This is a genomic window from Gammaproteobacteria bacterium (assembly GCA_033344735.1).
GTDB lineage: Bacteria > Pseudomonadota > Gammaproteobacteria > UBA4575 > UBA4575 > UBA1858.
Map to the genome: position 1 here is coordinate 2,306,517 of JAWPMW010000001.1, position 57,671 is coordinate 2,364,187.

General features: G+C 40.5%; 62 protein-coding genes and 2 tRNA genes (2 of these 64 cut by a window edge). 42 read left to right on the forward strand and 22 right to left on the reverse strand.

Annotated features, from left to right (window positions below; all coding sequences use genetic code 11):
- The 9 genes from R8G33_11825 to ccsA form a co-directional block, all read right to left on the reverse strand.
- Nucleotides 1-171, reverse strand: the 5' portion of a protein-coding gene (locus tag R8G33_11825; protein MDW3096354.1) for a ferredoxin family protein. It extends 135 nt beyond the left edge of the window; 171 of the gene's 306 nt are visible here — the first part of the coding sequence; the start codon lies at nt 169-171; its stop codon lies beyond the left edge, outside the window.
- A 50-nt stretch (nt 172-221) separates the two neighbouring features.
- Nucleotides 222-1,031, reverse strand: coding sequence for a formylmethanofuran dehydrogenase subunit C (locus R8G33_11830; protein ID MDW3096355.1), 810 nt, complete (start codon nt 1,029-1,031; stop codon nt 222-224).
- Between the two features lie 4 nt (nt 1,032-1,035).
- On the reverse strand, nt 1,036-1,926 hold the full coding sequence (gene fhcD / locus R8G33_11835) for a formylmethanofuran--tetrahydromethanopterin N-formyltransferase (protein ID MDW3096356.1): 891 nt from the start codon (nt 1,924-1,926) through the stop codon (nt 1,036-1,038).
- Nucleotides 1,923-3,566, reverse strand: a complete 1,644-nt coding sequence (locus R8G33_11840) for a formylmethanofuran dehydrogenase subunit A (protein MDW3096357.1) — start codon at nt 3,564-3,566, stop codon at nt 1,923-1,925. Before R8G33_11840 ends, fhcD begins: the two co-directional genes overlap by 4 nt.
- Nucleotides 3,567-3,621: 55 nt before the next feature.
- The gene (locus R8G33_11845) at nt 3,622-4,962 is read right to left on the reverse strand and encodes a formylmethanofuran dehydrogenase subunit B (protein MDW3096358.1); all 1,341 of its coding nucleotides are present in this window, start codon (nt 4,960-4,962) and stop codon (nt 3,622-3,624) included.
- 34 nt (nt 4,963-4,996) lie between these two features.
- Nucleotides 4,997-5,332: a molybdopterin dinucleotide binding domain-containing protein gene (locus tag R8G33_11850; protein MDW3096359.1), complete on the reverse strand. Its 336-nt coding sequence runs from the start codon at nt 5,330-5,332 to the stop codon at nt 4,997-4,999.
- A gap of 251 nt (nt 5,333-5,583) precedes the next feature.
- On the reverse strand, nt 5,584-6,945 hold the full coding sequence (radA, locus tag R8G33_11855; GenBank protein MDW3096360.1) for a DNA repair protein RadA: 1,362 nt from the start codon (nt 6,943-6,945) through the stop codon (nt 5,584-5,586).
- Nucleotides 6,946-7,020: 75 nt separating this feature from the next.
- Nucleotides 7,021-8,292, reverse strand: a complete 1,272-nt coding sequence (locus R8G33_11860) for an HlyC/CorC family transporter (GenBank protein ID MDW3096361.1) — start codon at nt 8,290-8,292, stop codon at nt 7,021-7,023.
- A gap of 91 nt (nt 8,293-8,383) precedes the next feature.
- Nucleotides 8,384-9,112 carry a cytochrome c biogenesis protein CcsA gene (gene ccsA / locus R8G33_11865; protein ID MDW3096362.1) on the reverse strand — a complete coding sequence of 243 codons (729 nt, stop codon included), beginning with the start codon at nt 9,110-9,112 and terminating at the stop codon, nt 8,384-8,386.
- Between ccsA and R8G33_11870 the strand changes: the two genes are divergently transcribed.
- From R8G33_11870 to R8G33_11925, 12 genes are all read left to right on the forward strand, one after another.
- Complete coding sequence (locus R8G33_11870; GenBank protein MDW3096363.1) at nt 9,111-9,281, forward strand: hypothetical protein; 171 nt, start codon at nt 9,111-9,113, stop codon at nt 9,279-9,281. The two genes, ccsA and R8G33_11870, sit on opposite strands and share 2 nt — an antisense overlap.
- Before the next feature lie 75 nt (nt 9,282-9,356).
- Nucleotides 9,357-10,130 (forward strand): 3',5'-cyclic-nucleotide phosphodiesterase, encoded by a 774-nt coding sequence (locus R8G33_11875; protein ID MDW3096364.1) that lies wholly within the window; start codon nt 9,357-9,359, stop codon nt 10,128-10,130.
- A 130-nt stretch (nt 10,131-10,260) separates the two neighbouring features.
- Nucleotides 10,261-11,622, forward strand: a complete 1,362-nt coding sequence (gene ffh, locus R8G33_11880) for a signal recognition particle protein (GenBank protein MDW3096365.1) — start codon at nt 10,261-10,263, stop codon at nt 11,620-11,622.
- 112 nt (nt 11,623-11,734) lie between these two features.
- On the forward strand, nt 11,735-11,983 hold the full coding sequence (gene rpsP, locus R8G33_11885) for a 30S ribosomal protein S16 (GenBank protein MDW3096366.1): 249 nt from the start codon (nt 11,735-11,737) through the stop codon (nt 11,981-11,983).
- Between the two features lie 50 nt (nt 11,984-12,033).
- Complete coding sequence (gene rimM, locus R8G33_11890) at nt 12,034-12,543, forward strand: ribosome maturation factor RimM (protein ID MDW3096367.1); 510 nt, start codon at nt 12,034-12,036, stop codon at nt 12,541-12,543.
- 42 nt (nt 12,544-12,585) lie between these two features.
- On the forward strand, nt 12,586-13,344 hold the full coding sequence (gene trmD / locus R8G33_11895; GenBank protein MDW3096368.1) for a tRNA (guanosine(37)-N1)-methyltransferase TrmD: 759 nt from the start codon (nt 12,586-12,588) through the stop codon (nt 13,342-13,344).
- A gap of 4 nt (nt 13,345-13,348) precedes the next feature.
- Nucleotides 13,349-13,696, forward strand: a complete 348-nt coding sequence (gene rplS, locus R8G33_11900; protein ID MDW3096369.1) for a 50S ribosomal protein L19 — start codon at nt 13,349-13,351, stop codon at nt 13,694-13,696.
- 74 nt (nt 13,697-13,770) lie between these two features.
- The gene (locus R8G33_11905; protein MDW3096370.1) at nt 13,771-14,268 is read left to right on the forward strand and encodes a methylated-DNA--[protein]-cysteine S-methyltransferase; all 498 of its coding nucleotides are present in this window, start codon (nt 13,771-13,773) and stop codon (nt 14,266-14,268) included.
- A 14-nt stretch (nt 14,269-14,282) separates the two neighbouring features.
- The gene (locus tag R8G33_11910) at nt 14,283-14,717 is read left to right on the forward strand and encodes a DUF6524 family protein (GenBank protein MDW3096371.1); all 435 of its coding nucleotides are present in this window, start codon (nt 14,283-14,285) and stop codon (nt 14,715-14,717) included.
- A gap of 82 nt (nt 14,718-14,799) precedes the next feature.
- Nucleotides 14,800-16,722: a molecular chaperone HtpG gene (gene htpG, locus R8G33_11915; GenBank protein ID MDW3096372.1), complete on the forward strand. Its 1,923-nt coding sequence runs from the start codon at nt 14,800-14,802 to the stop codon at nt 16,720-16,722.
- Entirely contained in the window at nt 16,719-17,156 is a 438-nt protein-coding gene (locus R8G33_11920; protein MDW3096373.1) for a YcgN family cysteine cluster protein, read from the forward strand. Before htpG ends, R8G33_11920 begins: the two co-directional genes overlap by 4 nt.
- Nucleotides 17,157-17,492: 336 nt before the next feature.
- Nucleotides 17,493-17,879 carry a S4 domain-containing protein gene (locus tag R8G33_11925; GenBank protein MDW3096374.1) on the forward strand — a complete coding sequence of 129 codons (387 nt, stop codon included), beginning with the start codon at nt 17,493-17,495 and terminating at the stop codon, nt 17,877-17,879.
- Nucleotides 17,880-17,889: 10 nt separating this feature from the next.
- Here R8G33_11925 and R8G33_11930 read toward each other — a convergent pair whose 3' ends face one another.
- The 5 genes from R8G33_11930 to ispG form a co-directional block, all read right to left on the reverse strand.
- The gene (locus R8G33_11930) at nt 17,890-18,969 is read right to left on the reverse strand and encodes a hypothetical protein (GenBank protein ID MDW3096375.1); all 1,080 of its coding nucleotides are present in this window, start codon (nt 18,967-18,969) and stop codon (nt 17,890-17,892) included.
- 347 nt (nt 18,970-19,316) lie between these two features.
- Nucleotides 19,317-19,940 carry an FHA domain-containing protein gene (locus R8G33_11935; protein ID MDW3096376.1) on the reverse strand — a complete coding sequence of 208 codons (624 nt, stop codon included), beginning with the start codon at nt 19,938-19,940 and terminating at the stop codon, nt 19,317-19,319.
- A gap of 124 nt (nt 19,941-20,064) precedes the next feature.
- Nucleotides 20,065-20,586, reverse strand: coding sequence for an FHA domain-containing protein (locus R8G33_11940; GenBank protein MDW3096377.1), 522 nt, complete (start codon nt 20,584-20,586; stop codon nt 20,065-20,067).
- Nucleotides 20,587-20,609: 23 nt separating this feature from the next.
- Nucleotides 20,610-20,768: a hypothetical protein gene (locus tag R8G33_11945; GenBank protein ID MDW3096378.1), complete on the reverse strand. Its 159-nt coding sequence runs from the start codon at nt 20,766-20,768 to the stop codon at nt 20,610-20,612.
- 201 nt (nt 20,769-20,969) lie between these two features.
- Nucleotides 20,970-22,202 carry a flavodoxin-dependent (E)-4-hydroxy-3-methylbut-2-enyl-diphosphate synthase gene (ispG, locus tag R8G33_11950; GenBank protein MDW3096379.1) on the reverse strand — a complete coding sequence of 411 codons (1,233 nt, stop codon included), beginning with the start codon at nt 22,200-22,202 and terminating at the stop codon, nt 20,970-20,972.
- 84 nt (nt 22,203-22,286) lie between these two features.
- Between ispG and R8G33_11955 the strand changes: the two genes are divergently transcribed.
- The 3 genes from R8G33_11955 to R8G33_11965 are packed head-to-tail and all read left to right on the forward strand — an operon-like array spanning nt 22,287 to nt 23,868.
- A complete protein-coding gene (locus tag R8G33_11955; protein ID MDW3096380.1) occupies nt 22,287-22,724 on the forward strand; it encodes a secondary thiamine-phosphate synthase enzyme YjbQ in 438 nt (145 codons plus the stop codon).
- A gap of 1 nt (nt 22,725) precedes the next feature.
- Entirely contained in the window at nt 22,726-23,427 is a 702-nt protein-coding gene (locus R8G33_11960; protein MDW3096381.1) for an HAD-IA family hydrolase, read from the forward strand.
- 30 nt (nt 23,428-23,457) lie between these two features.
- Nucleotides 23,458-23,868, forward strand: a complete 411-nt coding sequence (locus R8G33_11965; protein ID MDW3096382.1) for a hypothetical protein — start codon at nt 23,458-23,460, stop codon at nt 23,866-23,868.
- Between the two features lie 14 nt (nt 23,869-23,882).
- Here the strand turns inward: R8G33_11965 and R8G33_11970 are convergent, their stop codons facing one another.
- The 5 genes from R8G33_11970 to R8G33_11990 all read right to left on the reverse strand — a co-directional run bounded on the left by R8G33_11970 (nt 23,883) and on the right by R8G33_11990 (nt 27,636).
- Nucleotides 23,883-25,406, reverse strand: a complete 1,524-nt coding sequence (locus R8G33_11970; GenBank protein ID MDW3096383.1) for a hypothetical protein — start codon at nt 25,404-25,406, stop codon at nt 23,883-23,885.
- A gap of 4 nt (nt 25,407-25,410) precedes the next feature.
- The gene (locus R8G33_11975) at nt 25,411-26,247 is read right to left on the reverse strand and encodes an OmpA family protein (GenBank protein ID MDW3096384.1); all 837 of its coding nucleotides are present in this window, start codon (nt 26,245-26,247) and stop codon (nt 25,411-25,413) included.
- A gap of 206 nt (nt 26,248-26,453) precedes the next feature.
- Nucleotides 26,454-26,924 carry a MarR family transcriptional regulator gene (locus R8G33_11980; protein MDW3096385.1) on the reverse strand — a complete coding sequence of 157 codons (471 nt, stop codon included), beginning with the start codon at nt 26,922-26,924 and terminating at the stop codon, nt 26,454-26,456.
- Between the two features lie 395 nt (nt 26,925-27,319).
- Nucleotides 27,320-27,396: transfer RNA gene (locus R8G33_11985), tRNA-Arg, on the reverse strand.
- Between the two features lie 155 nt (nt 27,397-27,551).
- Nucleotides 27,552-27,636: transfer RNA gene (locus R8G33_11990), tRNA-Leu, on the reverse strand.
- Between the two features lie 106 nt (nt 27,637-27,742).
- On the opposite strand from R8G33_11990, the gene queA reads away from it, so the two are divergent.
- From queA to secF, 5 genes are all read left to right on the forward strand, one after another.
- Nucleotides 27,743-28,786, forward strand: a complete 1,044-nt coding sequence (queA, locus tag R8G33_11995; GenBank protein MDW3096386.1) for a tRNA preQ1(34) S-adenosylmethionine ribosyltransferase-isomerase QueA — start codon at nt 27,743-27,745, stop codon at nt 28,784-28,786.
- Between the two features lie 17 nt (nt 28,787-28,803).
- Nucleotides 28,804-29,928 (forward strand): tRNA guanosine(34) transglycosylase Tgt, encoded by a 1,125-nt coding sequence (gene tgt, locus R8G33_12000; GenBank protein MDW3096387.1) that lies wholly within the window; start codon nt 28,804-28,806, stop codon nt 29,926-29,928.
- Between the two features lie 58 nt (nt 29,929-29,986).
- On the forward strand, nt 29,987-30,313 hold the full coding sequence (yajC, locus tag R8G33_12005; protein MDW3096388.1) for a preprotein translocase subunit YajC: 327 nt from the start codon (nt 29,987-29,989) through the stop codon (nt 30,311-30,313).
- Nucleotides 30,314-30,384: 71 nt separating this feature from the next.
- The gene (gene secD / locus R8G33_12010; GenBank protein ID MDW3096389.1) at nt 30,385-32,253 is read left to right on the forward strand and encodes a protein translocase subunit SecD; all 1,869 of its coding nucleotides are present in this window, start codon (nt 30,385-30,387) and stop codon (nt 32,251-32,253) included.
- Between the two features lie 5 nt (nt 32,254-32,258).
- Nucleotides 32,259-33,191: a protein translocase subunit SecF gene (secF, locus tag R8G33_12015; protein MDW3096390.1), complete on the forward strand. Its 933-nt coding sequence runs from the start codon at nt 32,259-32,261 to the stop codon at nt 33,189-33,191.
- Nucleotides 33,192-33,194: 3 nt separating this feature from the next.
- Here the strand turns inward: secF and R8G33_12020 are convergent, their stop codons facing one another.
- Nucleotides 33,195-33,983, reverse strand: coding sequence for an inositol monophosphatase family protein (locus tag R8G33_12020; GenBank protein MDW3096391.1), 789 nt, complete (start codon nt 33,981-33,983; stop codon nt 33,195-33,197).
- Between the two features lie 76 nt (nt 33,984-34,059).
- Between R8G33_12020 and R8G33_12025 the strand changes: the two genes are divergently transcribed.
- The 18 genes from R8G33_12025 (at nt 34,060) to R8G33_12110 (ending at nt 49,778) form a co-directional block, all read left to right on the forward strand.
- A complete protein-coding gene (locus tag R8G33_12025; protein MDW3096392.1) occupies nt 34,060-34,800 on the forward strand; it encodes an RNA methyltransferase in 741 nt (246 codons plus the stop codon).
- Nucleotides 34,801-34,923: 123 nt separating this feature from the next.
- Nucleotides 34,924-35,397: an Rrf2 family transcriptional regulator gene (locus tag R8G33_12030; GenBank protein MDW3096393.1), complete on the forward strand. Its 474-nt coding sequence runs from the start codon at nt 34,924-34,926 to the stop codon at nt 35,395-35,397.
- Nucleotides 35,398-35,435: 38 nt separating this feature from the next.
- A complete protein-coding gene (locus tag R8G33_12035; GenBank protein ID MDW3096394.1) occupies nt 35,436-36,659 on the forward strand; it encodes an IscS subfamily cysteine desulfurase in 1,224 nt (407 codons plus the stop codon).
- 36 nt (nt 36,660-36,695) lie between these two features.
- Entirely contained in the window at nt 36,696-37,100 is a 405-nt protein-coding gene (iscU, locus tag R8G33_12040) for a Fe-S cluster assembly scaffold IscU (protein MDW3096395.1), read from the forward strand.
- Nucleotides 37,101-37,109: 9 nt separating this feature from the next.
- Nucleotides 37,110-37,433 carry an iron-sulfur cluster assembly protein IscA gene (gene iscA, locus R8G33_12045; GenBank protein ID MDW3096396.1) on the forward strand — a complete coding sequence of 108 codons (324 nt, stop codon included), beginning with the start codon at nt 37,110-37,112 and terminating at the stop codon, nt 37,431-37,433.
- A gap of 47 nt (nt 37,434-37,480) precedes the next feature.
- Nucleotides 37,481-38,023, forward strand: coding sequence for a Fe-S protein assembly co-chaperone HscB (hscB, locus tag R8G33_12050; GenBank protein ID MDW3096397.1), 543 nt, complete (start codon nt 37,481-37,483; stop codon nt 38,021-38,023).
- 4 nt (nt 38,024-38,027) lie between these two features.
- Entirely contained in the window at nt 38,028-39,896 is a 1,869-nt protein-coding gene (gene hscA / locus R8G33_12055; protein ID MDW3096398.1) for a Fe-S protein assembly chaperone HscA, read from the forward strand.
- Nucleotides 39,897-39,906: 10 nt separating this feature from the next.
- Complete coding sequence (gene fdx / locus R8G33_12060) at nt 39,907-40,245, forward strand: ISC system 2Fe-2S type ferredoxin (protein MDW3096399.1); 339 nt, start codon at nt 39,907-39,909, stop codon at nt 40,243-40,245.
- 26 nt (nt 40,246-40,271) lie between these two features.
- Nucleotides 40,272-40,472, forward strand: coding sequence for a Fe-S cluster assembly protein IscX (gene iscX / locus R8G33_12065; GenBank protein MDW3096400.1), 201 nt, complete (start codon nt 40,272-40,274; stop codon nt 40,470-40,472).
- A 181-nt stretch (nt 40,473-40,653) separates the two neighbouring features.
- Complete coding sequence (gene ndk, locus R8G33_12070) at nt 40,654-41,082, forward strand: nucleoside-diphosphate kinase (GenBank protein MDW3096401.1); 429 nt, start codon at nt 40,654-40,656, stop codon at nt 41,080-41,082.
- Between the two features lie 17 nt (nt 41,083-41,099).
- Complete coding sequence (gene rlmN, locus R8G33_12075) at nt 41,100-42,233, forward strand: 23S rRNA (adenine(2503)-C(2))-methyltransferase RlmN (protein ID MDW3096402.1); 1,134 nt, start codon at nt 41,100-41,102, stop codon at nt 42,231-42,233.
- A complete protein-coding gene (gene pilW, locus R8G33_12080) occupies nt 42,224-42,991 on the forward strand; it encodes a type IV pilus biogenesis/stability protein PilW (GenBank protein MDW3096403.1) in 768 nt (255 codons plus the stop codon). The genes rlmN and pilW overlap by 10 nt, the downstream gene beginning before the upstream one ends.
- On the forward strand, nt 42,991-43,929 hold the full coding sequence (locus R8G33_12085) for a DUF4115 domain-containing protein (protein MDW3096404.1): 939 nt from the start codon (nt 42,991-42,993) through the stop codon (nt 43,927-43,929). The genes pilW and R8G33_12085 overlap by 1 nt, the downstream gene beginning before the upstream one ends.
- Nucleotides 43,930-43,961: 32 nt before the next feature.
- On the forward strand, nt 43,962-45,233 hold the full coding sequence (gene hisS, locus R8G33_12090) for a histidine--tRNA ligase (GenBank protein ID MDW3096405.1): 1,272 nt from the start codon (nt 43,962-43,964) through the stop codon (nt 45,231-45,233).
- A 23-nt stretch (nt 45,234-45,256) separates the two neighbouring features.
- Nucleotides 45,257-45,883, forward strand: a complete 627-nt coding sequence (locus R8G33_12095; GenBank protein MDW3096406.1) for a tetratricopeptide repeat protein — start codon at nt 45,257-45,259, stop codon at nt 45,881-45,883.
- An 8-nt stretch (nt 45,884-45,891) separates the two neighbouring features.
- Complete coding sequence (bamB, locus tag R8G33_12100) at nt 45,892-47,082, forward strand: outer membrane protein assembly factor BamB (GenBank protein ID MDW3096407.1); 1,191 nt, start codon at nt 45,892-45,894, stop codon at nt 47,080-47,082.
- Between the two features lie 57 nt (nt 47,083-47,139).
- A complete protein-coding gene (gene der, locus R8G33_12105) occupies nt 47,140-48,537 on the forward strand; it encodes a ribosome biogenesis GTPase Der (protein ID MDW3096408.1) in 1,398 nt (465 codons plus the stop codon).
- A gap of 92 nt (nt 48,538-48,629) precedes the next feature.
- Nucleotides 48,630-49,778: an aminotransferase class I/II-fold pyridoxal phosphate-dependent enzyme gene (locus R8G33_12110; GenBank protein ID MDW3096409.1), complete on the forward strand. Its 1,149-nt coding sequence runs from the start codon at nt 48,630-48,632 to the stop codon at nt 49,776-49,778.
- 5 nt (nt 49,779-49,783) lie between these two features.
- Here the strand turns inward: R8G33_12110 and cysZ are convergent, their stop codons facing one another.
- The gene (cysZ, locus tag R8G33_12115) at nt 49,784-50,506 is read right to left on the reverse strand and encodes a sulfate transporter CysZ (GenBank protein ID MDW3096410.1); all 723 of its coding nucleotides are present in this window, start codon (nt 50,504-50,506) and stop codon (nt 49,784-49,786) included.
- A 22-nt stretch (nt 50,507-50,528) separates the two neighbouring features.
- Nucleotides 50,529-50,915 carry a preQ(1) synthase gene (gene queF, locus R8G33_12120; protein ID MDW3096411.1) on the reverse strand — a complete coding sequence of 129 codons (387 nt, stop codon included), beginning with the start codon at nt 50,913-50,915 and terminating at the stop codon, nt 50,529-50,531.
- Nucleotides 50,916-50,989: 74 nt separating this feature from the next.
- Here queF and smc point away from each other — a divergent pair, with 74 nt between their 5' ends.
- The 4 genes in view from smc to R8G33_12140 are tightly spaced (at most 42 nt apart) and all read left to right on the forward strand, a layout consistent with a single transcriptional unit that may run on beyond the window.
- Nucleotides 50,990-54,490: a chromosome segregation protein SMC gene (gene smc / locus R8G33_12125; protein ID MDW3096412.1), complete on the forward strand. Its 3,501-nt coding sequence runs from the start codon at nt 50,990-50,992 to the stop codon at nt 54,488-54,490.
- A gap of 39 nt (nt 54,491-54,529) precedes the next feature.
- Nucleotides 54,530-55,306 carry a cell division protein ZipA C-terminal FtsZ-binding domain-containing protein gene (locus R8G33_12130; protein ID MDW3096413.1) on the forward strand — a complete coding sequence of 259 codons (777 nt, stop codon included), beginning with the start codon at nt 54,530-54,532 and terminating at the stop codon, nt 55,304-55,306.
- A 42-nt stretch (nt 55,307-55,348) separates the two neighbouring features.
- Nucleotides 55,349-57,370, forward strand: a complete 2,022-nt coding sequence (ligA, locus tag R8G33_12135) for an NAD-dependent DNA ligase LigA (GenBank protein MDW3096414.1) — start codon at nt 55,349-55,351, stop codon at nt 57,368-57,370.
- Nucleotides 57,371-57,381: 11 nt separating this feature from the next.
- Nucleotides 57,382-57,671, forward strand: the 5' portion of a protein-coding gene (locus tag R8G33_12140; GenBank protein ID MDW3096415.1) for a PilZ domain-containing protein. Its footprint extends 73 nt past the window's final position; the window shows 290 of its 363 coding nt (coding positions 1-290); the start codon lies at nt 57,382-57,384; its stop codon lies off the right edge, out of view.

Below are 57,671 nucleotides of genomic sequence, written 5' to 3' on the forward strand. Positions count from 1 at the left end.
TTCGAATATTGCCTGCACTGGACATTCAGGAATGCATGCGCTGCAATCAATGCAAACATCGGGATCGATATACAACATCTTGTCGTCATAATGAAAACATTCCACGGGACATACAGCGACACAGTCTGTGAATCTGCAGCCATTACAATTATCAGTTACTACGGTTGTCATAATTATGTACTCCTCACGTTACATTCAATTATCAGATTTTTTTATTGTAATTAACGGTTAAAAAGTAATACTTCCCCTCGATTTAATTCGATACTATCTCCACTCCATCTATCGTAACGACCATTTATATATCGGTCGTCAATATCGAATCCTTGATCCCTTAAATGCTTTAAATAAAATCGTAGAAATACAGGGTGATATGTACAGGCATATTCGAAAGTAGGCAGCATTTCAGCATCACTGAATGACACAATGGTCCCTCGTTTCATGCCTGCACCTGCACGGGCTCCCATTTCGCCGCAAACAATGACACTTCCAGCTAGCAAATTCACACCGGTAAAATCTCCAGCGTTTCCTCCTACCGCGATCAGGCCACGGCGCATGGAATTGCCAGCTTCATTTTTCACATTGCCATGAACAAAAATTTCTCCGCCTAATATTCCTGTCGGCTGACCACGGTAAGCACTGCCTACCATATGACCCGCGTTACCTTTAACTACAATTTGTCCTCCGGACATCTCAGGTCCAACCCAATCGCCTGCATTTCCTTTAACGGTAATTTTGCCCCCAGTCATTGCGCAGCCTAAATGCATGCTTACGTCACCATCGATAATTACTTCACCTTGGGTCATGCCAGCGCCGAGGTATTTAACGTTTGAAGTATCCCCTTCAACGTGAATAGTGTCGTGTCCTTTACCTTTAACTGTAAAGAAATCACCTAATCGAGCAGTTTCATTGCCATGAATGACTTCAAGGTGTTCAACACCGGATTGTGATAAATGTTTAACCGTATCTGGATTAATGCACTGTGCTTCTAAAGGAACATTGGTACGAGTACGTAATGTAAGTTTTATGCTCATTACATTAACCCTCTAATATTTTGTTTAAATGAAAATGATATTTGCCAAGATCACCGCCATAATTTCCTGCAGATATTAACGTAGCGCCTTTTTCTGCAGCAGTGTGCATTCCGCGCTTCATGGCTTCAGCGACTGATTCTTCATCTAGACCATCGACAACAATCTCATAAACAGCTTCAATACCATCGGGGATTTGAGTTTTGGGTGCAAAGCCACGCAGAGTAGGGCAGTACTCATCATTGGTCGATGCTATCAAGCCTTTATATTTTGACCCTACTTTACTGCCTGATCTAACAACACCTTGTGGAAATGGAAGAAAAACACCTGAGATTTCTTTCATCGCATCGGCTGCGGCTAACGATGCGCGTAAAGTTGTTGAACGGTTGGGCCCATATATTAATAAATTACCTCCGCCCACTGCAGGTTGAACACCAAAAGAATCATCGACAACAAATTCTCCCTCCATGACTGGAATGCGCCAAAGTTTTCTATCGCCCACTTTTTTGGAGATTTGGTAGCCATCACCAAAATAGCGTAAACGTCCGCCAACAGGGACAGTGTCTTCCGAAGGTATTCCGTTATAACAAGCGGTGGTAGGACAGGTCATGACACATTGGCCAATTCGGTCCACTAAACGTGCGCTCATATTGTCTTTTGCCATGGTGAAAAGAAGCACGCTAATACCAGGTCTCCCATCGGGAGTGTCTTCTCTTGCAATTTCACATTCAACCGCAGCTTCACATTTACATCGAATTACAGATGTTGCGAATCCTGTCATTGATTGAGCTGCAGCTCGCGCCCATCCTAATGTGTCAGCAGTAATGATGACGCGGGAACCCCACATTTCAAAAGCTTCAGCAAACGTATCAACAATTTCTGTTTTTTTTATCTTCATGATTTTTGCGCGGGTATAAATTCATGGTCATGTAGGTACGCGTCACTTACCGCGTAGTTATCAAATCGAATTGAATAATAATCATCAAAGAACGGGCGGATAATGTCTTCAATTGCGGGGTCATATTCTTGAGTCGAGTGTAAAGTTTTGCCATAAAAATCAGTGGTAAATTCATAATCGGCAATGACGGCATGTCCTGATTTGATTACATAGCGCGGTGCGTTGAACATTAACTCTTTATCGTCTTGCTCGTCGTAGATAGTAATATCTGCGTCAGCACCTATACCTAGGTGCCCTTTATTTTTTAAGCCCAAACATTTTGCAGGTCCTGCGCGAGTTATGATGGCGATTTCGCTAAGTGTATATTCTCGGTCAAGCTCTCCGAGGAATGTTTTTGCCATTGCTTTTTGGTTTACGCGTTTCATTTCTTCATCACGGAAACTTTTATCCATAAGCAATTTTATTAACTTCGGATAACTCATAAATGATCCACCATTTGGATGGTCAGTCGATAATACAACCCGCCAAGGATCTTTTGATAATAAAAATATTTCTAGGCCAATCGCCCATTGCAATGCGTGCGTGTAAATATTTTCTTGGTAATTGAAAGGTGCGATACCGCAGCCCGATTCACATTCGGTGTCTACATTGACCCACTTAGCATGGGTATAACCTTTAAGCATGTAAGCGAGTGGCGCGTCTGCTGTCATAATTGTTGATTTACCAAACATGACCTGTCCGACATCACAAGAGATATTAGGGTGATCATTAATGTATTCGATGATCTCTCTACCTGCAGATAAAGGATTTTTGCCTACTTCGCCGGCGTAACTATTAAATTGGATATGAGCAATATGTACACGTCGATCACCAGCTGTTTTCATTGTTTCTATGGTTGTTTCAAAATTACCACTATGGCCTAAATTGTTACAATGAACATGAGGAGGGTGTGGCAAACCTAATTCACTAGCCACATCAATAAACGTATCGATAATTGTGCGCGGAGAAATTTCAAATTCATCGCTCTTTTCGTCAATATCTTTGACGTTTGAATTCTTTCTACCTTTCCATGGTTCGTCGCCACCAGGGTTCACCAGTTTGCAGGTGTAACCTTTAGAAGCATGTAACCACCATGCTACCGCTTGAGTAAGTTCTTCTTTTCGTCCTTCTTTGATTAAATTCTGTAAGAAAATATTGTTGCCTAACAGAATGTAATAGCCTTTATCAATTACGGGGGTGTCATGTAATTCTTCTAGTACATGGCGTGCAGCTAAAGGCGGGACAGCTGCATCAAAGGCGGTTGTGTAACCCAGAGTTGCGTACCGATAACCTGTTGCAAAAGTTGAAGGCACAATTCCTCCTGTACCTGAGCGTGTGTGTTCTGTCGCGGGATGTGGATCTAGACGATGGTCTTCAGGTTGAAGTTTGCGCGCCAGATTAACTTTAGGGCCAGCAATATGACAGTGAATGTCAACGCCACCTGGCATGACAATATTGCCATGAGCATTGATTACAGTGGCACTATCGCTGACGGAGTCAACGATGCGACCATCTTTGACGCAAATATCGCGAACCTCTCCATCAATATTATTAGCAGGATCATAGACCTTGCCATTCGCAATACGAAGCTCGTTTGTCATTACTACACCCTGATTATTTTATAGTTATAGCGAGCGTTGTTAACTTGGTTTTATTTTAAGCGCTTGCTCCTGATTGAATGTTCCTTTTCTCTTTTACGAGTTCGTGAACCCGTTTCCTTATTCCTACTAGAATCTCCTGGTCCGATGGGAAAGGAGACTCAAATGCTGGACGTAATGTAATAGGTACATCGTCCATGCGATAAACTGTTCCGGTGGTGTTGATGCCATAAGTTGAAGTTGCAAACGCAACATGGGCAAGCTTACTTGTGACTGTTTGCTTGGTATCAAGTGAAATGATCGGAATGCGGTGCATATGATCAATCGCAGCTTTTGGAAAGTTAGACGCCGGGTCGCTGGCAATAATCATGGCAGCATCAGCATCGCCTCGCGATAAAACATCAACAGTGGTGAATTCGCCAGGGTTAAAGCGGGGGAAGCCATGACTAAAATTAACACCAAAAGGATAACCAGTTTGCCATGAGACAACGTTGTCTGCACCGGTAACGTTTCCGTGGCCACGTACTGGTTTTGCGACAAAGTGGGTGAATTCATTCAAGTCTGATGCTAAAGAAAGTAGAGCACCCGAGTTGAAGTGACGACCTCGCGTCATGGTTAACCCCATGCCAAAAAACAAAACACCAAAACGACAGTTTTTCATTCTGTCGACAAGCTCTTCGATTGTTTGCAAAGAAACGCCAGTGATTTTTTCTATGTCTTTACTGACTTTTTTGCCTTTAACTAAAGCACGCAATGCCCACAGTAGTTCAAAATCTTTACCTGGCTTGGGTTGAATGAACTGGTCACAAACACCTGCGCTTTTTGTTTTTCTAACGTCGACCATAACTATGTGTCGATCTTTTTTGCCATTAGGAACAAACATGCCTTTAGGCATCACTGAATAACGACCAAAATGACGCGGGTGACTTTCGGCAGGATTACCACCCCAATAAATGACTAAATCAGCTCTGTTTTTTACCTCACCTAGAGTCATTGTACTTTCACCAACGCCCTGAAAAGCCATACCTGAAGGGCCATGACAAACAGAAGTGGTGGTATCGATACAGCCCTTGATTAGATCAGTTATTGCTACAGCTTCTTTCTGTGCTTCACAGGTTGTGTCGCTAAGACCATAGGTAATAGGGAATTTAGCTTTTGTCAGTGTCTGAGCAGCTTCTTCTATAGCATCTTCGACAGGAACTTCTTTGCCATCAATCATTGCTTTCGGGCGATCATGATCAATGGTGTGTTCGAAAAACCAGGCTTTACCTAATATGCAGGCATTTTTGGCTTTAGTGATTTTCTTTTCATCCATATCAATGGTGAGATCCATGTCATCACACACACAGCCACAAAATGTACACGTTGCGCTTTCTACTGTTTTTATGTTTTCACTCATGATGAACGTCCACCAATTGATATAATTTTATTCGTTAGGGTTTAATTTTTTCGATATCGACTTCCATGTGTTTTGACATAGGCATTCCAGTGCCTGCCGTGTCACTATCCATCAATTGACTTGATGGAGGACCATAAGGGATGAACAGCATGCCTTCCGGCAAGTCTGCAGCTTTTTTCCCGATACACGATACGATGGTTTGACCTGTATCGTTACTGAGTCTTACTTGATCGCCATTTTCCAAGCCAAGACGTTTCATATCATCTTCATTCACTTCCAGGGTGGAAGTGACTTCAATGTATTCTTCTTTTAGTTTGCCTTTATTTAACGAGGTGCCTTGTTTGCTCGATCGGCCGGGAACCAAAATCATCTTGTTTGTCATGCTGTAAAATTCAAAATCCGTTTTGGATATTTATTAGTCTTAAACTAAATGCATGATTACCGTAAATACAGGCATAAAGCAAATTAATATAAATAGTCACTACAAGAAAAAATCAGCTAAAAATTATAATAACTATATGAATATAATAGAAATATTCATATAAATTATTAAAAATAAAAACTAAACAAATATCTGGAGTGAATAATTTGCGTACAGAAACAATGCAATCTAAGTGGGTGCTATTTGTACTTATTGAGCGTTAAATCCACAGCATCAGCAAGACGTGAAACTGGGAAAATTTCTAATCCTTTAATGGGTTCTTTGGGAACATTGGAAGCAGGAATGATTGCCTGGGTAAATCCGTGTTTGGATGCTTCCCTGAGTCGTTCTTGTCCATTGGGAACTGGACGAATCTCTCCAGCTAATCCTACTTCACCAAAGACAACTAGCTCTCTAGGTAATATGAAGTCTCTAAAACTAGATAAAGCTGCTAGAAGTAAAGGCAAATCGGCAGCAGGCTCATTAACACGCACGCCTCCAACAACATTAACAAAGACGTCTTCATTATGAAGGGATACCGCTGCGTGTCTGTGGAGTACTGCTAACAGCATAGATAGGCGATTTTGATCTATGCCCTGGGCTAGCCTGCGAGGATTATTGGAAGGATTGTCATCCACTAAAGACTGTACTTCGATCATTAGTGGACGCGTGCCTTCTCGCGTTACCATCACAACACTTCCTGCGGCGGGTTTTTGGTGATGCGATAAAAATAATGCTGATGGATTTTTTACACCTTTGAGCCCAGTTTCCTGCATCACAAACACGCCAAGTTCATTAACTGCGCCAAAGCGATTTTTAGTGGCACGTAATAAGCGGAAGCGATCACTACTGTCACCTTCAAAGTACAAAACGGTATCAACCATATGTTCAAGCACGCGAGGTCCAGCCAACGTGCCTTCTTTGGTGACATGGCCAACAACAAATAATGTTGTATTAGTATTTTTTGCATATTGAACAAGCTGACCGGCACATTCTCTTACTTGAGAAACGGATCCTGCTGCAGAGTTGAGCTGTTCACTGGCTAAGGTTTGAATTGAGTCAACTATTACAAGTTTGGGTTTTGATGCCTGTAGTGTTGATAGCACTTCTTCTAAGGAAACACTACTGAGCAAGCGAATATTGTCTTTATTTAAAGCTAAGCGTTCTGCGCGTAAAGAAATTTGTTGTGCTGATTCTTCGCCGCTAATATACAAAGTTTGGTATTGTTCTAAGGAGGCTAACATTTGTATAAGTAATGTTGACTTGCCTATTCCAGGGCTTCCTCCTACCAAAACAACAGAACCATGAACAATACCCCCGCCAAGAACGCGATCAAGTTCACCAAGATTGGTTTGAATTCTAGGATCAGTAATTGCGTCAACTTCTGCAAGCGGAATAACTTTGCTGCTAGTTTTAGGTGTAATGGATCTAACTTTGCCGCTAGTTTGAATAGTGCGAGTTTCTTCCAGCGTATTCCATGCATTACATTCAGGGCACTGTCCGCTCCATTTGTTAAACGCATGCCCGCAGGCATCACATTGATATTGTGTGGCTTTACTCATTGAAGTGCTGCTGTTAGATATAGTGTGGAGAGTGTGTCGTTATGCGCACAAAAAATCAATTTCAGTGGGTATAAATCATTCTACCTCTTGGGTGACTTTGGGTTGAATGCGCACTGTGCGTATAGAATTATTTAGTATGCGAATAATCTCAATTGGATGTCCGTCTATTAATACAGAAGTTCCTGTCTCCGGGATGGTTTCTAAATGTTCAAGTACAAGACCATTTATTGTGCGTGGACCTTCTTCCTGTAATTCCCATTTAAGTGCTTTATTTATATCACGTACGTGAGTGCTGCCATCAATGACATAACTACCATCTTCCTGGGGATGAATGTCGGTTGTTAGTGTGGCGGGATCATTTGTGAATTCTCCAACAATTTCTTCAAGTAAATCTTCAAGAGTGACTAAGCCCTGGATGTCGCCGTATTCATCAACTACTAATCCGATACGTCTTTTTTCTCTTTGAAAATTTAGCAATTGCTTATTTAGACTAGTACCCTCTGGGATAAAGTAAGGTTCTCTAACATTGGTTTTGAGTTCATCTAGAGAAATTTCATTTTCTACAATACGTGAGAAGATTTTACGTAAATGTAAAAAGCCAATAATCTTGTCAAGATTTTCGTGATAAATCGGCATGCGAGTAAATGGTGCATTAGAAATTTGTGATCGGATATCTTCCCAGTCACTGTCAATATCAACACCGATAACCTCATTACGCGGAATCATAATATCTTCAACGGTGATTGATTCTAAATCTAAAATACCAATCAACATGTTTTGGTGGGTGCGAGGAATTAATCCTCCGGCTTCTTGTACTACTGTGCGAAGTTCATCTCGGCTAAGTGAGCTAAGTCCGGTTTCTGTTAAGTTCACACCACAAAGTTTAAGTAACGTATTTGCAATTGCATTAATTAATAAAACGATCGGGTAGGTAATATATTGCAGGGGTGTATAAATATATGAGGCCGGGAATGCAAATTTCTCTGGATGCATTGCTGCCAATGTTTTTGGTGTTACTTCTGCAAAAATTAGTACCGAGATAATAAATAGTATGGTGGCAGAAAAAACACCGACATCACCATATAAACGATAACCAATATATGCAGCTAATGGGGACGCTAAAAGATTAACAACATTATTGCCGAGAAGGATGAGCCCAATCAGGCGGTCGGGTTTTTCAAGAAGGTTTTGTGCGAGCCGCGCGCCACGATGGCCTTTGTTTGCGAGATGGCGCAGGCGGTAACGGTTTAAAGCCATTAAGGCAGTTTCTGAGCCAGAAAAAAACGCAGAAAGAAATAGCAGTACTCCGAGAACTATCAGTAGAGTACTTATCGAATAATCGTCCAAGAGCTTTTGAGCTCCCCCAGGTAGTCAAACACAGTTCCGTTTTACGGAAACTAGTTGAGGGTTGTCAAGAGTGAAGGGTTAGATTGCCTATTTAAAGGACTAATTCTAAGACGAACTTACTTCCAAAATAGGCAAGTATTAAAAACGTGAATCCTGATAAGGACCAGCGAATAGCAGTGGTACCCCGCCATCCAAATTGCATTCTGCCCCAAAGGAGAATAACGAAGACAAGCCAGGCAAGGGACGATAATGCAGTCTTATGTGCCAGATGTTGAGCAAAAATATCTTCTAGGTAAATAAAGCCAGTGATTAGTGCGACTGTGAGAACGGCAACGCCCAAGCTTATCGATTGAAATAATAAGGTTTCACTTTCATGTAACGAGGGAAGTGCTCGTAAAATACCGGTGTTGCTGTGGCCTCGCAACACTCTATCCTGGAAAAATAATAATATGGCTTGCACAGCTGCTAAGCCTAAAATACTGAATGCAATTATTGATGTGATTATATGAGCTTGTATACCTGGACTTAAGCTAACTTGTGAGCCAGGTTTGAAGAATAATATATTCAGCACGATACATAAAAAGGTCACAGGTAATACAATCAGACCTAGATGCTCCACGTGCTTAAATAGGCTTGTAAAATATAATATTGCGCAAATGACAAATGCAGCGATGAATAAAGAATTATAGAAGTAGAAATTTATTCCATTTTCAGTGAAAAGACGTGACCAAACCATCAGGGTCATCGCAGCCATGGTCAGCGTCCAAGGAGCGATAAATTTAAAGCGAGTAGACTCATGCCCACTTGCTTGAGTTTGCATGTGGTACCAAATAGCCCCAGAAGTGATGGCACAAAGTATTGCTGATATGAATCCAATCATTATTGAGATATTAATTAGCCCTGAATACGCTTCGTGTCAATCGAATTATAGTTCGATTACTGATTTAGATGAATTATCTGAAGGAATTCAGTGCATTGCGATGGATTAGACATTTCGTCTAAAACGCCGATGCTAGCATCAGCATGCATTAAAATGATCATTAAAATAATATTATAATAGCCCTATGAAAATAAATGTTTTGGGTTGTAGCGGTGGGATTGGCAGCGGATTGCGTACAACGGCATTGCGCGTTGACATGAACACATTGCTTGACTGTGGTACTGGCGTGGGCGACTTGCCATTAGATGACTTATTTCAAATTAAACATGTATTTATCACTCATAGTCATTTAGACCATGTTGCTGGGTTGCCTCTACTAGTTGACACTATTTACGAGAGTTTAATTAATGAACCGTTAACAGTTCATTGCCAGTTAGAAACTTACCAAGTATTAATGGATCATATCTTTAACTGGAAAATATGGCCTAATTTCTTCTGTCTGCCAAACGATGAAAATCCTGTGGTACGTTTTGCACCCATGCAGCCTGGAAAGGATGTGATTATTGATGACAAAACATTCTCCATGGTTGAAGTTGAACACACTGTGCCTGCGGTAGGTTATATGGTTCAAGACTCAAGCACAGGTAGCAGCTTTGCTTTTAGCGGCGATACTGCTTCAGCACCAAAATTATGGAATATGCTTAATCAGCAAAACAAGGTCGATTTGCTGATTGTGGAGTGCGCATTCGCTGATGAGCGATCTGAAATAGCCAATCAGGCCAAGCATTTTTCTCCACAGTCATTAGCTCGCGAGTTGACTTCGTTAACACATCAGCTGCAGGTGTGTGTCTCGCATTTACAGCCTGGAGAAGAAGAAAAAATCATGCAAGAATTACGTCTAGCCATGCCGGAAAGGGACATAAGGTCAATTGTCAGCGGCGATATTCTTGTTCTATAGCTTCATCCATAACCTTTGAGTGAACCTGGTTTAATAAACAATCAGTCGATTGCTTAGTTTTCCATAGATCGTTAATTGCTAAGCCGTTAAACTAAGGTCTTAGATTAAGATTCAATATAAGCGAGTAAACATGTTTGATAATTTAACCAAGCGTCTTTCCGATACGGTTGGAAAGCTGCGCGGTCAAGCACGATTAACAGAAGATAATATCCAAGAAGCTTTACGCGAAGTGCGTATGGCGCTGTTGGAAGCTGATGTAGCTTTGCCAGTAGTAAAAACATTTATTGAGCGTGTACGTACAGCTGCAGTAGGAAAAGAGGTGATTGAAAACATCACTCCTGGTCAAGCGTTTATTAAAGTTGTTCAAGATCAATTAGTTCATCTGATGGGTGATGCCAATGAAGGTTTACAGCTTAATACACAACCCCCGGCCATCGTACTAGTTGCAGGTTTACAAGGCGCAGGTAAAACCACCACCATTGCTAAATTGGCTAAGCGTCTCACGGATACAGAAAAGAAGAAAATTAGCGTCGTCAGTTGTGACGTTTATCGCCCTGCAGCAATAAAACAATTAGAAACGCTCGCTAATCAAGTAGGCGTACACTTTTTTCCTAGTGAAGTTGAACAGACTCCTCTGACAATTGCGAAAAATGCGATTAGTCACGCTGAAACTAATCATGTTGATATTTTGTTTGTCGATACTGCAGGCCGTTTGCATGTTGACAATGAAATGATGGAAGAGATTAAAGCTCTTCATAGTGCCGTTAACCCTGTGGAAACATTGTTTGTAGTCGATAGTATGAGTGGCCAAGATGCAGCATTGTCTGCGCAAGCATTTAATGACGCGCTACCTTTAACGGGTGTCATTCTGACTAAAACTGATGGTGACGCACGAGGTGGTGCTGCACTATCAGTGAGAGAAATTACAGGGAAGCCAATAAAGTTCTTAGGGACTGGAGAAAAAGTTGATGGTTTAGAACCTTTTCATCCCGATCGAGTTGCCTCAAGAATTCTAGGTATGGGCGATGTGGTGTCCTTGGTTGAAGAGGCGCAGCAAAAAGTTGATCATCAAGAAGCGGGTCGATTAGCTAAGAAACTCAAAAGCGGTAAGGGATTTAGTCTTAATGATTTACGCTCTCAGTTGGTACAAATGCAGAATATGGGCGGGGTAAATAGCTTGATTGATAAACTCCCTGGTGCTGGCAATATTTCTGAGGCGATGAAATCGCAAGCCAGCGATAAGTCAGTGATTCATATGGTGGCGATGATTGACTCAATGACACGAAAAGAACGTCGATTCCCGGATATTATCAAAGCCACGCGTAAACAGCGCATCGCAGCTGGCTCAGGGATGCAAGTCCAAGATGTTAACAGGCTGCTGAAACAATATACTCAAATGCGCAAAATGATGAAAAAAATCTCGAAGAAAGGCGGCATGAAAAATATGATGCGAGCCATGCAAGGGAAAATGCCACCAAATATGCCGATGTAGGTAGGATAATTGGATGAATTTTAGCTTTAAATTTCCTGTAAATTCCGTACAATGCGCGGTTCGCCGCCGTCGGAAGCGGTTCGATAAACACAGCTGAGAATAAGCAAATAATATGGTTAGTATAAGATTAGCTCGAGGTGGCGCTAAAAAGCGTCCTTTTTATCACATTGTTGTGACAGACTCTCGTAAGCGCAGAGATAGTGGATATATTGAGAGACTTGGATATTTCAATCCGCGAGCAACTGGGCAAGAAGTCCGATTACATGTAGATATGGAGCGCGTAAACTATTGGCAGGGTGTTGGTGCAAAGTCATCTGAGCGCGTTGAGACACTTTTAAAGGGTGCAGATTCAGCAGCCTAACAAGATAGCTGAGAGTTATTTAGCATGAGCAACCATCGGTCGTCTCACGCTTGAAACAAAAAGAAAAAGTTTTATTAGGCCTAATTAATGGCCTGTTTGGCGTTAAAGGTTGGGTCAAAGTGTATTCCTACACAAGGCCACGAGCCAAAATTGTTGAATATAAGCACTGGTATTTGGGTGAAAATTTTGATCAACCAATACGAGTACAACAAGGTCGCTCGCAGAAGGGTGGAGTTGTTGCGAAGCTAGAAGGAATAGATGATCGTGAAGCAGCAGTCGAACTTCTAGATAATGAAATCTGGGTGGCTGGAGACCAGTTGCCTTCGCTGCCAAAAAATGAGTATTACTGGTATCAGCTAATTGGCCTTGAGGTACTGGGGAAAGATAATAAGCTTCTAGGTTCGATTAAAGGTCTGATTGAAACAGGGGCTAATGATGTCATGGTGGTAAGTGGTAAAGACAAGATTGAGCACTTAATTCCATACATTCAAGGGCAGGTGATAAAGTCCATCGATTTAGAGCAGAAGCGCATGGTGGTAGATTGGAATACTGATTTTTAATCAAATAATCTCAATTTAGCATCAATTTAACAGGGGCAAGACATGCGAATTGATGTCATTACATTGTTCCCCGAGCTGGTGTCGACCATGCTAGACCACGGAGTTGTGGGGCGAGCATTGCGAGCCAAGCAGGTAGATTTAGAGTTAACCAATCCTCGAGATTTTGCAGACGATGCAAATAATCGAGTAGATGATCGTCCTTACGGGGGTGGTCCTGGGATGGTGTTGCAGTATGCTCCATTATCCAAAGCGCTAGAGCATGTGAAATCCCAGTTGGATTCCAGTGTGAAAGCCAGAGTTGTATATTTAAGTCCTCAGGGGCAAAGACTAAATCAAACAGCGGTAAGACGTTTAAGTCAAAGCGAAAATTTGGTTTTAATGTGTGGGCGCTACGAAGGCATCGATGAACGTTTTATCGAAGCTAATATAGATGAGGAATTGTCGATCGGCGATTATGTCATTAGCGGTGGAGAACTTGCCGCAATGGTATTAATTGATGCCATGGTGCGAACGCTTCCGGGAGTGCTGGGAGATGATCAATCCGCTGAGCAAGAATCATTTGAGCACGGACTATTGGATTGTCCGCACTACACTAGACCAGAAAGTATTGATGGCAGTAAAGTGCCAGAAGAATTACTAAGTGGTGATCATAGTAAGATTGCAACTTGGAGATTAAAACAAGCGTTAGGACGAACTTATTTACGCCGTCCTGACATGATTGAGCAGCAACACTTGAGTGATCAAGAACAGCAACTATTAAAAGAATATTTAGTTGAAGTAAAAGCGAAAAACGAGAGATAAAGCCATGAGCAATATAATTAGTGAATTAGAAGCAGAACAACTTAAAACAGGATTCCCTGAGTTTTCTGCAGGTGACACCATTGTTGTACAGGTGAGAGTTAAAGAAGGCGATCGTGAGCGTCTACAGGCATTTGAAGGTGTTGTTATTGCTAAGAGAAATCGTGGAATTAACTCTGCATTTACTGTCAGAAAAATTTCTCACGGTGAAGGTGTAGAAAGAGTATTTCAAACCCACAGCCCATTGATTGCATCGGTCGAAGTTAAACGCCGCGGTGATGTGCGTCGTGCAAAACTATATTACTTGCGCGGATTGACAGGTAGGGCTGCAAGAATTAAAGAAAAGCTTGGTTAACATAGAAAGATGTTTCGATAGTTAAATAAACGCCTCATTTAATATGGGGCGTTTGTTATTTGGGAGGCTAATAAATGACAAAAAATTCCTTCGATTACATTCTGCCATCTCCGATAGGTTCGCTAGGGTTAAATATTTCAGTGAATGGAATACAACGTCTGTTCTATATTAAAACAAAGCAAGAATCATATATCCCTACCGGTGGATTTGCGGCAAAAGTGCATCAGCAAATCATGGAATATTTTGAGTTGCAAAGAACTGAGTTTGATTTGCCTGTCGATATTCAAGGTACAGCTTATCAAAATCGAGTATGGAATGAAGTGGCTAAAATTCCATATGGAGAATCATTAACTTATGGCGACATTGCTAAGGTGATCAATAGTGGTCCGCGTGCAGTTGGTAATGCTTGCCGTCATAATCCAGTCCCTATAATTATTCCCTGTCATCGTGTTGTGAGGAAGGGTGGTATTGGTGGCTACTGTGGCAGCGTTATGGGTAAACAGGTTCAGCAAAAAGACTGGTTGTTAAGGCATGAGATAGGTACGCCAGTAACTAGTGAGATTTTTGTATAAATATAGGAGATTGTATGGCATTACATAAAATAACTTGGCAAGGTGTATTGGTTCGCTTTTTAGTGGCGCTCGCATTAGTATTTTGCACTTACAACCCTCACGGTTGGTCTTATTTTGATTGGTTGCAATCATATTTAAATCCTGTGGGTGACGATACTACTAGTCTGCCATTGCTATTGTTAGCAGGGATTGTCTTGCTAATTGTTTGGACAATATATATTCGCGCAACGATGCGATCGCTAGGTATGTTTGGATTACTTCTGGCGGCTGCATTTTTTGGTGTGCTTCTTTGGTTGGCAATCGATTTTATTCCATCGTTGACCGATGATATGAAAATTCTAATCGATCTAGTGCTTGTAGTGTTAGCAGGAATTTTGGCAACAGGAATTACCTGGTCGCATATCCGTAGAAGAGTCACCGGCCAAGCTGATGTGGATGATGTTGAGTAGAAAATATATCTACAGCTGTTGAATTTAAGGTGATTCGTCACTATTTATAAAGTTATCGAATATTAATTGGAGTTAAGCAGTAATGAGTGAGCAAGCACAAGCAGAAAATAATAAAGAAACCCTAAAGTTTGAGTCAGAAGTCAGTCAAATCTTACATTTGATGATTCATTCCTTGTACTCAAACAAGGAGATCTTTTTAAGAGAACTAGTTTCAAATGCTTCAGATGCTTGCGATAAGCTTCGTTTTGAAGCGTTGTCAAATGCTGACCTTTTAACTGACGATACAGATCTTAAGATTCAAATCGAATACGACGAAGAAAATAAAACCATCTCTGTTCGCGATAATGGTATCGGCATGACGCGAGAGGAAGTGATTGAAAATATTGGCACTATTGCCAAGTCTGGCACAAAAGAATTTCTAGAAAATCTTACTGGAGATCAGGCAAAAGATTCCAATCTTATTGGCCAGTTTGGCGTCGGGTTTTATTCTGCGTTTATTGTTGCAAAAAGAGTGGAGTTAAAAACGCGTAGTGCGACTGTAGAGGCTAAACATGGTGTGCATTGGCAATCTGAAGGCACTGGTGAATATGACTTAGCTGAAATTGAAAAAGCAGATCGAGGCACTGAGATTATACTCCATCTTAAAGAAGAGGAAGTAGAATTATTATCCGGTTGGCGTTTACGCTCAATTGTAACTAAGTACTCTGATCATGTTCCGTTGCCTATCGAAATGCTGGAAGAAAAGCAGGATGACGAAGAAGAAAAATCAGATGAAGAAGTTAAATGGGAAATTGTCAATAAAGCTTCTTCTTTATGGACGAGGGCAAAGTCAGAAGTAAGTGAAGATGAGTATAAAGAATTTTATAAGCATGTCGGCCATGATTTTGCTGATCCTTTGGCTTGGTCTCATAACCGTGTTGAGGGTAAGACAGAATATATTTCGTTGCTATATATTCCAAGTAAAGCGCCATTTGATTTGTTTGAGCCAAATCAAACGCATGGTTTAAAGCTTTATGTACAGCGAGTTTTTATTATGGAAGATGCGGAAAAATTACTGCCTCGCTATTTGCGCTTCGTGCGAGGTGTGATTGATTCTAGTGACTTGCCATTAAATGTTTCTAGAGAAATTCTACAAGGTAATAAAGTAATTGATTCAATCCGTTCCGGATCTGTTAAGAAAGTGCTCGGCTTATTAGAAAGTATTGCTAAGAGTGATCCAGAGAAATATCAATCATTTTGGCAAGAATTTGGAAAGGTCATTAAAGAAGGTCCTGGCGAAGACTTTGCAAACAAGGAGCAGATTGCCAAGTTATTAAGATTTGCATCTACTGAAGCAGACAAAGAGGATCAAACAGTTTCTCTAGATGACTACATTGGTCGAATGAAAGAGGGTCAGGAATCTATCTACTATATAACTGCAGATAACTTTAACGCCGCTAAAAATAGCCCGCATTTAGAAATCTTTCGCAAGAAAGGCATTGAAGTTATTTTGATGTATGACCGTGTAGATGAGTGGTTGATGGGTTCTTTAAATGAATACGATGGCAAATCTTTTGTTTCTGTTGCAAAAGGCGAATTGGACCTAGATAAACTTTCTGATCAAGATGAGAAAGAGCAACAAAAGAAAGTTGAAGAAGAGTCAGCGGATATTGTCAAACTCATTAAAGAGAAGCTCGAAGACAAAGTGGAAGATGTGCGTGTATCGCATCGCTTAACGACTTCTCCTGCTTGTATCGTGTTGAATGAGCATGATATGGCACTTTATATGCAGAATTTGCTGAAACAAGCAGGTCAACAAATGCCGAGCACTAAACCAACTTTGGAAATTAATCCATCGCATCCTATGCTAGTTAAAATGAATAATGAGACCGACATTGATCAGGTTGGAGAATGGTCAATGTTGTTATTTGAGCAAGCGATACTAGCTGAAGGTGGACAATTGGAAAACCCGGCTGATTTTGTTGCGCGACTGAATAAAATCATGCTTGATCTTGCTGGCAAGTGAAATCAGCCACACCAGATTGGATAAATAGCTCTTTATCTGAGTTAACCGATGCTCAGTGGGAATCTTTGTGTGATGGTTGTGGCAAATGCTGCATGGCCAAATTGCAAGATTCAGATACCGGAAAGATATACTATACTAATGTTGCCTGTAAGCTATTTGATGAGAATACTTGTCGTTGTACTGACTATAATAATCGTACATCGCAAGTACCCGAATGTGTACGAGTTTCTCTGCAAAACCCTGAGGTTTTTTCATGGTTACCGAATTCCTGTGCCTATCGCTTGAGATACGAAACCAAACCTCTGTTTAATTGGCACCCTCTTGTAAATGGAGATGATGGTCTTATGCACGATAAAAACCATTCTGTGCAAAACAAGACCGTATCCCCATTAGATGCTGGGCCACTAGAATTTCATTTAGTTAACTGGGATTGACATCAAAGATTGATAATTTAATCGATATAATCTTGTTATTGTTAGAATATCAGCAAGCCAAGCAAGAAATTTCCCACAATAAATAATGAAAAGATAAAGAATTCTTTCCAGTATGGGCAGATTAGTGAATTATCGTGAGTATCCAGTATAGACATTATAAATCTCCAATAGTGAAGTGAGAATAGAATTAAAATTTGTGCGCACGGTATTGAAGGAATCTTTCAAAAGTATTTCATCTTTTTTCAAATCGACGAACTGTGTAATTTCTATTTTAAGTGGTAATTATCAGGTTTATATGCCATAAAATTTAAACACTCTTTAACACAATGTACTTAGATGTCGACTCCGGTACGTATTGATAAGTGGCTATGGGCTGCGCGATTCTATAAAACTCGCAGTATGGCGAATAGTGCTGTCGTGGGAGGAAAAGTCCATGTCAATACAAAGAGAATTAAGTCTTCATATAGAGTGAAACTAGATGATGTTATTGTGCTGACTAAGGCGCAATTTAAGATAGAAGTGGTTGTGCTCAAATTAATGGATCAACGCAGGTCTGCCAAAGAAGCACAAGAATTATATTGTGAACGTGAAAACAGTGTTGCGCAACGAGAGTTATCTGCTGCGCAACGTAAGATTTTGAACCAATCTATGCCTCGTTCTATTAAAAAGCCCAATAAACATGAGCGTCAAAAAATTAGAGCATTGTTGGGTAAGTCTAAGTAACCTTTATTTTTTACTCGCTTGCTTCTACCTTCTTAGAGCGTATGAATCTTAATTTGTCGCCATCATTTAAACTGGTGACTTTTTGAGGAGCAGACTTTGTATTGGTTGTTGCAATTAGCTCGTCTTCTTCATTTTTCATGAAGGGATTTTTGCTTTGCTGTGTGGCGAATTCAGGTTCTTCCTTTGCTACACTTTCTTTGACATTTTGTGTTGTTAAGCGTGGAGTCAATTGCATTGCAACACGTGGATCTTGTTGCCAATGATCGTACATCTCTTCGATGATAGTGTTGGATCTAATTAAATCTTCAAGACTTGTAGTTAACTGACGCTTAGCTAATGCAGCTTTTTCTTTCTCAATTCTGCCTGTATTAGCCAGCTCTTCAATGCGTTCAAGAATTGGTAGTGACTTTAGAATTAATTTAAGCTGTTCACTTAGATATTGGTTGTGTGACGGCAAAACTTGCATCCAAACGCCATACAGTAGTTCCTTCATTTTTTCTAGAACGATACTTTCACCTGTTAACTCAATTGATTTTTCATTGCCAGAGTCCATTCCGATAATGGTAAGTTCTTCAGGATTATCAATGTGCTCGAGTGTAACGAAGCAATTATAGAGTTGTTGAATGCTTTCAAGTGTGGAAGCGATTTTCTTAGGTGTATCTTTGGTATTTTCATCTGCCAGCAACAAAATAGAAATGGTTTCATCTTCGCCAGTCAGTGTTGTAAGTTCATCGTGGCCTATAGAGATTACTTTTTGAAAGTATCCAAGACTTGAACGCAATCTACGTAAATTGCTAAAAATGCTTTTAAGCAACTCTGGTTGATCTGTTGAAATTAGTTTTGGCCAGTTCTTGGGGTCATTTAAGTAATGCAAATCTAGTTGCTTAAGAACTTCTTTCTCTGCGTCTGATAGCTTGCTGGTTGAAATAGAAAATTTGTTGAGCGCTGCTAAAAGGTCACCAACATTAGGGATTTTCTTCCCTTGTTTGCTTAATGCAAGAATGCGGACATGCAATCGTTCAAGCAGCTCGCTGTCGGAAATGGCCTGTTGGATTTTATCGGTTGTATCTATTAGTTGTTTACGTCGCATAGTCATTCACTTCAATGTTAGGCTCTTATATAGAGCGTAGTTTCTCTGAATCTGTTGGTGACTATAGTATTGCTGAATGAAGTGCTTGCCCGTGATGAGCGTCATAATTTAACGAATAAACGGTCGCCTGAAAGTTAAATTAGGCAATATTCTGTCGCTAAATGTGAACTGAAACGAAGCTTTGAATTTTTTAGTGCTTGAGTGATGGTAAGTTCAATGAAAGTGGAGTTTATACATTTTGTCCCCTTAATTTGTTGTTGGGGTAATCAATATTGATAATAATGCCTCAGAATGCGGCTATAAATTAAGTTTCTGTGATGTGTTGGCTAAAATATAAGGCTAGAAATTTAGCTGATGGTGAAGCGCACAATAAAGTCTTTATCAATATTGGAAGGTTTACCTAAACTTAGGACACCTGATCCGCTGAGGATGCATTCGTCACGACAAATGTGAGTGGTGCGCCCATCGTCGAAATCGATGTAAGTTCCATTAAAACTATGATCGCAGAAGTAGAATTGGCCGTTACGCCATTCTAGCCGACCATGACGGCGTGAGGAGAAGCGATTTAATATCACCAAATCACAATTTTGATCTCTTCCTAGGCTACAACGAGGTTCCTGTACTGATAACGAAATTTTCCACTTTTGAAATGATAATTCCATATTTTGCACAAGCGAGGTGGATGTTTCTAATGTAGGAATGGCCGCGTTTGTGAGGTCATTATCTCGAAGAATAGAAGGTAACTCAGGTGCTGTGTCTGAGTTATCTAGAATTTCTTTATCGCTGGCTCTACGGCCTGATATCTGGGCCTGCTCTTTTTGGTTTTCTGCATCATCGCGGATATCAATAGACATGCGACGATTTTTTGTGACGAGCACGCCTGTACTATCCACGAATGGATAGGTTGGTCGTTTTCCCCATTTTCGACGCTCTGCAGGCTTTTCGTCAGATTTGAATTGTTTTTGAGACATGCGCTGAAGTATGAATCAAGCCGAAAAAAACTGCATGAGCAATAAAACAAAAAGCCGAAGAACGGTTAAATGTAGCCGATAAATTTAGCTTAAATTTAGAAGTAGCTTTAGACGAGTTTAATTGCTAACCAATGAAGAAGTGGATTAAGTCACTTTCTGAGTGATCTAAAGGTACGCCGAGACTAATAACGCCACTCCCTTTAACGGCTACTTTGCCTTTAGTTATAAAGGTTTCACCATCATCATTTTTAATGTAGGTGCCGTTAATGCTGTCATCCTCTAGGTAATATGCGCCGTCCTCAAAATATAGCCTTGCATGTTGGCGTGAGACGAATCTAGAGGAGAAACTCGCTAAGCAATCAGAGGATCGCCCTATCCATACATTATCATCTTCACGTTTGATCTCATGGATCTCGTCCTGAAACCAAATGAATAGACGTTTATTGCCTAGTTCCCCGTCGATATTGCCGATTTCTTGTTTGGCAGGTTCTTCTAGAGTGATATTGTTTAGTCGACGCTCAGGTATGAATCTGCGGTCCTGCCTGACTAGAGTGTCATCAGAGTCGAAAAACGGATACAAAGGCGTCGCAATCATAGTGCGACGATCTTCAGAACTTCTACGTTCTTGAGTAATCACTGTTGACACTTTTTTCCCCGTCTACAAAGAGCTTAAATGACTGTGAGTTTTTCAATCTCAGGTAGCCAGACTGTAAACAGAGCAAATGCATAGGTTGCCAGTCCTAGAATTAGCCACAACGCAAATAATACCGATAACGATATATCGTGAGTGGAAAGCCCTTCTTCAACTTTACTAGATATTACTTCCATAAAATATGTATGTAGTTCTCAAAATTACCTTCTGGTGAATAGGATACTACCTTACAGCCGATAGTTCCCTATATTTTTTGATAACTGTGCTTATACAAAAGTCTTTTATAAAAGTGCTTGAATAAGCATAAGTAACTTACTGTAATAGAGTTAAAGCAGAATTAATTTATGACAAATTGCTGACGCAAAATTTAATGCTACTTATTTGATCTTATAATTTTCGTGAACATAATCTGTGACAATTTGTTTGAATTCATCAGCGATATTGTCGCCACGTAGCGTACATGATTTCTCCCCATCAATATAAACAGGCGCGACAGGCGCTTCTCCGCTGCCAGGTAAGCTAATACCAATATTTGCATGTTTGCTTTCCCCTGGACCATTTACCACGCAACCCATGACCGCGACGGATAAATGTTCTACTCCAGGCAGGGTTTGTTTCCATTCCTGCATGGAATTGCGTAAATATAACTGAATATCATCAGCCAATTTTTGGAAGTAATCACTGGTAGTGCGACCGCACCCTGGACATGAAGTAACCGCAGGACTAAATGCCCTTAAATTGAGTGATTGAAGAATTTCCTGCGCTACTAGGACTTCCTCTGTGCGAGAGCCCCCTGGTTGTGGTGTTAGAGAAACGCGAATGGTGTCTCCAATACCCTGCTGAAGTAATATGGCAAGTGCGGCGGCTGAGGCCACTGTCCCCTTTATACCCATACCTGCTTCGGTTAAGCCTAAATGTAATGCATAATTACATCTTTCAGACAGTTGCTTGTATACGTCTATTAATTTAGGTGCGTTACTGATTTTGCATGAAATAACAATTTTATCGGCACTAAGACCAAGCGATTCTGCGTAACCTGCACTATTTAAAGCAGAGGTAATTAAAGCTTCTTGCATTACTTCGTCAGCAGATTTGGGTTCAGCTAGCTGTTGATTTATATCCATTTGTTCAGCCAGTATTTGCTGATCGAGGCTTCCCCAGTTAACGCCTATTCGCACGGGCTTTTGATATTTACATGCGGTTTCAATCATTGATGCAAATTGGCTATCGCGTTTACTCCCACGACCCACATTTCCAGGGTTAATTCGATATTTGTCTAAATGTTCAGCGCATTCTGGCGCTTCGCTAAGCAACTTATGACCATTGAAATGGAAATCACCCACAATTGGCACGGAGATATCCATACGTGCAAGTTGTTCTTTAATATAAGGTACCGCACGTGCTGCTTCTAGATTATTAACGGTGATGCGTACCAACTCGGAACCTGCTCTGGAAAGATCTGCAATTTGAGTAGCCGTACGTACAATATCAGCAGTGTCAGTGTTGGTCATTGATTGCACGACTATGGGAGAATTATTACCCATAGTGACGTCACCAATTTTAACTGCGGTAGTCTTTCTTCTTAGTACTGAATTGGAATTTGTTTGCATATGTGTGAGTGCATTTTGTTACTATTTAATTGTGCATAGTGTAACTAACATCTGTCGTTTTAACGAAGCAAGATTTACAAAACAATGTCTAAACCAGCCGGTTATTTTCAGCAAACTTTGCGATTTTCCACATCTGGGCGTGGGACCATTGAAATTACTGGTGATATTCAATCTGTAGTTAACACTACTGCTATTACCACAGGTATTTGCCATGTATTTGTACACCATACCAGCGCATCATTAATTATTTGCGAAAATGCAGATACTGATGTGAGGGTAGATTTAGAAACGTTTATGAAACAGCTAGTACCAGACGGTGATCCTATGTTTGTACATACCTGTGAAGGTGAAGATGATATGCCTGCCCATGTACGTTCAGTGATTACACAAACAGAGTTAACTCTACCTGTGACAGAGGGGCAACTGGTTTTAGGCACATGGCAAGGCATATATTTGTGGGAGCATCGCTGCCAAAGCCATGTACGTCAAATCACTCTGACAATACATGGAAACATTAACTGAAATGAAAACACCGATTCAATTTGAAAACATTAAATGTATCACCTTGGATTTGGACGATACACTATGGCCCGTCGGTCCTACTATTATTAAAGCCGAGACTGAGCTCTATTCTTGGATGAAAAAAAATTATCCTGAAGTAAGTAATACTTATACTCATCAGCAATTAACGGAAAAGAGAATGGTGCTACAAGCTAGTCGCAAGGATATTTCACATGATGTTACTGAGGTAAGATATTGTTCATTGCTTGAGCTTGGCAAAGAGTTTGGCTACGACGAAGAATTTGCAAAACAAGCGATGACATTGTTCCGCTATTATCGCAATCAAGTTGAACCCTATGAATCTTGCGAGTCAATATTATCAATTTTAAAACGACACTTTATATTGGGTGCTATAACTAACGGTAATGTACAGTTAGATCAAATACCTATTGGAGAGTATTTTGATTTTGTGGTTACCGCAGAAGAAGTCGGGGTATGTAAACCCCATTCAAAAATGTTTGAGGTCGCTTCACAATTTGCTGATGTTCCTTTGTCTGATATTTTACATATAGGAGATTCTGTGAAAACAGATGTGATAGGTGCTATGGATGCAGGCTGCAAAGCAATTTGGTTTAACGATAAGCGTGCACCCTGGCCTGGTGGGCAAAATCCTCACCATGTGGTTCATTGCCTTACTGAACTGCCTGCAGTACTTAATATTTAAAGTAATTATATGGATAACTAGGAGGTTTTAATGTCGGAGAATGCAAAACAAGGTAAAACTTTAGAAGAACGAATAAAGTCACTTGAAACTCTGCAACGCAATACGCGCATTGCTATTATTATCTTGGTTGGTTATTCAATCTACGATGTAATTTCAGTTGATAGCGGCGAGGATATTGTGTTCGCGCGAAAAGTTAAGGCGCTTGAGTTCCAGTTAATTGATGGACAAGGTGGAGAATATGGGAGTTGGAAAGTCCCTGAAAAGTCAGCTGCAGCATTAGTGATACAAAGCACTAATGGTAATCGTATGACAATGACTGCTAATGAAATGAAGTTTACTAGCGACCGGATCAATCCATACCCAAGAATGACATTGGATGATCGGGGCATTCGCATACATGAAAATACAAATTCAGCATCAGCCGACACCGATGCTGAATAAGTGGAGAATCTTTATTATTTGTTTTTATCTAATTTGCGCGCCTTTTTGACCCAGTCATCGCGAGAAATTCTATCCTTAAAACTGCCTAACTTAGAGGAAATTTCATCGATATCTTTTTGTTTCCAGGCGGCAATCTGAGAGAATTTGTAAATACCTAAATCATTTAGCATCCCCTCTATTTTAGGACCCACACCTTTAATTAATTTTAAATCGTCAACAGCTGAATCGGTTAGTGTCGGGATCTTACCTTCAGTTGTAGTTTCTGGGCTCTGAATTCTTTGTGTGAATAATTGATTTTTTGTTTCACTCAACTTAGAGCGGTAAGCATCAATAGTAAATCTATGCTCGCGAATCTGGTCTTCAAGCTCGGTATGTGATTGTGACTCAGCCTTGACCTGTGCTAATTCTGATTCAAGTTCTTTAATTTTGACGCTTTGATCTAGCTGAACAACCGGTGCTTTTTGTGCGCGATTTTCGGTTTTTCGCAGCTGCACGCGAAGATCATTAATGATTGCATCTTTTTCTTCACAACTATCAGTAAGAACACGTTCGGTCTCAATTGTCTCTAATCGTGCTTCGCGGATCTGGTTATGCATGCGGCCATATACTTCTTTTTTAGAGGTGCCTAGTAGGCGAATACGGTCAACTAAACGCAATGTTTTATTGTCACTGACATCCACGGGTGGTGGTAATGGCGGCATAGGATTATTTCTACGGTCGCGCAAATTCTGAAGTTCATTGGTGACTTCAGATAATCTGGTGTGAGTGCGATTAAGGTTATCTTCATTTGCACTTAATGAGGTTTGGATGTTGTCTGCATAACTACGTAATTGATTGTAGTCAGATTTAGTCTTCATTAATTTAGTCTGGAAAACTCGAATCCAAGTTCGTAAAGGCTGTTGTTTGTTTTCAATCTCAGTTAGGCGATTATGCGCGCGCGCTAAATTATCTCTATGAGCGCGATCACTCTGTGCTACTGCATTAGCATAACTGCGCAATTGACCATAGTCGGTTTTAGTTTTCAATAGCTTAGTTTGGAACACTGACACCCAATCTTTCAAATTAGATACTTTAGTGTCTACTTCAGTGAGTCGAGTATGAACGCGTGTAAGATTTTCTTTAGTAGCTTTGGCTTCCCATGCTTTAGCTTCTGCAAACTTTCGATTCTGCGAAAGCTGAGTCTTTTTGTCTGCTAACTTTACTTGTAAGGATTGGATCCACTTTAGTTGATTAGGTGTCTGTCGTGCTTGTTTTAGGGTGCTTTGCCAGCGAGAACTCATTAGGTGCGCATTACCTTCGGCAATTGCTACATCACTGCGTAACTGCACAACAGAATTTTGAGATGCCGTTAGTTGTTGTTGTGTGGAAGCAAGTTCGCCTTTTACGGAATTAAATTCACTAGTTAATGCTTGTTTTTGTGATTCAATTTCGGCAATTGCTTTATTGCATTTGCATCGACTTAAAAACCAACCTATTAGTACTCCAATAACTGCTGCAACTAATAAGTAGGCTCCCATTTCGCCTACAAGATAAGACATATCGTTACTCTCCGTTTTTAACTTTAATTTCTATGCGTCGATTTTTGATTCGACCTGCTTTTGTATCATTAGGAGCAATAGGGAATTGGTCGCCAAACCCATTCGCTTCAATACGCGAGCCATCAATGCCAGCGCTGACTAAATAGTCAAATACTGATTTAGCTCGTTTTTTACTGATTTCTAGATTTAATTCAGGATTTCCAGAGCTATCAGTATGTCCATTTACGCTGATGCTAACACTTGGATTTTCATTAAGTGTATTAGCTGCGCTATCCAGTGTTTGCTGTGCGGTAGTGGTCAGTGCTGCTGAACTTTTTTCAAAAGTAATATTGCTGAAATCTAATTGTTTAAATTTTTCTTTAGCGATTTCTATCGCTAGTGTTGCTTCATCCTCTAGCGGTGCAAATTCGGCCGGCATTGGTTCTACTTTAGCATTCAAGATTGGTAACTTGCTTGGTGCCGATTCAGAGATTCCCGGTGAGACTTCCTCAGAACTGATAGCCTCAGGTACGATAGTCTCTTGCACCTCTATCTGATTGTCTACAAGCCTGACGCCAACGGTACTTAAGACGATTTTCTCAACGCTGCTACGCTCATCTTGGCTATTTACTGAGCCTTTAAGGGTCACATCACGCCCGTCAGTTGCGACTTGAACTTTGCTGTTTTGACCGGATTCAAGCAAATTTTTCGTAGAGCGGACTTGAATATCTTGTTGAATTTCCTGTGCTTTTTCTGTTGTTGCTCGAGAATAGAGAAAATAGAGCAAAATCAGGCCGACTAGCAAAATTGCCCAAATCCATAACGGGCATTGGGGTTGTCTATTCTGTGTATTTTCAGGCATAAGCTTAATTAACTTGGGAGCCAAGTTATCGTCTGTCTATTATTATTAGTTATGGTGTAAGTATTGCCTGCTTGCGGCAAAGAAGCAATGTTCTCTACACATCCCAAACACAATGTGCCTCAGATATGAATCAAGGATGACGAATTAATTAACTAATTAGAATTATTGAGAGTATCTAGATTAACTGAGATATCTATGTGCTTAATCTATCGAGCGATTTTTTCATTTAGATTGTCTTTGATTACATCTAGTAACTCAAATGTACTTGCCACTTGTGAATTGGATAGATCTGAAGTCACAGATTGGACTATTTGTTCTAGGCGCTGGACACCTAATTGTGCAATCTTTCTACCCTGTGCTGTAACCTGGATTTCGACCACGCGCCTATCAGTCAGATTATGAGTACGGCTGACTAAGTTGCGCGATTCTAAAATATCTAAACTACGACTGACGGTTGCCCTTTCCATTCCTAACTGAGATGCAACTTTAGAGGGGTTATCAACTTGTTCCTGAGTTAAACAATCTAATATTAACCACTGACTATATTTCACATCATATTTAGATAAACGATTATTAACTTCTAATCGGCATAGCGTGTGTAAATGATCTCCGCATTGAAGGAAGGATCTAGTAAAAGATTTTAACTCTGTGTTGGTGAGTTTCTTTAATTTACTCATTATCTTTGTTTCGGCCTCGTCTATAAAATAATGTCATATTTATGTTTTGATGCGGATAGACCCAGCCAAAACTAGCCGCCAATTATTTTGTTGAAGCGTTATAGCATTCTTTTTTTTAAAACAAAGCAATTGTTAACAGTAACAATAGTATAAAAATTGACCGATACCAAAAGACTGTATACGACAAGAATTAAATTAAGTAGATTGATACTCTAATTTGATTGAATAAATGCATTAAATTCAAAGACTTTGATGGAGGCTTACTGTCTTAGTAGTCATATAATTATTCAATTTTATTTGTCGTTAACGTCAATACAAAGTGATAAGAATTGTAAATTATATTTGTATAGGCATTAGATAACTTAATGATTCTATTTAAATATTTATTTGGGGGTTGGCGCCCCGAGCACGATTCGAACGTGCGACCTTCCCCTTAGGAGGGGGACGCTCTATCCAGCTGAGCTACCGGGGCCATTAGAGTTGCTGAGATATTTTAACAGGCAGTTAGCCAAGTGATGAAATTAGGGATTGTATTGCCAATATGGGTGGAGGTAGACAAATTGTGTGATTTGAAGTTACAGACCACATTGTTGTCCTACGCTCTCTTTTAGAGCGATGGACATGACATGGTGCCGAGGGCGAGAATCGAACTCGCACTTCCGAAGAAACCGGATTTTGAATCCGGCGCGTCTACCAATTCCGCCACCCCGGCATATGTTAAGGTTCGCGAAGTGTAACCTAAAGTTTCATAACATCAAACGTGCCTGGATAACCTGTTAATTAATGTCGTCTTTATTATTTATTCTCAACAAACTTTAATGAAACAAAACCCACTAGAATTTACCACTGACGACTTCGATTATGATCTGCCAAATGAGCTAATTGCATTGCAGCCAGCACCAAATAGAGATAGCAGCCGGTTACTGATAGTGTCTAAATGTGAAGACCAATTCGTCGATAAGTGCTTTGCTGATATTCAAGATTATTTGCAATCTGGAGATCTACTGGTATTGAATGACACAAAAGTGTTCCCCGCACGCTTATTTGCCAATAAACAGAGTGGCGGTAAAGTAGAAATTCTTGCTGAACGAATACTGGATGATGGTTTAGTTAAAGCTCAATTAAAATCAAATCGGACACCTAAGGAAGGTTCTTTACTAAATATTGATGAAGATATCAGCATACAGGTATGCAGGCGTGATGAGGAATTCTTTATTTTGGAGATACTCTCAGAATTACCCTCAATTGAGATATTCCAACGCTATGGGCATATGCCACTTCCGCCTTATATTGAGCGTGAGGATACTGATAATGATAAATCGCGTTATCAAACGGTTTATGCTAATAAGCTTGGTGCAGTCGCTGCGCCGACCGCAGGACTGCACTTTACGCAAGTGTTGTTAGATAATTTAAAGCAACAACAGATTGATACGGCTACAATTACTTTGCATGTTGGTGCGGGAACTTTTAAACCGGTTAAAGTAGAGGATCCCAGTCAGCATCAAATGCATTCAGAATTTGCGCATGTGCCACAATCTGTGTGCGATAAAATTCAGCAGACAAAAAATAACGGGGGACGAGTAATCGCTGTGGGTACTACATGTGTGCGTGCATTGGAATCTGCAGCCTTAAATGGTGTATTGAAAGCATTTACCGGGGATACCGATATATTTATTTATCCTGGCTTTGAATTTAAAGTGGTTGATGCATTAATTACAAATTTTCATTTGCCACGCTCCACCTTGCTAATGCTTATTAGTGCACTAGCGGGTCACGAGAAAATTCAAAGCGCCTATCAACATGCAATTAACAAACGTTATCGCTTTTATAGTTATGGTGATGCAATGTTTATTACAAGTTAATCTTACTAAATTTAATTATGGGTATTGCTGATTTTAATTTACATGCAACTAGTCAGGGCGCACGCGCGGGAACTTTGCAAACACGTCGTGGAGAGTTGCCCACACCTATTTTTATGCCCGTAGGAACCTATGGTGCTGTTAAAGGTGTGACGGCGGAAGAGTTACAAACATGTGGTAGTAAAATCATTTTGGGTAACACTTTTCATCTAATGTTGCGACCGGGTGTAGAAGTTATTCAAAAGCTGGGTGGTTTACAGGAATTCATGCATTGGCCAGGCCCTATTTTGACAGACTCAGGTGGTTTTCAAGTGTTTAGTCTAGCGGCTAATCGCAAAATCACAGAGCAGGGTGTGACATTTAAATCGCCCATTGATGGTTCCATAGTTGATCTGGACCCAGAAAAATCTATGCAAGTCCAACGTGGCTTGGGGTCTGATATCGTGATGATTTTTGATGAATGCACACCGTTCCCAGCAACACACGAACAAGCTGCAAGTTCTATGCGATTATCTGCGCGCTGGGCTAAACGAAGCAAAGATGCGCATGGTGAGAGTAGTGCTGCCCTATTTGGCATTGTCCAAGGAGGAATGTATGACGATTTGCGGGAAGAATCATTGTCCGGGTTGAAAGAAATAGGTTTTGATGGTTATGCCATTGGAGGCTTGTCTGTCGGCGAACCGGCAGAAGAGCGTATTCGTGTGCTGGAATACTTAAGGTATAAAATGCCTGAAAACAAGGCGCGTTATCTAATGGGAGTAGGTAAACCTGAAGATATTGTGGAGGCTGTCGCGCGAGGAATAGACATGTTTGACTGTGTCATACCGACCAGAAATGCACGCAATGGGTACTTATATACCAGTTCAGGTGTATTAAGAATTCGCAATCAAAAATATCAGTACGATGAGCGCCCTATCGATGAGCATTGTGATTGCTACACTTGTCAGCACTATTCTCGTGCCTATTTAAAGCATTTGGATAAATGTGGCGAAATGTTGGGCGGCAGGCTCAATACGATTCATAATCTAAATTATTTTCATGGTCTGATGAAAACCATGCGTGAAGCCATACTAGAAGGCTGCTTTGCTAAGTTTTACGATGAATTTTATATGGCTAGGCAGACAAGCGAGTCTTCTGTGGCATAATACGTCGCTTCGTATTTGGGCCGGTAGTGTCTAAAAGATTAGTGATGGAGGATAAAAAATGTTTTTAATAAATGATGCACATGCCGAGGCCGCACCTGCTGCTGCCGGTGGTGGTACAGAAATGTTGATAATGATCGGTATATTTTTTGCCATTATGTATTTCATGATAATTCGTCCTCAGCAAAAAAGAACAAAAGAACACAACGCTTTGATGAATTCACTCAGTAAAGGTGATGAAGTTGTCACAAATGGCGGAATGATGGGGAAAATCAAAGGTGTTGGAGACGACATTATTCGTATCGAACTTACCGAGAATGTGGTTATTAAAGTTCAAAAACATGCAATTTCAAGCGTGCTACCTAAAGGCACATTGAGTCAAGACTAAATGCTTGGTGATAAGCAGCTAAGAATTATTTTAATAATATACAAGAACAAAGCGAGTATCGAGAAAATCACATGTTAAATCATTATCCATTTTGGAAAAATGCAATGCTACTATGCATATTAGTTGTTGCTGCTATCTATGCATTACCCAACTTATTTCCAGAAGATCCTTCTATTCAGATTTCTCATGACAGTGGTGAATTACCTGCTGGCTTACAGGCACAAGTTGAAGCGGCGCTTACTAAAAGCGAACTAGATAGCAAAGGCATAGAAAAAACTGAATCCCAGCAACTATTAGTTCGTTTTTCTGATACTGACAGTCAATTGATTGCTGCAGATGAATTGAAAACAGCGCTAGATTCACAACACATTGTTGCATTAAACCTTGCGCCCGCAGTGCCAGGGTGGTTACGTGCATTAAATGCGAGTCCGATGAGCTTGGGTTTAGATTTACGCGGCGGAGTGCATTTCTTGTTGCAGGTGGATATGAATGCAGCTGTGGTCAAGGCGTTGGATCGTTATGAGGGTGAATTTAGAACCGCATTACGCGATAAAAAAATTCGTTACGTGTCTGTTAGTAATGATGGGGTTGGTTTAACTGTAAAGTTTCGTGATCAAGAAAACTTACAAGCAGGATTAGAAGAACTAAAAGATAACTTTCGCACTGATTTAGATTTCGCTGAAGTTAATTCTGAAAAAGGATTTGATCTTAGGGTAGATTTTAAGGATGCAGCTAGGCAAGAGATACAAACTTTTGCAGTGCAGCAAAATACCACCACGCTACGAAAGCGAGTTAATGAATTGGGGGTTGCTGAACCGGTAATACAAAGACAAGGATTGGATCGTATTGTCGTTCAATTGCCTGGTGTTCAAGATACTACTCAAGCTAAAAATATTTTAGGTGCCACGGCGACACTTGAATTTCGCATGGTAGATGAGCAGGCAGATGCATTTGCAGCAAATCAGTCAGGGCAAGTACCAATTGGAGATAAGCTTTATTTTGAGCGTGATGGCAACCCTGTATTACTTAAACGTAAACCTAAATTAGAGGGTGAATACATCACTGATGCATCGTCAGGTATTGACCAAGATTCGGCTGGTCCAGCCGTATTTATAAATTTAGATGGTGAAGGAGCTAGAAAATTTAGGAAGATTACGGGTGAAAATATTAAGCGCTTAATGGCGGTAGTATTTATTGAAAATAAGACTGAATACTACAAAGATGAAAATGGAGAATTGAAGTCACGCACTCGTAAAGTCGAAGAAGTAATTAATATTGCGCGTATTCAAGATGAACTAAGTCATCGTTTTCAGATAACGGGTTTAGATTCTACGCGAGAAGCGCGTAACTTAGCACTGCTATTAAGAGCTGGCGCACTAGCTGCACCAATGAGTATTATTGAAGAGCGCACTGTGGGCCCAAGCTTGGGGCAGCAGAATATTGATCAGGGTAAACGCTCGGTTATTTTGGGCATGATTTTAGTAATGATATTCATGGTGATTTACTATCGTGTGTTCGGCATTGTTGCGGACATTGCTCTGACAGTAAATTTATTGCTAATTATTGCTATTTTGTCGATGATTCCTGGGGCCACTTTAACGTTACCAGGCATTGCCGGAATAGTGTTGACGGTGGGTATGGCGGTCGATGCCAACGTGCTGATATTTGAGCGGATTCGTGAAGAGTTGCGTAATGGTAATTCACCGCAAGCAAGTATTCATTCAGGTTATGCAAAAGCGCTATCTACCATTGCAGATGCAAACGTTACTACACTAATAGCCGCAATAGTTCTATTTACTTTTGGTACCGGGCCTATTAAAGGATTCGCAGTGACACTTTCCATTGGAATTATGTGTTCAATGCTCACTGCCATTATGGGTACGCGTGCAATAATTAATTTAATTTACGGAAATAAAAAGGCGCCAGTCTTGGCGATATAGAGATTATGCAATTACTTAAAGACTCATTAAATATTGATTTTCTTGGCAAGAAAAATATTGCCTGGATTATCTCGGCGATTTTAATTGTTGTCTCTATTGCTTCGCTAACAATTCGTGGTTTAAACCTTGGCATTGATTTTACTGGTGGTACGCTGGTTGAGGTTGGATATCAGCAAGCCGCTGAATTAGAGCCTATTAGAGCTGCATTAGAAAATGCAACTTTTGAAGACGCAATCGTACAGCATTTTGGTACTGCGAAAGATGTACTAATTCGTTTGCCAGCAGCAAACGATCTTAATGCTGCTGAATTAAGTAATCAGGTCTTAGCAGCGTTACAGTCAACAGGCGATTTATCTATGCGGCGTGTTGAGTTCGTAGGTCCTCAAGTGGGTGAGGAGTTGAGAGATGATGGTGGGCTGGCAGTGTTATATGCGCTGTTCGGCATTTTGATTTATGTCGCACTTAGATTTGAATACCGGTTTTCTCTTGGTTCGGTAGCCGCATTGATACACGATGTGATAATCACTATAGGATTTTTCTCAGTGACTCAAGCTCCATTTGATCTTACTGTGCTAGCGGCAGTATTAGCAGTGATTGGTTATAGTTTGAATGACACCATTGTTGTGTTTGACCGTATTCGTGAAAATTTTCGGCGTATGCGTAAGTGGACGCCGTTAGAAGTAATTAATGGTTCTATAAATCAAACTATATCCCGTACTTTGGTCACTTCATTAACCACTTTGTTGGTGCTGCTCGCACTGTTTTTTATTGGTGGTGAAGTAATACACTCTTTTGCATTAGCTTTAATAGTAGGTGTGGTAGTAGGAACTTACTCTTCAATTTATATCGCAAGCACTATGCTAGTGTTGTTAAATGTTTCCTCAGAAGATCTGATTCCAGACGAAAAAGAAAATGAAGAAGTGGATGAACTACCGTAACGTTTAGGCAGATCTTGCAGCAGTATTTAATGTAGTAATTAAATTTTTATACAGTTGTGAGTTGGCAGCCACGATATTGCCAGATTCCAAATAAGTGTGTCCGCCTTCTAGGTCGCTAACTAAGCCGCCTGCTTCTTGGATGAGTAATACGCCGGCAGCAATATCCCAAGTATTTAAACCAAACTCCCAGAAGCCATCGAATCTTCCAGCGGCTACATAAGCGAGGTCTAAAGCTGCTGAACCTGCACGTCGTATCCCCGAAGTCTCGGCCAATAAGGCACGCAAGGTGGCTAAGTAAACATCTAGCTCTTGGTTGTCCCGGTAAGGAAGTCCTGTCCCTATTAGGCTGCCGGATAAATCACGCTGTTTGCTCACTCGGATGCGTCGATTGTTTAATGTGGCACCTTCTCCGCGTGACGCACAAAATAATTCTTCCTTTAGTGGGTCGTAGACCACGCCTAATTGAAGCTTATTTTTTTCGCGCATAGCTATGGAGACTGAGAACTGAGGAACACCATGAAGGTAATTAGTAGTGCCATCAAGCGGATCAATAATCCACTCACAGTCGTCTCCTGAGTGCTGTCCAGACTCTTCAGCAAGAATCGCATGACTAGGGTATGCTTTTTGAATAATGGAAATAATCGACTTTTCAGCTTGATGATCCACTTCGCTAACAAAGTCATTAATGCCTTTAGAATGAATTTTTATTTCCGGCATGCGATTCATATTGCGTAATATGACTTGACCGGCTGCTCGTGCTGCGCTGACCGCAATATTTAATGCAGGTTTCATTTTTGTAAATAAGCGGTAAATTGGAATTGGCGGCAAAGAGTAGCAGAGACGAATCAATTTGTAAGCTTAATAATCAATGAAACAGAATCAAACTAAAATAAAGCCACCTAGAGTAGTGATGGTAGAGACATCACACCCTGGGAACATAGGTGCTGCAGCGCGTGCTATGAAAACAATGTGTGTGTATGACTTGGGCTTGGTTCATCCAAAAGAATTTCCCAGTCCAGTTGCCTTTGCACGTGCTTCCGGAGCAGCAGATATACTTGAAAATGCCCAGCAATATGATTCGTTGACTGCTGCAATAGCGGATTGTCAGAAAGTCGTGGGTATTACCGCGCGTAATCGAAAAATATCCGCACCTGTAGTCACGCCAAAACAGCTAATCCAGGAAATGTCTAATGATTTAGAGCAAACTGACGTTGCTTGGGTATTTGGACGCGAAAGAAATGGTCTGAATAATGACGAAATTGATTTATGCACATGCATTTGCACAATACCTTCAAATAGCGAATATGGGTCGTTGAATATTGCCGCTGCAATCCAAATTTTATGCTATGAATGGCACGCTACTGAGTCTACAGCACTCCAGAAAGATACCAATAGTGATGCTCTTTCGGCTAAAAAGATCGCACCTGTAGGTGAGAGAGAAGGATTTTATGAGCACTTGTGGCAAACATTGGAAAAAATTGAGTTTTTAGATAAGGATAATCCGACCCCGCTAATGCGTAAAATGAGACGCTTATTTGACCGCTCTCAGCTTACCAGTGCGGAAATCAATATACTTAGAGGTGTATTTAAAAACATTATAAAACAGTGAGTTATGATAATATAATGCTCAGTTCACTGTCGATAGACCTGTACATCTAGCCCTTTAGCTATACTTGATTAAATTAGTCGGGTATTGGTATCATTTTCACCATAATGACATTGGTGGTGAAAAATGAAACTTAGTACCAAAGGCAGATATGCAGTGACAGCGATGTTTGATGTGGCAATACATCAAATAGATGGTCCTGTGTCACTTAGTGAAATATCAGAAAGACAGGGGATATCTCTATCTTATTTAGAGCAGTTATTTGGACGTATGCGCCGACGTGGTTTGGTAGCGAGTACTCGTGGACCAGGTGGGGGTTACCGTTTGGCCCATGCTGCTGATCAAATTGCTATAGCCGATATTATTACCGCTGTTGATGAAAGCGTCGATGCGACTCGCTGCGGTGGTAATGCTGATTGCCAGAACCAACAACGTTGCCTAACACATGAGTTGTGGGAAGAATTAAGCTCACAAATTCATTTGTTTCTTTCGGGTATTACATTGGAAGATGCAATAAATAAACAACGCGTTGCTGAAGTAGCTGAACGACAAGATCGAATGCTTGGCAGTGAGCAGCGCGTCGATTTTCAACAAGTTTAATCATAGAGATATAAAGAATTTATTAAAGGAAACTATAAGTGAGCGAGTTAAAACTACCCATCTATCTTGATTACAGCGCAACGACTCCTGTCGATCCGCGTGTTGCAAAAGCAATGATGGAATGCTTAACCCATGAAGGTAATTTTGGTAACCCTGCTTCACGCAGTCATGAGTTTGGTTGGAAGGCCGAAGAAGCAGTGGAAAATGCCAGACAAAATGTGGCTGCATTAGTCAATGCTGATCCTAAAGAAATCATTTGGACAAGTGGTGCGACAGAATCTGATAACCTTGCTATTAAAGGTGCTGCACATTTTTACAGTAAGAATGGTAAACATATTATTACTTTGAAGACTGAACACAAAGCGGTATTGGATACATGCAGACAGTTAGAGCGTGAAGGTTTTGAAGTGACGTATCTAGAGCCAAAAGACAATGGTCTGGTTGATATAGATGCACTTAAGGCAGCAATCAGAGAAGATACTGTGCTCATTTCTATCATGCATGTGAATAATGAAATCGGTGTCATTCAAGATATCAAATCGATTGGTGCATTAGCTCGAGAAATGAAAATTATTTTTCATGTCGATGCAGCACAAAGTCCTGGTAAAGTAGAAATTGACGTTAAAGATATGAACGTAGACTTAATGAGTTTTTCAGCGCATAAAACTTATGGTCCAAAAGGCATTGGTGCTTTGTATGTGTGCCGTAAGCCGCGTGTGAGAATAGAATCTCAAATGCATGGTGGAGGACATGAGCGTGGTATGCGATCTGGAACATTACCTACTCACCAAATTGTAGGAATGGGTGAGGCGTTTAGAATTGCTAGAGAAGAAATGGCAAGCGAGAATGAACGTATACGTATGTTAAGAGATCGTTTGCTGAATGGTTTAAAAGATATAGAGGAGGTCTATATCAATGGTGACTTAGACCACCGTGTTCCACATAACTTGAATATGAGTTTTAACTTTGTTGAAGGTGAAAGTTTAATTATGGCGCTTAAAGATATTGCCATATCTTCGGGTTCAGCATGTACCAGTGCATCGTTAGAACCTAGTTACGTATTAAGAGCGTTAGGACGTGATGATGAATTAGCACATAGTTCATTGCGTTTTAGTATTGGTCGTTTTACGACTGAACAAGATGTTGATCATGCAATACAGGTGATTCGACAAGCAGTGAGCAAATTGCGTGATCTTTCACCGCTATGGGATATGTATAAAGATGGCGTGGACTTGAAGTCCATTGAATGGGCCGCACATTAATAGTTAAATATATTTAAAAATATAAGGAGTCAAACAATGGCATATGGAGAAAAAGTATTAGATCACTACGAAAATCCTCGTAACGTAGGCACTCTAGATAAAGATGATGCTAGCGTTGGAACTGGCATGGTCGGTGCACCTGCATGTGGTGATGTAATGAAGTTGCAAATCCAAGTAGGTGAGAACGGCGTTATCGAAGATGCTAAGTTTAAAACTTATGGTTGCGGCTCAGCTATCGCGTCTTCTAGCTTACTAACAGAATGGGTTAAAGGAAAAACCTTGGATGAAGCTAGTCAGATAAAAAACTCTGATATTGCTGAGGAGCTTGCTTTGCCGCCAGTTAAAATCCATTGTTCAGTATTAGCCGAAGATGCGATTCGGGCTGCCATTACTGATTATCAAGGTAAGCAAGAGCCTGTTAATGAAAAGAAGAGTGCATAATTCAATCTGATGTCAATTTCGTTAACTGAAAGTGCAGCAAATCGAGTCAAAACTTTTCTAGAAAAGAGAGGGAAGGGTGTTGGTGTGCGTCTTGGGGTTAAAACTACTGGCTGTTCAGGGATGGCTTACACCATAGAGTTTGCCGATGAGATTGAAGATACTGACAAAGTGTTTGAAGAAAACGGTGTGAAAATACTAATTAATCCTAAAAGCTTAGTCTATTTAGATGGCACAGAACTCGACTTTGCAAAAGAAGGTCTAAACGAAGGGTTTAAGTTTAATAACCCTAATGAGAAAGATCGCTGTGGCTGTGGTGAGAGCTTCACAGTTTAGTTTTGCGGTAATATTTCTAACTAATTTTTTTACTCAGCTAACTATTCATGGAATTTAATTTCTCTCGAAATTACTTCGAGTTGTTTGAGCTTGAAGCGCAATTCCATATTGATCGAGAAGCGCTAGCTAATCGTTATCAAGCACTGCAATCTCAATTTCATCCTGACCGATTTATAGAAAGTAATGACCAGGATAAACGCATGGCGATGCAGGCGACGACGTTTATTAATGAAGCGCATAAGACTTTGCGCGATGAATCCGCAAGAGCTCGTTATTTGCTTGAAATGCAGAACGTAACTTTCAATACTGAAAAAGATACGACTCAAGATATGAATTTCTTGATGGCCCAAATGAGCTTGCGCGAAGAAATAGATGAAGTTGACAGTCAAGAAGATCCGCTTGAGTCTCTAGATAAGTTAGCTCGACAATCAAAACAAGAAAAATTGCGATTAATCGAAAATTATCAAGCTTGCTTTAATATGCATCAATGGAATGAGGCTAAAGAAATCGTATTGAAATTACAATTTTTTACGAGACTACAGCAGCAAATAAATCAAAAGCAAGAAGCCTTAGAGGAAAAATTACTTTAAGCCCATGGCGTTATTACAAATTTCAGAACCAGGAATGTCTACTGCGCCTCATGAGCATCGCTTGGCTGTAGGCATAGATTTAGGAACGACGAATTCATTGGTAGCGTCGGTGCGTAGTGGTGTTGCCGAAACACTTGAAGATAATGATGGCCATACGTTACTTCCCTCGGTCGTATACTATGCGCAAGGAAAGTCTCCCGAAGTGGGCGTAAGTGCATTAGAAAATTTATCAAAAGACCCATTAAATACTATTGCTTCAATAAAACGTGTACTTGGGCGTAGTGCTGAAGATATTCATTCAGCACATGAGTACATTCCATTTCAGTTTGAAAACGATAATGATAACGTACCACGTATAAAAACCGCATTGGGGCCACGAACTGCAGTAGAGATTTCTGCGGAAATTTTGTTGGCACTTAAAGAGCGTGCAGAAAAAACTTTGGGTGGTGAGTTGGTGGGTGCCGTGATTACAGTGCCAGCCTATTTTGACGATTCCCAACGACAGGCAACAAAAGACGCTGCGACTTTAGCTGGCTTAAATGTATATCGTTTGTTGAATGAGCCTACGGCAGCAGCAATTGCATATGGTCTTGATCAGTCCGCTGAAGGCGTTATTGCCGTCTATGATCTTGGTGGCGGGACCTTTGATGTGTCGATACTACGTTTACGCAAAGGAGTGTTTGAAGTGATGGCTACAGGGGGTGATTCTGCCCTTGGTGGTGATGATTTTGACAATGCCATTGCTAGTTGGGCAATTGAAAAACTTGATAGTTCTATACGTGAAGATAATGTAGTGATGCGTAGAGTGTTATCTGCAGCACGATTGGCAAAAGAGCAATTAACAGAACAACCTTCTACAATTATTACAGTAGATGGACATCCAGAGCTTGAATTAACGCGAGAACAATTTGAGTTGTTAATAGAGCTCTATGTAAAGAAAACAATCAAGTCATGTCGACGAGCATTGCGTGATGCGGATCTAGATAAACAGGATGTGTCTGAAGTAGTAATGGTCGGCGGTTCAACGCGTGTTCCGTTAGTGAGAGAGCAAGTTGAAAAGTTTTTTGCTAGGGCGCCACATACAGATATTGATCCAGACCGGGTAGTAGCCATCGGCGCAGCGATACAAGCAGATATCTTGGCAGGCAACAAGCCTGGTGATGAAATGTTGTTGCTGGATGTTATTCCTTTATCTTTAGGAATAGAAACCATGGGAGGCCTAGTTGAAAAAATCGTTAATCGAAATACCACTATTCCTGTGGCGCGCGCCCAAGAATTTACTACATACAAAGACGGCCAAACTGCGATGCGTGTGCATGTGTTGCAAGGTGAGCGAGAGCTAGTATCTGACTGTCGTTCTCTAGCGACATTTGATTTAACCGGTTTGCCGCCACTGGTTGCAGGCGCTGCGAAAATTAAAGTTACTTTCCAAGTCGATGCAGACGGTTTGTTAAGCGTTAGTGCCCAAGAGGTAAATACCGGTGTTTCCGCTAGTATTGAAGTAAAACCTTCGTATGGACTTACTGATGCTGAAATTGAAGGTATGTTGAAAGCGTCGATAGACCATGCGCAGGAAGATATGGTAATGCGCGGTTTGCGCGAAGAGCAAGTAGAAGCTGATCGTGTAGTTGAAGCGCTTAACTCAGCACTGGCAAAAGATGGTAAGCAATTGCTAGGAGATCAAGAGTTAGAGAAAATAATTTCACAGCGCGATGCATTAATTGCTACAAGAAACAATGCAGTTGATGCAGAGCAAATTAAACAAGCTATAAAAAGTGTAGAAGCTGCTAGTGAAGACTATGTAGCTCGTCGCATGAATAATAGCGTACGTTCAATGATGCAAGGTCGCAAATTAGAAGAATTCGAACAGTGAAGAAACTATTATGCCTAAATTAATTTTTTTACCTCATGAGCAAATTTGTCCTGCAGGCAAAACCATTGAAGTCGAACCTGGTATAAGTGTATGTGATGCCGCGCTTAAGAATGGTGTTGAAATTGAACATGCGTGCGAAAAGTCATGTGCATGTACGACTTGCCATGTGCATGTGCGTGTCGGTTTAGAATCTCTTGCAGAAGCAAGCGAGATGGAAGAAGATTACTTGGATAAGGCATGGGGTTTGGATCCAGACTCACGCTTGAGTTGCCAAGCGATTGTGGGTGATGAAGACTTAACCATAGAAATTCCCAAATACACAATCAACCTAGTTTCTGAGTCTCACTAACCTGATATTCGCTAAGGAGAGATGCGATGGGCTTAAGATGGACAGATACTGTAGATATTGCCATTGAGTTAGATGAGCGACATGCAGATGTCGATCCTCAATACGTACGATTTACTGATTTACATGCCTGGGTATGTGATTTACCAGAATTCGAAGATGATCCTGAAAAATCCAGCGAGCGAATACTTGAGGCTATCCAAATGGCCTGGCTAGATGAACGAGACTAAGCTCTGAGTTAGCCACAATCACGCCTCTATATATCTTTATCCGCGAGGCATTTCACCTAGATTCAAATTTTGTTGGCCTATTTCGCTGGGCTAACCGTTCACAGCTGGGCAATATCCTAGTAGAATTAATCGATTAGACCTTATTATTGAATATTAACTTAAACCTTAGGAGATTGAGAAAATGGCAAAGGAGCGCACTTGTTCCATAATTAAACCTGATGCAGTCGCAAAAAATGTAATTGGTGAGATTTACAGTCGATTCGAAAAGGCGGGATTACAAATTGTTGCTGCCAAAATGCTACAGCTTACACAGGAACAAGCACAGGGGTTTTACGCGGTGCATAAGGAGCGCCCTTTCTATAATGATCTTGTCGCATTCATGACTTCAGGCCCGGTTGTGGTCCAAGTGCTAGAAGGTGAGGATGCGATTAAAAAGAATCGCGATGTAATGGGTGCAACAAACCCTAAAGAAGCAGCCCCTGGTACTATTCGTGCAGATTTTGCAGATAGCATTGATGCAAATGCAGTACATGGTTCAGATGCACCAGAAACTGCTGCTGTTGAGATCGCACATTTCTTCTCAAAAGGTGAGCTTTGTCCTCGAGCATAAACAATGTAATAAATTTAGTGAATCTGGTTGGTCTTGACCGATCAGAGCTAGAGCAATTTTTTGTTGAGCGTGACGAAAAGAAATTCCGCGCTCAACAAGTATTGCAATGGATGTATCAACGTGGAGTAACAAATATTAATGAGATGACAGATCTCAGTAAATCATTGCGTGAGTTGTTGCAAAAGAGCACCGAGATTGCATTCCCAAATATTGAGTCAGAACATTTTTCTGAAGACGGTACTATTAAATGGCTTCTAAGTGTTGGTGAGGATAGCGATGGAAAAACCAATGCCATTGAAGCGGTTTATATTCCAGAGTCTACGCGAGGAACCTTGTGTATATCTTCACAAGTTGGCTGTGCATTGGATTGCACATTCTGTGCAACTGCAAGGCAGGGCTTTAATCGCAATTTAACTGCTGCAGAAATTATTGGACAAGTATGGGTTGCAGATCAGCGACTTCGTGCTCTGTATAATGGTAAGCAATTACTCACTAATGTAGTTTTCATGGGTATGGGCGAACCATTGTTAAACTTTAAGAATGTATTGCCGGTTATAAATTTGCTGCTAGACGATCATGCTTATGGTATGGGAAAACGTAAGGTAACGGTCAGTACTTCAGGTGTTGTGCCAAATATTGATGAGTTATCGCAGGCGGTAGATGTTAGTTTAGCTATCTCATTGCATGCGCCAACTAACGAAGTGCGAAACGAATTAGTGCCCATCAATAGGAAATACCCAATTGAAGAATTATTAGCAGCTTGTAAACGTTATCTAGATAATAAAAATCGTAGAGAAAGTGTAACTTTTGAATATGTAATGCTTGATGGTGTGAATGACAGTCAGCAGCAGGCGAGACAGTTAGTTAAATTGCTAAAAGGTATACGCGCTAAAATTAATCTAATCCCATTTAATTCGTTTGAGCAGTCAGGCTATCAGCGCTCAAGCCAGCAAGCGATAGATCAGTTTAGTCAAGTGCTGATGCAAAACGACATTGTTGTAATAACAAGGCGTCCTCGTGGAGAAGATATTGCCGCAGCATGTGGCCAATTGGCGGGACAAGTTGCTGACCGCGCACACCGCGGGAACCACTATGTGAGAATGTTTGAGCGTTCTCTTATAAGTAGAAGGATTGAAACAGAATGCGTTTAATAGCACTGATAATATTTAGTATGGTGTTGGCATCTTGTGCTACTACTCAAACAGTCTCTGAAAACGCTGACGGTAGTAATGGGCGAATTGCTCGAAATCCAGAAGCGGCTAAAATTAATATTCAGTTAGGCGCTAATTATATTGCCACTGGCCAATATCAATTGGCAGATGATAAATTGAAGAAAGCATTTAAGCAGGATCCAAAATCATCTATAGCTCGTTGGACCTATGCAATAATGCAAGAACAACTTGAACAGTTTGATGTAGCAGAAGAGTATTATAAGAAAGCTTTGGCAATAGATCCGAACGATTCGAAAGGCCAATATAGCTATGCATCTTTTCTTTGTCGAAACAAAAGATACAATGAAGCAGATAAGCATTTTAAAAAGGCGCTTTCAAATCCATTATATAGTGCACGCGAAGTTACGAGTTTGAATGCAGGTGTATGTGCAATGGAAATACCTGATTATCAATCCGCGCAAATTTATTTTTCTGAAGTTATTCGATTGAACCCTAGAAATCGAGTAGCATTGTATCAATTAGCAAAATCACATTTTTTACAGAATGATTTCGGAACATCTCAGAGTTATTTGCGTGACTTTGAGGAAGTGTCGCAGCATACAGCCCAATCATTATGGTTGGCGTTTCGCACAGAACGAGGGTTGGGGAATAATAGAATTGCACAAAGCTATGCAAAGTTATTGAATAATCAATTTCCCGAGTCTAAAGAAGCTGAACAACTAGCAAGGTTAAATTAATGACTGATCAATTATCATCATTATCAGAGCAAAACCAAGCTGAAAATAGCGGTATTGGAGAGGTTTTACGCGATGCTCGAGAAGCAGCATCTTACAGTGTTGCCTACGTTGCTGCGCAAACGCATTTAAAAGAAGAAGTTATAAGAGCACTAGAAGCTGACCAATTCGATCAGTTGCCAAGTGATGTGTTTGTAAAAGGATATATACGAAGCTATGCAAAATTACTAGACATAGATTCGCAATCTTTGTTAGATGCTTATCCTAAAGACCGATCAATTGAAACACAAACAGCTATTCCGACAGTTAAGAGAGCGAAAAAATTTAATTCATCAGGTGTAGATCCTGTTGTTATATGGAGTTCTGTAACTGTCGTTGCAATACTTGCGGGCTTGTTAATGACGTGGTGGGTACATCAAGAAAATTCTGATCCGGTGGAGTTGGCTTCGGTAGTTGATCGATTTGATGATCAAGATGTGAATGAAGTAAATCAACAGCAAGAACAAAAAATCCAAGATTCACAACATAATGTGGTGATAGGCAGTGTTGATCCTAAACATGTTTCTGAGCAACAAAATGCAACTCCTGAGATTGTGAATGAAGATGAGGTGATTATTGATGAGCCAAGAACTGCAGTGCGAGTGGTTCCTGCAATCATTGAAGCACCTATTAGTGGCGGAGAAATTGATAAAGTCAGAATAACAGTTAAGTATACTCAGGAAAGTTGGACAGAGATTTTTGATGCAAGAAAACGTAGGTTATTACACGGTTTAATCAAACCGGGTGCAACACGTGTAATTTCCGGGCAAGCACCGTTTAATGTTTTTCTTGGTAATTCTCCAGGAGTACAGTTAGAAATAAATGGAAAGCCATTTGACCATTCTGTTTATATGCGTCGAAATAATACAGCTCGATTTTTAATCGACGATAGCAATTCTTAATTTCACTCTCATTCCTTTTAGTTTTTCAGCGCATGAGTAAAAATATTCAATCCATTCGTGGAATGCATGATTTTGCACCCGAAGAAGCAGAATCAATGCGTATGCTTGAAAGTAAATTGTTAAGTGTGTTGAAGAATTATGCTTACCAAGAGATTCGTACACCTATAGTGGAAAAATTAGAATTATTTAAGCGATCTATTGGTGAGGTGACAGATATTGTTGAAAAAGAGATGTATGCATTCGAAGATCGTGCGGGTGACTGGCTAGGTTTAAGGCCTGAAGGTACTGCAAGTGCAGTGCGGGCAGGTATTCAAAATGGTTGGTTGTATAATCAACAACAGCGTTACTGGTATCTAGGACCGTTTTTTAGACGCGAGCGTCCTCAAAAAGGTCGTTATCGTCAATTTCATCAGCTAGGTGTTGAAACATTTGGTATGCAAGGGCCAGATGTAGACTTAGAATTAATTTTATTAAGTAGGTCAATGTGGCAGTCTGTTAAACTGCCCGTCGAAAATCTGCAATTACAAATTAATACCCTAGGAGATAATGAGGCACGTGCCAAGTATAGAGAGCAATTGATTGCTTATCTATCAGATCATCAAAATGATTTGGATGATGATGCTCGTAAGAGAATGCACGCTAATCCATTACGTGTGCTCGATAGTAAAAATCCAGAAGTTCAATCTATTGTAAGCAATGCCCCTAAACTGATTGATTATTTAGATGAGGAGGCTAAAGATCATTTTGATGCTTTGAGAGATTTACTTCGTCAAATGAATATTGAGTTTGTCGTTAATCCAACACTGGTAAGAGGTTTAGATTATTACAATCGTACCGTTTTCGAATGGGTTAGCACGGAACTTGGCGCGCAAGGAACAATATGTGCGGGTGGTAGATATGACAATCTAGTTCAACAGTTGGGAGGTAAGGCCACATATGCAGCAGGATTTGCAGTGGGTTTGGAGCGCTTACTTAGCTTGACCGAGAAGCAACTTAATTATGCACTTAAATCGGTTGATGCCTATTTTGTCGCATTAGGGGAAGATGCATCTAGCTACGGCTTTCAATTATTAGCAAAAATTAGGGAACAATTGCCTGATTGTGCTATTCAGATGAATTGTGGAGGTGGTAGTATCAAGGCGCAGATGAAACGTGCGGATCGTTCGGGAGCACGTCTTGCTTTGATTGTTGGCGAGGATGAAGTCAGCAAACAACAAATTGCTGTTAAACACCTTCAGACAAATGAGCCTCAGCAGGTTTTGTCAGAGAATGAGTTACTGCAATTATTAAAAGCACAGAATTAAATTTAAAGAGTTAAGGAGGCCCCGTGGCTGACCACGAGACAGATGATGAACAATTAAGAGCAATCAAAGAATGGTGGAATGAGAATGGCCGCTCGGTAGTCGCGGGTGTTGTTATTGGTGTAGGTACTTTGATTGGTTGGAAAGGCTGGAATGTTTATCAAGAACAGCAAGCGATTGAAGCGTCTGACCGCTACAATGAAATGCGCAGCGCTATCCTAGCACAAAATTTAGATAGCATTGTAGTGCAAGCTGAAGAGCTTAAGCAAAATTATTCATCAACTCCTTATGCATCTTGGGCGGCATTATTGCTTGCTAAAGCAAAAGAAAGTAATGGCGAAACCGATGAAACACTAGATAATCTTCAATGGGTAATTGATAACAGTAAGCAAGAAACTGTAATTGCCTTGGCAAAGTTACGTTTAGTTAGAATGCATATTGCTAATAGTAATTATCCAAAAGCCCAGGCATTACTCGATCAAGAATATCCGCTAGCCTATAACTCTTTGTTGCAAGAGTTGCGTGGTGATTTGCATGCGGTCCGCGGAGAGCATCAAGCTGCTCGTAAGGCATATGATGAAGCTATTTCATCGGCAGCGACAGATGATGTTGAATATTTAATAATGAAACGTGACAATCTGGGTAACGCTTAAGTAGTCAGATGAAAATTAAATTTAGTTGGATGCGTGTCTTATTCACACTTGCTATTTCTATGAGCATCTCTGCTTGTAGTTATATTCCATGGTTTGGTGACGATGAAAAAGTAGAAATTGAAATTCGTGAGCCAAATGAGTTGAGTGAGTTTATTCCTGAGGTTCTTATTCAGCAGAACTGGCAGGTTTCAGTTGGAGGTGATGCGGAGGAAAAATCTATCCAACTACAGCCGCATGTCTTTGATGACAAAATTGCATTTACACAAACTGAGGGAAAAATCTCGGTACATGATGTTGTTAATGGTCGAGTGATCGTGTCTGGGAAAGTCAGTCATTCGGTATCAGCTGGTGTGGGTGGGAATGCACAGTATCTAGTCGTAGGTACACATGACGGTGTAGTGATTGCAATTAATAGTAATAATGGTAGTGAAGCGTGGTCTGCAAATGTAACTAGTGAAGTAGTATCAGTAGCTCATGCGCCGAATGATGTAGTCGTAATAAGGACTAATGATAATCGCATTCTAGGGTTATCAACTAGCACTGGTGAAAAACTTTGGACTGCAACACAAACGCCGCCAGCGCTAACTTTGCGTGGTGCGAGTGTGCCGGTGGTGCGCGACGGAGTTGCTTATGCTGGCATGGATAACGGTAAAGTAATAGCAATATCAATTGAAAGTGGAAGCATAATTTGGGAGTCACGTGTATCCGTTCCTTCTGGAAGAAGTGAGTTAGAACGTTTGGTAGACGTAGATGGGCAGATAGCGATTGATGATGAATATGTTTATGCAGCAAGTTTTCATGGCCGTGTAGTCGCAGTTAGTCGAGTCAATGGTCAAGTTAAATGGGCTCGAGATTTAGCGTCTATCTCAGGGGTGTCTGTAGATGAGACGTTAGTTTATGTGACAGATAAAGATGACAATGTATGGGCGTTAGAGAAAGAGACTGGTGTAAGTTCGTGGAAGCAAGATAAGTTTTTGTATCGTCAGCTTTCTGCGCCTGTCGTACAAGATAATGCTGTGTTGGTTGGTGATTTCCAAGGCTATATACATGCTTTATCTAAGCAGGATGGTCGAATTATTGGTCGTGTAAATTTGAGTAAGAAACCTATTCATACTTCTTCTATGTCTACAAATGCGACTACTTATGTCATGGATAGCAATGGTCGCCTAGCTTCATATTCTGTAATCTCTGCGAATTAATCAGAGATTAGTTTGCAAGGCTAACCTCGAATTCAATTCGTTTTGCTGAATTTATATATGCGTCCTGTCATTGCTCTAATCGGTCGACCTAATGTCGGTAAGTCGACCCTATTTAATTTCTTGACCAAGTCTAGAGATGCTTTGGTGGCGGACTATCCGGGTTTAACGCGAGATAGAAAATATGGCATTTGTGAACGTTACAATAAACATTTTGTATTAATTGATACAGGCGGCATCGTTGATGAGCAAGATGAAATAGAAGTCGGCATGCAGTCGCAAACGGATTATGCAATTGATGAGGCTGATTTTGTTTTGCACTTGGTGGATGCTAGAGATGGATTGATGCCAGAAGATCATGCAATTGTTTCTATGCTGCGAAAGCGTAATATTGATTTCATATTGGTAGTAAATAAAATTGATGGTGTTGATGCGGATATCGCTGCAGGTGATTTTCATCAACTTGGTGCGCCCAAATTATTCCCTATAGCAGCAAAGCAAGGACGCGGTATCGAATCGATGATAGAAGATCTGTTTAGTGAATTGCCTGAGCCACATCATGAACAAAAGTCTCAAGGCGAACAAGATACGACAACGCGCATTGCAATTATTGGTCGTCCTAATGCAGGTAAATCTACTTTAATTAATGCATTATTAAAAGAAGATCGACTGGTGACATCGTCAGTACCAGGAACTACGCGCGACAGCGTAACAATTCCATTTGAATTCAATAAACATGAATTCACATTGATCGATACAGCCGGTGTGCGTCGTAAAAGCAAGGTGCGTGAAGCTGTTGAGAAATACAGTATTGTTCAAACCTTAGATGCGATTTCTTCGGCGCATGTTGTTATCTGTATGGTCGATGTTACAGAAGGGTTGGCGGATCAGGATAGCACTTTGTTGGAAATAGTATTGCGTGAAGGGCGTGCTCTTGTGTTGGCATTAAACAAAACCGACAATGCAAGTAAGGATGATTATCATATGCTTGATTATACTTTGAATACACGTTATCAGTATTTGTCGTATGTTGAAAAAATAAAAATTTCTGCGGAAAAGAAGGTTGGTTTAAAGAAATTAATGAATGCGGTGATTGCTGCAAATAAATCAGCCTCTATTGATCTGTCTACATCCGAAGCGAATCAATTGCTTGAGCAAGCAGTTGAGGCTAATGTTCCCCCTTTAGTAAAGGGTCGGAGAATTAAATTGCGTTACACACACCAAGGTGGTTCGCACCCCCCAACCTTTGTGTTATACGGCTCTCAGACTAGTAAGTTACCGAAATCATATATTCGATATCTGGAAAACTTTTTTCGTAATAAACTTAAGCTAGTTGGGACGCCAATACGCTTTTTATTGCGAACACCTGAGAATCCATACGCAGGTAAATATAATACACTAACCCCAAGGCAACAACGTAAGCGCGAAAGAATGATGAGTTTTCACAAGCGCAAGTAAGATTAAAGAGATTAACTTGATATTTTACTAACGACTTTGCTGTTTAGATGCGTTGAGATAAATTGAGTTTTACTCGTTAAAATAAATTTTCCATGGAAAAAGAATTAGATATAGCTCCATTTCATGTAATGGATATTCTTGCGCGATGTAAGCAAATGGAAGCGCAAGGCAGAGATGTCGTACACATGGAAATAGGAGAACCAGATTTCGCTTCGCCGCAACCAATTACAAATTCAGGTATCGCTGCACTAAATAATCAACGCACTAGTTATACATCTGCTTTGGGTTTGCTCGAATTACGTCAAGCTATCTGTGATTATTATTTGCAGCGCTTTTGTGTCAATGTTAAGACGGAGCAAGTCATTATTACTCCTGGTGCATCAGGTGCGTTACAACTGATATTGTCTTATGTGTTGTGCGAGGATAAAAAGTTGATGATTTGTGATCCCACTTACCCGTGTAATCGTAATGTTACAAAATTAGTTGGTGGTGACGTAATTGCGGTACCAGTTAATGCTGATACAGGCTTTCAGCTGGATGAGAATTTGGTAAAAGAAAACTGGCAGGATGGTGTGGCTGCGGTATTGGTTGCTAGCCCATCAAATCCTACTGGTACTGTGTGTAACAAAGATGAGCTATTAAAGATTGCAGATTATTTGGCAACAAAAAATAAACTACTTATTATCGATGAAATCTATCAAGGATTAACTTATGGCATAGATAGTGAAACAGTTGCTGGCATGCGAAACAATATTATTGTTATTAATAGTTTTTCAAAATATTTTGGCATGACTGGTTGGCGCGCAGGCTGGGTGGTTGCACCTGCTAGATATATGTGTGATCTGGACGTTATTGCTCAAAATACATACCTCGCGACGTCGACCATAGCCCAGTATGCAGCTTTAGCTGCATTTGATGATGATACTATACATATACTTGAGCAACGAAGAGAAATATTTATGCATCGGAGAAATATCTTGTGTGATGCTTTGCTTGCTCTTGCTATAGATGTTCCAGTGATGCCGCAAGGTGCATTTTATGTATATGCAGATATTTCTAAATATAGCGAAGATAGTTTTTCATTTTGTAAGCAATTACTGGAAGATAAAGCAGTAGCAATTACGCCGGGGTGTGACTTTGGTGAGTATCAGTCAAATCAATACGTACGTTTTGCATATACAACAAGTGAAAAGCGTATAAAAATTGGTATGCAACGACTTGAGAAATATTTAAAAGAGTAACGTTTTTACTCTTGTATGGGATGTATTGAATCTACATATAAAGCAGTAGCGCCTGCCACTGCAACTGGCATCACAATAAAATTTAAAACGGGTATCATAGTGAATACGCTAACTAGTGCGCCAAAGCTCAAGCAGCGTGCGCGTTGCTGTTTTGCTAGTACTCTTGTTTGTTTAAAGAAAATTCCATGATTGCCAAGTGGATAATCCAAGTACTCAAGACTTAACATCCAGGCTGAGAACGCAAACCAAATAATTGGAGCAATCAAGTTAATTCCTGGAATTAAAAATAATATTAGTATGGGTAACGAGCGCAAAAGGAAATAAAATAGTTTATATATTTCGCTGCCAACAGTTCGTGGTAATTCTTTTAGTAATTGTTTAATCGCGGATTGATTATTTTGAGATGAGTCATTTCTCAAACTCAATTCAACTTTTTCCGCCAACAAGCCATTGAATGGTGCAGCAATAATATTGGCTATTAATGCAAATAAATAAAAAACAATAAGAAAATAGCTTAGTGCAAATATTGGCCATAATATAAATTCTGCCCACGCCAACCACGTGGGTAGCATTTTGACTAAAAAGCGATCGAACCACTCCATGCCAAGCCAGAAACCCAATGCAAAAATGCTAATGTTGATTGCTAAAGGTATTAATACAAAGCGTTTTAATCCCTGGCTAAATATTAATGTAAAACCACTGAAGAAATGTTTAATTCCACTAATCATACAGTGTTTACGTGGTAGTTAGCTAAGGCAGTTGGACTGCAATGGGTGCTACCCATCCTGGCTTGCGATAATCCACAATTATTTGTGTGTAGATTCCCCCGCGAATATTCCATTCAGCAGAGAGACGCATGTAGCGAGGTTTGGTTAAAGAAGATAAAGCATTTAAAATTTGATTGCTTATTGCTTCGTGAAATGCTGCTGTATCCCGGAACGACACCATGTATAATTTATAAGACTTAAGTTCAACGCATAGTTGGTCGGGTATATACTCTAGCATTAACTGTGCGAAGTCTGGTTGTCCTGTAAGTGGACACAGACAAGTAAATTCAGGTGTGGTGATTCGAATGGTATAATCATTACCTGGTTCCGGGTTTTCAAATGTATCTAATAAGTTTATATTTTTTGACATATTTATAGAATCTTTTGATATTAGTCTCTCAACAACTTGTTCTAACTAGCTGTAATTTTACTGGATATTAACCTATGCGTCTTCGTAAAGTAAAAATGTCTGGTTTTAAGTCATTTGTCGACTCAACAGACTTCCTATTCCCTAGTGATATGGTGGGAATCGTGGGGCCGAATGGCTGTGGAAAATCTAATATTGTAGATGCTATCCGTTGGGTCATGGGCGCTAGCTCAAAAAACATACGCGGTGATACATTAGAAGACGTTATCTTCAAAGGTTCTAGTAATCGTAAGCCTGTAGGTCAAGCGAGTGTTGAATTGGTATTCGACAATGCTCAGGGCAAGGCAGGTGGCCAATATGCATCTTATAGTGAAATAGCCATTCGTCGCCAAGTCACAAGGGATGGACAATCTAAGTATTTCTTAAATGGCACGCATTGCCGGCGTAGAGATATTTCAGATATTTTCTTGGGCACAGGTCTAGGTCCTCGCAGCTATGCCATTATTGAGCAGGGCACTATCTCGCGTTTAATTGATGCTAAACCTGAAGAAATGCGCTCACACCTAGAAGAAGCAGCTGGTATTTCAAAATACAAAGAACGTCGACGTGAAACAGAAAACAGAATACGGCATACACGTGAAAATTTAGATCGATTAAATGATTTGATCGAAGAAGTGGCCAAGCAGATTGCCAAGTTGAAACGGCAAGCGTCTGCAGCAGAAAAATATAAACAACTTAAAGCAGAGGAGCGTCGTTCAAATGCTGAATTACTTTTGTTGCGTATGCAGTCAATGCACACAGAACTTGATGAACAGCATAAGAGTGTTGAGCATGGCGAAACTAAATTAGAAGAAACAATTGCTAACTTGCGTGCACTTGAAGCTGAATTAGAACAGTTACGTCAAGAGCATGGTTCAGCGAATGAGTTGATGAATAAAGTGCAAGGTGAATTCTATCAAGTTGGTGCTGATATCTCCCGTTTAGAACAATCAATTCAGCATGCAACCGAGACTAAGCAACGTCATGAGACTGATTTAGAAAAAACCAAGTCAAATTTAGAGGCTTTGGTTGAAGAGTTGGCAAAGCAAGATGATGCTCAGCAAGAATTTAAACAGCAAATGCAAATCATGCAGACTGAACTTGAATCGCTGAGCGAGCAATACCAAGAGGTGGGTGAAGCTGTGTCTAGCGCAGAAACGGCAGAACTGCTTTGGCGTGAAGCATGGGAAGAGCTTATGCAAGAAGCTAATGAGCCAAGCCATCAGGTGCAGGCGCATTCGCAACGCATAGAGTTTTTAGATCAAGAAATAAATCGCTTACAGGATCGGCAGCAAAAGTACCAGTCAGAGCATACTGAATTATTGCAAAGCGAACATGAATATGATCTTGAGTCGATACAAAAGCGTTTAGAGACTCGCTCTGAAGCGGTAAATGATTGTAAGCATATGCTTGATCAATCAATTGAAAATATTACTCAGTCTCGAGAAAAGATTGAGGAGTTGGTTATGCAATTAGATGATCATAAAGCTGAGCACCAACAAATTAATAGCGAACTTGCGACATTACAGGCCATACAAGATGCTGCACTTAAGGGTGAGCAACAACAGCTGCAACAATGGATTAGTGACAAAAAGTTAGATCAGGCGCCTAGACTTGCTGACCAAGTAGAAGTGGAAGCTGGTTGGGAGCGAGCTGTTGAAACAGTATTGGACGGTTATTTGGAAGCGATCTGTGCGCCTGATTTGGATAAAATTGCAACTCAGCTAGGAGAATTACAAGAAGGTCATGTGATGTTCTTTGAGTCTAAAAGTGCTCAAGATATTCAAGCGTCTAAGAATACCTTAGCTAGTAAAATTAAATCCAACCTAGGAATAAAAGCTGAGCTGCAAAAAATTCTAGTTGCAGATAATCTTAATCAAGCATTAGCAATTCGTAAACAGTTACAAGATGGTGAATCAGTTATTACTTCTGACGGCCTTTGGTTAAGTATTTCTTGGGTGCGGTATTCTAATGCTGCGGATGCTAGTGAAGGGGTGTTAAGTCGAAAAGCAGATATTGCTGACCTCACAGATCAATTAGATAAAGTCGATGAAACCATAGCGGTTATATCTCAGCAGCATCAAGCTGCGCTCGAGCTGCTATCAGATCAAGAGCAACAGCGTGAAGACGCTCAGCAAGCACATAACCTAGCATTTCAACAACATGCTGAAATCCAGTCTGAATTATCGCGTAGACAAGCTGCTATAGAGCATTGGCAAGCACGTGATACTCAATTGCGTTCGTCTATTGAAGAGATTGCTGCCCAGTTAAGTGATTACACTAGTCAAAAACAAGCAGCTACAGAGAGCCACCAAGTAGCGCAGGTAAATTTAAATGCTTTGCAAGTTCGTAAAGATCAACTGCTGGGCCGAAAAGAAGTAGTAGTGTTTGAGTTTAATGAGCGAAAAGAACAAGCAAGTGAATTGCAGGAACGTAGACATTCATTACAGCTAGAAATTGAAGCCTTGCGCACTCGTTCTGCAACTTCCAAGTCAATCTTTAGTCGCTTACAAATGGAGCAGTCTGAAGGTAATTTGCGTCTTGAGCATTTGGCTGAAGCAATTACTGAAAGTGACCGCCCGATTAAAGAATTTTCAGAGACATTAAAAGAAAAGCTAGAAAGTAGATTGCAGGTAGAGCAGAGACTCAGCGAGTCTAGGTCCACTCTTGAAAAAGTTGAAGCGACAATTCGAGATAAGGATGAGCAACGCATCAGTGTCGACAATAAGATTGGCGAACAACGTGAACAATTAAATCAGCAGCGTATGAAGTGGCAGGAGCTTAAGGTCCGCGCGCAAACAATTAAGGAGCAGTTAGATCAATTTGACTGGTCTGAGGAGGAGCTCGCAAATGAATTGCCAGAAGATGCTTCATTGTCGCATTGGGAAAAGTTGGTTGCACAAATTGAAGAAAAAATAAAGCGTCTAGGTTCAATAAATTTAGCAGCTATTGATGAGTATAAAGAACAAAGTGAGCGTAAAGAATATCTTGATTCACAAAATGAGGATCTAACTAAGGCATTAGAAACATTAGAAACAGCTATCCGTAAAATTGATAAAGAAACAAAAGAGCGGTTTAAAGATACATTTGACCGCGTCAATTCACATATACAGAGGATGTATCCTCGATTATTTCCGGGTGGTAAAGCCTATTTAGAAATGACAGGAGATGATTTGCTGACTGCGGGCGTGACCATCATGGCGAGACCACCTGGTAAACGCGTGTCTTCAATTCAATTGCTTTCAGGGGGTGAAAAAGCACTTACCGCTGTCGCCTTGGTCTTAGCAATATTTGAATTGAATCCTGCGCCATTCTGTTTGCTCGATGAGGTTGATGCACCGCTAGATGATGCTAACGTTGGTAGATTCTGTGAGCTTCTTAAAGACATGAGCAAACACGTACAGTTTGTATTTATTACGCATAATAAGAGCACGATGGGTTACGCAGACCATATGCTAGGTGTCACTATGAATGAACCTGGCGTGTCACGACTGGTCTCAGTAGATATAGAAGAAGCAGTCAAACTTGCGACAGCCTGATAATGCTGTCTAGATTAATGAAGATTATAGGTAGCTAATATGGTATCTGCTTTCGAGTTACGCATTGCACTCGTTATTGTTGCGGCGATAATCATTGCTGCAATTTATGTGTGGTATCGCACCAATTCCAAAGGCAGTCAAATTGATGAGTTGAGTAGCAATGACTTTGATTTAAGTGAGGAGCTTGATGATATTCCGCCGCTAGCGGATGTTGATGAAGCGATAGGCTTGCCAGATGATCTACGTTCTGAATTTCAAGATGTTAGTAAAGAGTTACGCGACGAAACAATTTCAAAGCGTGTGCAAGAAGCAAAACAAGTTCGTGAACAAGCAGCTGGTGTATCGTCTGTATCAAAGACGGCAATGGATAAATCTAGTAAAGAAATGCTAGTGATTTTTCATGTTGTTGCTCATGAAGCAGAGATGTTCACTGGTCCTATGATTGTTCGCATGATGTCGGAGTTGGAGCTAGAACATGGAGAAATGGGGATATACCACTACAATATAGAAAGACTCGATAAAAAGCACAGTGTCTATTGTATTGCTAATATGCTTAAGCCGGGCGTGTTTGATCTTGAGAATATGGATACATTTGAAACCCGTGGGCTCACTATGATTTTGCAATTGCCTGGTCCAGAAGAAGAGCTAAAGTCATTTAATATTATGGTTGAGCATGCGCAACGACTGGCAGCATTTTTAAATGGCGACTTGCTTGATGAAAATCATAATCCAATTTCTAAGCAATCCATTTCGCTCTATAAAGAACAAGTGCAATTATTTGGGCTGCGTGCTACAAGGCAGAGTGCTACTGCATAATTATTGTAAGTAGCACATTTCTTTATTCGGTACTTGTCTTGAATGACCTCTAATTCTAAAAGAATTGACAATCTTCGTTCGCAAATACGCAAACATGATTATTCTTATTATGTTCTTGATGATCCTACGGTACCTGATGCTGAGTACGATCGTTTAATGCGAGAGCTGGTAGAGTTAGAAACAAAATCACCCAAACTAATCACCTCTGACTCTCCCACCCAGCGCGTTTCAGGTACTGCGCTAGATTCATTTAAACAGGTAACTCATGCTGTTCCCATGCTTTCATTGAGCAATGTTTTTAGCTTGGAAGAATTAGAGGCATTTGATAAACGTGTTAGAGATAAGCTGGGTAATGCAGACGAGATTGACTATAACGCTGAGCCAAAGATAGATGGTTTAGCGGTAAGTTTGATTTATGAGAATGGGCTGTTGGTTCAGGCGGCAACGCGAGGCGATGGTGCTACTGGTGAAGAAATTACTGAGAACGTGCGTACTATACGTACTGTTCCGCTCAGATTGGAAGGCAGAAAAATTCCAACTAAATTAGAAGTTCGTGGAGAAGTGTTTATTTCCAAAAAAGGTTTTATGCGCATGAATGCTGATGCGCGTAAATATGAGCAAAAAGAATTTGTTAATCCACGCAATGCTGCTGCTGGAAGTTTGCGTCAGTTGGATGCGCGGCTCACCGCGCAACGACCATTGGAGATGTTTTGCTATGGTGTTGGTCTTGTTGAAGGCGGAAGTCTTCCTGATGATCATTACCGCATGTTAGCGCAATTAAAAATATGGGGTTTGCGTATATGTCCTTTAATAGAATTAGTTAAAGGTGTGCAGGGTTGTTGGGACTTCTATGAGAATATACAACAACAGCGTGAAAAATTGAATTATGAAATTGATGGCATTGTTTATAAAGTTAATTTAAAGCGCTATCAAGATGAACTTGGCTTTGTTTCACGAGCACCACGCTGGGCAACGGCGCATAAGTTTCCAGCTCAAGAAGAGATAACAATAGTGAATGATATTGAGTTTCAAGTAGGCCGTACTGGCGCTATTACTCCAGTTGCAAAATTAGAACCGGTTTTTGTTGGTGGTGTAACAGTGAGTAACGCCACTTTGCATAATATGGATGAGGTAGAGCGAAAAGATGTTCGTTTGGGCGATACAGTGATAATTCGTAGAGCTGGTGATGTCATTCCAGAAGTGGTTAAAGTTGTCCTGGAGCGACGTCTTAAAGGTGCTAGAAAAATTAAACTTCCTAAAAAATGTCCTGAATGCGGCAGTGAAATTGTACGTCCCGAAGGTGAAGCAGTTGCCCGCTGTATTGCTGACTTTTCTTGTCCCGCCCAACGTAAAGGAGCGCTTAAACATTATGCGTCGCGCAATGCGATGGATATTGAAGGATTGGGTGATAAGTTAATAGATCAGTTAGTTGATAGTCAGCTAGTAAAGAATTTGTCAGATTTGTATCATTTAGATGAAAAGAGCTTAAGTGACCTTGAGCGAATGGGTGTAAAATCAGCACAAAATCTTCTACAGGCGATCGAAAAAAGTAAACAAGCCAATTTGGCTAAATTTTTATTTGGTCTCGGGATTCGTGAGGTGGGTGAGGCAACAGCATTAGCCTTGGCAGAGTATTTTGAGTACGACCTAGATAAAATAATGACTGCAGGAGTAGATCACTTGCAGCAAGTACCCGATGTAGGACCAGTGGTCGCACAGCATATAGCCCAATATTTTTCGCTCAAAGATAATTTACGTTTGATACGCTCATTACGCGATGAGATTGGAATTCGCTGGTCAGTGCCAAAATCTAGTGGTACTGGTTCTGGTGGCATTTTGTCTGGAAATACTTATGTGTTGACCGGTACACTTGCTAATATGAGCCGAGACCAGGCAGCTCAATTAATTCGAGCTAATGGTGGTAAAGTGGCATCAAGCATTTCTAAGAAAACCACTGCTCTAATCGCTGGTGAAAAAGCTGGTTCGAAGTTACAAAAAGCGGAAAAACTAGAAGTACCAGTGTTAGATGAACAGGAATTTATCACGCTGATAAATGCTGAATAACGAGTAATAAAATGTCTTCAATAGAACGCCGAGCTTATCTAAGATATAACGTTTCCGTTCCTGTGACCTTAGTGGATCAAAGCGGTGCTAGATTTGATGTATCCACTCGAGATATCTCGTTAGGTGGGATGCGGGTTGAGTGCGAATCTGCCCTGTTGACTAAGTTGCTGCCAGATGGAATCCAAACTTCACCTGGTGATCTAGTTATTTTGACGTCTGAATTTAAAAACCCTAAAACAGATGAAGTCGTTTCTATATTGAGTCATGTGTTAGCAGTATTGAGATTGGCTGAAAGCCAATT

Coding starts and splice junctions, on each gene's coding strand:
- R8G33_11830 (MDW3096355.1), bottom strand. CDS start 1,031: ATGAGCATAAAACTTACATTACGTACTCGTACCAATGTTCCTTTAGAA.
- fhcD (MDW3096356.1), bottom strand. CDS start 1,926: ATGAAGATAAAAAAAACAGAAATTGTTGATACGTTTGCTGAAGCTTTT.
- R8G33_11840 (MDW3096357.1), bottom strand. CDS start 3,566: ATGACAAACGAGCTTCGTATTGCGAATGGCAAGGTCTATGATCCTGCT.
- R8G33_11845 (MDW3096358.1), bottom strand. CDS start 4,962: ATGAGTGAAAACATAAAAACAGTAGAAAGCGCAACGTGTACATTTTGT.
- R8G33_11850 (MDW3096359.1), bottom strand. CDS start 5,332: ATGATTTTGGTTCCCGGCCGATCGAGCAAACAAGGCACCTCGTTAAAT.
- radA (MDW3096360.1), bottom strand. CDS start 6,945: ATGAGTAAAGCCACACAATATCAATGTGATGCCTGCGGGCATGCGTTT.
- R8G33_11870 (MDW3096363.1), top strand. CDS start 9,111: ATGTGGTACCAAATAGCCCCAGAAGTGATGGCACAAAGTATTGCTGAT.
- ccsA (MDW3096362.1), bottom strand. CDS start 9,112: ATGCAAACTCAAGCAAGTGGGCATGAGTCTACTCGCTTTAAATTTATC.
- R8G33_11875 (MDW3096364.1), top strand. CDS start 9,357: ATGAAAATAAATGTTTTGGGTTGTAGCGGTGGGATTGGCAGCGGATTG.
- ffh (MDW3096365.1), top strand. CDS start 10,261: ATGTTTGATAATTTAACCAAGCGTCTTTCCGATACGGTTGGAAAGCTG.
- rpsP (MDW3096366.1), top strand. CDS start 11,735: ATGGTTAGTATAAGATTAGCTCGAGGTGGCGCTAAAAAGCGTCCTTTT.
- trmD (MDW3096368.1), top strand. CDS start 12,586: ATGCGAATTGATGTCATTACATTGTTCCCCGAGCTGGTGTCGACCATG.
- rplS (MDW3096369.1), top strand. CDS start 13,349: ATGAGCAATATAATTAGTGAATTAGAAGCAGAACAACTTAAAACAGGA.
- R8G33_11905 (MDW3096370.1), top strand. CDS start 13,771: ATGACAAAAAATTCCTTCGATTACATTCTGCCATCTCCGATAGGTTCG.
- R8G33_11910 (MDW3096371.1), top strand. CDS start 14,283: ATGGCATTACATAAAATAACTTGGCAAGGTGTATTGGTTCGCTTTTTA.
- htpG (MDW3096372.1), top strand. CDS start 14,800: ATGAGTGAGCAAGCACAAGCAGAAAATAATAAAGAAACCCTAAAGTTT.
- R8G33_11925 (MDW3096374.1), top strand. CDS start 17,493: ATGTCGACTCCGGTACGTATTGATAAGTGGCTATGGGCTGCGCGATTC.
- R8G33_11930 (MDW3096375.1), bottom strand. CDS start 18,969: ATGCGACGTAAACAACTAATAGATACAACCGATAAAATCCAACAGGCC.
- R8G33_11935 (MDW3096376.1), bottom strand. CDS start 19,940: ATGTCTCAAAAACAATTCAAATCTGACGAAAAGCCTGCAGAGCGTCGA.
- R8G33_11945 (MDW3096378.1), bottom strand. CDS start 20,768: ATGGAAGTAATATCTAGTAAAGTTGAAGAAGGGCTTTCCACTCACGAT.
- ispG (MDW3096379.1), bottom strand. CDS start 22,202: ATGCAAACAAATTCCAATTCAGTACTAAGAAGAAAGACTACCGCAGTT.
- R8G33_11955 (MDW3096380.1), top strand. CDS start 22,287: ATGTCTAAACCAGCCGGTTATTTTCAGCAAACTTTGCGATTTTCCACA.
- R8G33_11960 (MDW3096381.1), top strand. CDS start 22,726: ATGAAAACACCGATTCAATTTGAAAACATTAAATGTATCACCTTGGAT.
- R8G33_11965 (MDW3096382.1), top strand. CDS start 23,458: ATGTCGGAGAATGCAAAACAAGGTAAAACTTTAGAAGAACGAATAAAG.
- R8G33_11970 (MDW3096383.1), bottom strand. CDS start 25,406: ATGTCTTATCTTGTAGGCGAAATGGGAGCCTACTTATTAGTTGCAGCA.
- R8G33_11975 (MDW3096384.1), bottom strand. CDS start 26,247: ATGCCTGAAAATACACAGAATAGACAACCCCAATGCCCGTTATGGATT.
- R8G33_11980 (MDW3096385.1), bottom strand. CDS start 26,924: ATGAGTAAATTAAAGAAACTCACCAACACAGAGTTAAAATCTTTTACT.
- queA (MDW3096386.1), top strand. CDS start 27,743: ATGAAACAAAACCCACTAGAATTTACCACTGACGACTTCGATTATGAT.
- tgt (MDW3096387.1), top strand. CDS start 28,804: ATGGGTATTGCTGATTTTAATTTACATGCAACTAGTCAGGGCGCACGC.
- yajC (MDW3096388.1), top strand. CDS start 29,987: ATGTTTTTAATAAATGATGCACATGCCGAGGCCGCACCTGCTGCTGCC.
- secD (MDW3096389.1), top strand. CDS start 30,385: ATGTTAAATCATTATCCATTTTGGAAAAATGCAATGCTACTATGCATA.
- secF (MDW3096390.1), top strand. CDS start 32,259: ATGCAATTACTTAAAGACTCATTAAATATTGATTTTCTTGGCAAGAAA.
- R8G33_12020 (MDW3096391.1), bottom strand. CDS start 33,983: ATGAAACCTGCATTAAATATTGCGGTCAGCGCAGCACGAGCAGCCGGT.
- R8G33_12025 (MDW3096392.1), top strand. CDS start 34,060: ATGAAACAGAATCAAACTAAAATAAAGCCACCTAGAGTAGTGATGGTA.
- R8G33_12030 (MDW3096393.1), top strand. CDS start 34,924: ATGAAACTTAGTACCAAAGGCAGATATGCAGTGACAGCGATGTTTGAT.
- iscU (MDW3096395.1), top strand. CDS start 36,696: ATGGCATATGGAGAAAAAGTATTAGATCACTACGAAAATCCTCGTAAC.
- iscA (MDW3096396.1), top strand. CDS start 37,110: ATGTCAATTTCGTTAACTGAAAGTGCAGCAAATCGAGTCAAAACTTTT.
- hscB (MDW3096397.1), top strand. CDS start 37,481: ATGGAATTTAATTTCTCTCGAAATTACTTCGAGTTGTTTGAGCTTGAA.
- hscA (MDW3096398.1), top strand. CDS start 38,028: ATGGCGTTATTACAAATTTCAGAACCAGGAATGTCTACTGCGCCTCAT.
- fdx (MDW3096399.1), top strand. CDS start 39,907: ATGCCTAAATTAATTTTTTTACCTCATGAGCAAATTTGTCCTGCAGGC.
- iscX (MDW3096400.1), top strand. CDS start 40,272: ATGGGCTTAAGATGGACAGATACTGTAGATATTGCCATTGAGTTAGAT.
- ndk (MDW3096401.1), top strand. CDS start 40,654: ATGGCAAAGGAGCGCACTTGTTCCATAATTAAACCTGATGCAGTCGCA.
- pilW (MDW3096403.1), top strand. CDS start 42,224: ATGCGTTTAATAGCACTGATAATATTTAGTATGGTGTTGGCATCTTGT.
- R8G33_12085 (MDW3096404.1), top strand. CDS start 42,991: ATGACTGATCAATTATCATCATTATCAGAGCAAAACCAAGCTGAAAAT.
- hisS (MDW3096405.1), top strand. CDS start 43,962: ATGAGTAAAAATATTCAATCCATTCGTGGAATGCATGATTTTGCACCC.
- bamB (MDW3096407.1), top strand. CDS start 45,892: ATGAAAATTAAATTTAGTTGGATGCGTGTCTTATTCACACTTGCTATT.
- der (MDW3096408.1), top strand. CDS start 47,140: ATGCGTCCTGTCATTGCTCTAATCGGTCGACCTAATGTCGGTAAGTCG.
- R8G33_12110 (MDW3096409.1), top strand. CDS start 48,630: ATGGAAAAAGAATTAGATATAGCTCCATTTCATGTAATGGATATTCTT.
- cysZ (MDW3096410.1), bottom strand. CDS start 50,506: ATGATTAGTGGAATTAAACATTTCTTCAGTGGTTTTACATTAATATTT.
- queF (MDW3096411.1), bottom strand. CDS start 50,915: ATGTCAAAAAATATAAACTTATTAGATACATTTGAAAACCCGGAACCA.
- smc (MDW3096412.1), top strand. CDS start 50,990: ATGCGTCTTCGTAAAGTAAAAATGTCTGGTTTTAAGTCATTTGTCGAC.
- R8G33_12130 (MDW3096413.1), top strand. CDS start 54,530: ATGGTATCTGCTTTCGAGTTACGCATTGCACTCGTTATTGTTGCGGCG.
- ligA (MDW3096414.1), top strand. CDS start 55,349: ATGACCTCTAATTCTAAAAGAATTGACAATCTTCGTTCGCAAATACGC.